General features: G+C 35.1%; 43 protein-coding genes, 1 pseudogene and 3 riboswitches. Of the genes and pseudogenes, 30 read left to right on the forward strand and 14 right to left on the reverse strand.

Features of this window, described 5'->3' with window-relative positions:
- Positions 1-355: 355 nt before the first annotated feature.
- From gabT to COO03_RS02660, 4 genes are all read left to right on the forward strand, one after another.
- Positions 356-1,720, forward strand: coding sequence for a 4-aminobutyrate--2-oxoglutarate transaminase (gene gabT / locus COO03_RS02645; RefSeq protein ID WP_097894924.1), 1,365 nt, complete (start codon positions 356-358; stop codon positions 1,718-1,720).
- Between the two features lie 151 nt (positions 1,721-1,871).
- Positions 1,872-3,239 carry a sigma-54 interaction domain-containing protein gene (locus tag COO03_RS02650; RefSeq protein ID WP_097894925.1) on the forward strand — a complete coding sequence of 456 codons (1,368 nt, stop codon included), beginning with the start codon at positions 1,872-1,874 and terminating at the stop codon, positions 3,237-3,239.
- Entirely contained in the window at positions 3,232-4,683 is a 1,452-nt protein-coding gene (locus COO03_RS02655; protein WP_097894926.1) for an NAD-dependent succinate-semialdehyde dehydrogenase, read from the forward strand. Before COO03_RS02650 ends, COO03_RS02655 begins: the two co-directional genes overlap by 8 nt.
- Positions 4,684-4,934: 251 nt before the next feature.
- A complete protein-coding gene (locus COO03_RS02660; protein WP_097894927.1) occupies positions 4,935-5,258 on the forward strand; it encodes a DMT family transporter in 324 nt (107 codons plus the stop codon).
- Positions 5,259-5,313: 55 nt separating this feature from the next.
- On the opposite strand, the gene COO03_RS02665 is transcribed toward COO03_RS02660, so the two are convergent.
- The 4 genes from COO03_RS02665 to COO03_RS02675 all read right to left on the reverse strand — a co-directional run bounded on the left by COO03_RS02665 (position 5,314) and on the right by COO03_RS02675 (position 9,641).
- Positions 5,314-6,543 carry an aminopeptidase gene (locus COO03_RS02665; RefSeq protein WP_097894928.1) on the reverse strand — a complete coding sequence of 410 codons (1,230 nt, stop codon included), beginning with the start codon at positions 6,541-6,543 and terminating at the stop codon, positions 5,314-5,316.
- A 318-nt stretch (positions 6,544-6,861) separates the two neighbouring features.
- Complete coding sequence (locus COO03_RS02670) at positions 6,862-7,947, reverse strand: polysaccharide deacetylase family protein (protein WP_097894929.1); 1,086 nt, start codon at positions 7,945-7,947, stop codon at positions 6,862-6,864.
- Between the two features lie 174 nt (positions 7,948-8,121).
- On the reverse strand, positions 8,122-8,295 hold the full coding sequence (locus COO03_RS26825) for a hypothetical protein (protein ID WP_170958220.1): 174 nt from the start codon (positions 8,293-8,295) through the stop codon (positions 8,122-8,124).
- A 149-nt stretch (positions 8,296-8,444) separates the two neighbouring features.
- A complete protein-coding gene (locus tag COO03_RS02675; RefSeq protein WP_097894930.1) occupies positions 8,445-9,641 on the reverse strand; it encodes a NupC/NupG family nucleoside CNT transporter in 1,197 nt (398 codons plus the stop codon).
- 387 nt (positions 9,642-10,028) lie between these two features.
- Positions 10,029-10,130: riboswitch (purine riboswitch) on the reverse strand.
- Between the two features lie 120 nt (positions 10,131-10,250).
- Between COO03_RS02675 and rlmD the strand changes: the two genes are divergently transcribed.
- The 6 genes from rlmD to COO03_RS02705 all read left to right on the forward strand — a co-directional run bounded on the left by rlmD (position 10,251) and on the right by COO03_RS02705 (position 17,640).
- A complete protein-coding gene (gene rlmD, locus COO03_RS02680) occupies positions 10,251-11,627 on the forward strand; it encodes a 23S rRNA (uracil(1939)-C(5))-methyltransferase RlmD (RefSeq protein WP_097894931.1) in 1,377 nt (458 codons plus the stop codon).
- A gap of 253 nt (positions 11,628-11,880) precedes the next feature.
- Complete coding sequence (locus COO03_RS02685; RefSeq protein WP_097894932.1) at positions 11,881-12,870, forward strand: tRNA dihydrouridine synthase; 990 nt, start codon at positions 11,881-11,883, stop codon at positions 12,868-12,870.
- A gap of 462 nt (positions 12,871-13,332) precedes the next feature.
- Complete coding sequence (locus COO03_RS02690; RefSeq protein WP_097894933.1) at positions 13,333-13,863, forward strand: DUF1456 family protein; 531 nt, start codon at positions 13,333-13,335, stop codon at positions 13,861-13,863.
- A gap of 121 nt (positions 13,864-13,984) precedes the next feature.
- Positions 13,985-14,692 carry a M48 family metallopeptidase gene (locus COO03_RS02695; protein WP_097894961.1) on the forward strand — a complete coding sequence of 236 codons (708 nt, stop codon included), beginning with the start codon at positions 13,985-13,987 and terminating at the stop codon, positions 14,690-14,692.
- A gap of 402 nt (positions 14,693-15,094) precedes the next feature.
- Positions 15,095-16,639 (forward strand): DHA2 family efflux MFS transporter permease subunit, encoded by a 1,545-nt coding sequence (locus tag COO03_RS02700; RefSeq protein ID WP_097894934.1) that lies wholly within the window; start codon positions 15,095-15,097, stop codon positions 16,637-16,639.
- A gap of 131 nt (positions 16,640-16,770) precedes the next feature.
- The gene (locus COO03_RS02705) at positions 16,771-17,640 is read left to right on the forward strand and encodes an HD domain-containing protein (RefSeq protein ID WP_097894935.1); all 870 of its coding nucleotides are present in this window, start codon (positions 16,771-16,773) and stop codon (positions 17,638-17,640) included.
- A gap of 169 nt (positions 17,641-17,809) precedes the next feature.
- Here COO03_RS02705 and COO03_RS02710 read toward each other — a convergent pair whose 3' ends face one another.
- Both COO03_RS02710 and COO03_RS02715 read right to left on the reverse strand, forming a co-directional pair.
- The gene (locus COO03_RS02710) at positions 17,810-18,505 is read right to left on the reverse strand and encodes an N-acetyltransferase (protein ID WP_097894936.1); all 696 of its coding nucleotides are present in this window, start codon (positions 18,503-18,505) and stop codon (positions 17,810-17,812) included.
- A gap of 13 nt (positions 18,506-18,518) precedes the next feature.
- A complete protein-coding gene (locus tag COO03_RS02715) occupies positions 18,519-19,628 on the reverse strand; it encodes a mandelate racemase/muconate lactonizing enzyme family protein (RefSeq protein ID WP_097894937.1) in 1,110 nt (369 codons plus the stop codon).
- Between the two features lie 256 nt (positions 19,629-19,884).
- Here COO03_RS02715 and COO03_RS02720 point away from each other — a divergent pair, with 256 nt between their 5' ends.
- On the forward strand, positions 19,885-20,991 hold the full coding sequence (locus COO03_RS02720) for a M20 peptidase aminoacylase family protein (protein ID WP_097894938.1): 1,107 nt from the start codon (positions 19,885-19,887) through the stop codon (positions 20,989-20,991).
- An 87-nt stretch (positions 20,992-21,078) separates the two neighbouring features.
- The gene (locus COO03_RS02725) at positions 21,079-21,693 is read left to right on the forward strand and encodes an SAM-dependent methyltransferase (RefSeq protein ID WP_097894939.1); all 615 of its coding nucleotides are present in this window, start codon (positions 21,079-21,081) and stop codon (positions 21,691-21,693) included.
- A gap of 90 nt (positions 21,694-21,783) precedes the next feature.
- Here COO03_RS02725 and ahpF read toward each other — a convergent pair whose 3' ends face one another.
- Entirely contained in the window at positions 21,784-23,310 is a 1,527-nt protein-coding gene (gene ahpF, locus COO03_RS02730; protein WP_097894940.1) for an alkyl hydroperoxide reductase subunit F, read from the reverse strand.
- 14 nt (positions 23,311-23,324) lie between these two features.
- Positions 23,325-23,888 carry an alkyl hydroperoxide reductase subunit C gene (ahpC, locus tag COO03_RS02735; RefSeq protein WP_097894941.1) on the reverse strand — a complete coding sequence of 188 codons (564 nt, stop codon included), beginning with the start codon at positions 23,886-23,888 and terminating at the stop codon, positions 23,325-23,327.
- A gap of 432 nt (positions 23,889-24,320) precedes the next feature.
- Between ahpC and COO03_RS02740 the strand changes: the two genes are divergently transcribed.
- The 3 genes from COO03_RS02740 to COO03_RS02750 all read left to right on the forward strand — a co-directional run bounded on the left by COO03_RS02740 (position 24,321) and on the right by COO03_RS02750 (position 27,422).
- Positions 24,321-25,256, forward strand: coding sequence for a TcaA NTF2-like domain-containing protein (locus tag COO03_RS02740; protein ID WP_097963280.1), 936 nt, complete (start codon positions 24,321-24,323; stop codon positions 25,254-25,256).
- Between the two features lie 190 nt (positions 25,257-25,446).
- Positions 25,447-25,923, forward strand: coding sequence for a hypothetical protein (locus COO03_RS02745; protein WP_097894962.1), 477 nt, complete (start codon positions 25,447-25,449; stop codon positions 25,921-25,923).
- Positions 25,924-26,339: 416 nt separating this feature from the next.
- Positions 26,340-27,422, forward strand: a complete 1,083-nt coding sequence (locus COO03_RS02750) for an S-layer homology domain-containing protein (RefSeq protein ID WP_097894943.1) — start codon at positions 26,340-26,342, stop codon at positions 27,420-27,422.
- A 276-nt stretch (positions 27,423-27,698) separates the two neighbouring features.
- Here the strand turns inward: COO03_RS02750 and COO03_RS02755 are convergent, their stop codons facing one another.
- Positions 27,699-28,067, reverse strand: a complete 369-nt coding sequence (locus COO03_RS02755; RefSeq protein ID WP_097894944.1) for a hypothetical protein — start codon at positions 28,065-28,067, stop codon at positions 27,699-27,701.
- 191 nt (positions 28,068-28,258) lie between these two features.
- Between COO03_RS02755 and COO03_RS02760 the strand changes: the two genes are divergently transcribed.
- The 5 genes from COO03_RS02760 to COO03_RS02780 all read left to right on the forward strand — a co-directional run bounded on the left by COO03_RS02760 (position 28,259) and on the right by COO03_RS02780 (position 33,271).
- Positions 28,259-28,498 (forward strand): helix-turn-helix domain-containing protein, encoded by a 240-nt coding sequence (locus COO03_RS02760; protein WP_097894945.1) that lies wholly within the window; start codon positions 28,259-28,261, stop codon positions 28,496-28,498.
- A 435-nt stretch (positions 28,499-28,933) separates the two neighbouring features.
- Complete coding sequence (locus COO03_RS02765) at positions 28,934-30,160, forward strand: ATP-binding protein (RefSeq protein WP_097894946.1); 1,227 nt, start codon at positions 28,934-28,936, stop codon at positions 30,158-30,160.
- 320 nt (positions 30,161-30,480) lie between these two features.
- Positions 30,481-30,864, forward strand: a complete 384-nt coding sequence (locus COO03_RS02770) for a hypothetical protein (protein ID WP_097894947.1) — start codon at positions 30,481-30,483, stop codon at positions 30,862-30,864.
- Between the two features lie 216 nt (positions 30,865-31,080).
- Positions 31,081-32,199: a PRK06851 family protein gene (locus COO03_RS02775; protein WP_170958165.1), complete on the forward strand. Its 1,119-nt coding sequence runs from the start codon at positions 31,081-31,083 to the stop codon at positions 32,197-32,199.
- 289 nt (positions 32,200-32,488) lie between these two features.
- The gene (locus COO03_RS02780; protein WP_097894949.1) at positions 32,489-33,271 is read left to right on the forward strand and encodes a nucleotidyltransferase domain-containing protein; all 783 of its coding nucleotides are present in this window, start codon (positions 32,489-32,491) and stop codon (positions 33,269-33,271) included.
- 57 nt (positions 33,272-33,328) lie between these two features.
- Here COO03_RS02780 and COO03_RS02785 read toward each other — a convergent pair whose 3' ends face one another.
- Positions 33,329-34,855: an FAD-dependent oxidoreductase gene (locus tag COO03_RS02785; RefSeq protein ID WP_097894950.1), complete on the reverse strand. Its 1,527-nt coding sequence runs from the start codon at positions 34,853-34,855 to the stop codon at positions 33,329-33,331.
- A gap of 579 nt (positions 34,856-35,434) precedes the next feature.
- Here COO03_RS02785 and COO03_RS02790 point away from each other — a divergent pair.
- A complete protein-coding gene (locus tag COO03_RS02790) occupies positions 35,435-36,517 on the forward strand; it encodes a fatty acid desaturase family protein (protein ID WP_097894951.1) in 1,083 nt (360 codons plus the stop codon).
- A gap of 130 nt (positions 36,518-36,647) precedes the next feature.
- Here COO03_RS02790 and COO03_RS02795 read toward each other — a convergent pair whose 3' ends face one another.
- The 3 genes from COO03_RS02795 to COO03_RS02805 all read right to left on the reverse strand — a co-directional run bounded on the left by COO03_RS02795 (position 36,648) and on the right by COO03_RS02805 (position 39,082).
- A complete protein-coding gene (locus COO03_RS02795) occupies positions 36,648-37,340 on the reverse strand; it encodes an amino acid ABC transporter permease (protein WP_097894952.1) in 693 nt (230 codons plus the stop codon).
- A gap of 112 nt (positions 37,341-37,452) precedes the next feature.
- On the reverse strand, positions 37,453-38,247 hold the full coding sequence (locus tag COO03_RS02800) for an ABC transporter substrate-binding protein (RefSeq protein ID WP_097894953.1): 795 nt from the start codon (positions 38,245-38,247) through the stop codon (positions 37,453-37,455).
- A 112-nt stretch (positions 38,248-38,359) separates the two neighbouring features.
- Positions 38,360-39,082: an amino acid ABC transporter ATP-binding protein gene (locus COO03_RS02805; RefSeq protein WP_097894954.1), complete on the reverse strand. Its 723-nt coding sequence runs from the start codon at positions 39,080-39,082 to the stop codon at positions 38,360-38,362.
- Positions 39,083-39,351: 269 nt separating this feature from the next.
- Here COO03_RS02805 and COO03_RS02810 point away from each other — a divergent pair, with 269 nt between their 5' ends.
- On the forward strand, positions 39,352-40,644 hold the full coding sequence (locus COO03_RS02810) for a methyl-accepting chemotaxis protein (RefSeq protein ID WP_097894955.1): 1,293 nt from the start codon (positions 39,352-39,354) through the stop codon (positions 40,642-40,644).
- A 154-nt stretch (positions 40,645-40,798) separates the two neighbouring features.
- Complete coding sequence (locus COO03_RS28090) at positions 40,799-41,137, forward strand: IS3 family transposase (protein WP_170958166.1); 339 nt, start codon at positions 40,799-40,801, stop codon at positions 41,135-41,137.
- Positions 41,138-41,818: 681 nt separating this feature from the next.
- Here COO03_RS28090 and COO03_RS02820 read toward each other — a convergent pair.
- Positions 41,819-44,056, reverse strand: coding sequence for a toxin Cry1Ac domain D-VI-related protein (locus COO03_RS02820; RefSeq protein WP_097894957.1), 2,238 nt, complete (start codon positions 44,054-44,056; stop codon positions 41,819-41,821).
- Between the two features lie 603 nt (positions 44,057-44,659).
- Here COO03_RS02820 and COO03_RS02825 point away from each other — a divergent pair.
- From COO03_RS02825 to COO03_RS02845, 7 genes and pseudogenes are all read left to right on the forward strand, one after another.
- On the forward strand, positions 44,660-45,130 hold the full coding sequence (locus tag COO03_RS02825) for a hypothetical protein (RefSeq protein ID WP_230322562.1): 471 nt from the start codon (positions 44,660-44,662) through the stop codon (positions 45,128-45,130).
- Between the two features lie 175 nt (positions 45,131-45,305).
- Positions 45,306-46,682 (forward strand): glycosyltransferase family 2 protein, encoded by a 1,377-nt coding sequence (locus COO03_RS02830; RefSeq protein ID WP_097894958.1) that lies wholly within the window; start codon positions 45,306-45,308, stop codon positions 46,680-46,682.
- 39 nt (positions 46,683-46,721) lie between these two features.
- Positions 46,722-48,566: an LTA synthase family protein gene (locus COO03_RS02835; protein WP_097894959.1), complete on the forward strand. Its 1,845-nt coding sequence runs from the start codon at positions 46,722-46,724 to the stop codon at positions 48,564-48,566.
- The gene (locus COO03_RS26830; protein WP_154724657.1) at positions 48,563-48,706 is read left to right on the forward strand and encodes a hypothetical protein; all 144 of its coding nucleotides are present in this window, start codon (positions 48,563-48,565) and stop codon (positions 48,704-48,706) included. The genes COO03_RS02835 and COO03_RS26830 overlap by 4 nt, the downstream gene beginning before the upstream one ends.
- A gap of 228 nt (positions 48,707-48,934) precedes the next feature.
- Positions 48,935-49,879, forward strand: coding sequence for a phosphatidylinositol-specific phospholipase C/glycerophosphodiester phosphodiesterase family protein (locus tag COO03_RS02840; RefSeq protein ID WP_097894960.1), 945 nt, complete (start codon positions 48,935-48,937; stop codon positions 49,877-49,879).
- A 403-nt stretch (positions 49,880-50,282) separates the two neighbouring features.
- Positions 50,283-50,519, forward strand: a pseudogene (locus COO03_RS28245) (hypothetical protein); the annotation flags it as partial.
- Between the two features lie 103 nt (positions 50,520-50,622).
- Positions 50,623-50,711: riboswitch (cyclic di-GMP riboswitch) on the forward strand.
- Between the two features lie 389 nt (positions 50,712-51,100).
- A riboswitch (cyclic di-GMP riboswitch) is annotated at positions 51,101-51,189 on the forward strand.
- Positions 51,190-51,244: 55 nt separating this feature from the next.
- Positions 51,245-53,039 (forward strand): isopeptide-forming domain-containing fimbrial protein (locus COO03_RS02845; protein WP_141539378.1); only part of this gene is annotated, 1,795 nt, incomplete at its 3' end.

Consider the following 53,039-nt stretch of genomic DNA (forward strand, 5'->3'; position numbering starts at 1 on the left):
AGGGTTTCCCAACACTCTGTAAAGAGGATGCCCTATAAAGGCATCCTCTTTATGTTTAGTGAAAAATAGTGGAGATTGTTATACAATTGGAGTCATTTCTGAGGCGGATGATTGTCAAACGTTAGCGCCGCTTGCTTACCTTGTGTTAAATCTAGTTCTGGTGAATGAATTTGGAACAGGGGAAGTCTCTAATGTACAAATAAAATAAGTTTATAAGGACTTAAAATAAGTCTTTATAGACTTATTTTATATGTCGAAATACGATGAGAATTAGAAGGACATTGCATTTATAAGTTGGCATACATCTTGCAATAGAAAAAAGAAAACTATTGCATAGAAAAGGATGGGAGAAACAATGAATACAAAAAAATATGCCAAAGTAAATGAACAAATTCCTGGACCGAAAGCATCTTCCTTATTAGAACGTCGTCAAAATATTGTACCAAGAGGTGTGAGTAACGGTATTTCAACATTTGTACAGTCGGCAGATGGTGCGCTTGTAACAGATGTAGATGGAAATCAATTTATCGATTTTGCAGGAGCAATTGGAACGATTAATGTGGGACATTGTCATCCGGCAGTTAAAGAAGCACTGCATAAACAAGTAGATCAATATATCCATACTGGTTTTAATGTAATGATGTATGAACCTTATATTGAGCTAGCAGAGAAGCTTGCTGCGTTAGCTCCTGGAAGTTTTGATAAACAAGTACTATTTTTAAATAGCGGTGCTGAAGCAGTTGAAAATGCGGTGAAAATTGCTCGGAAATATATGAAAAGACCTGGCATCATTGCGTTTTCAAAAGGATTTCACGGTCGTACATTGATGACAATGACGATGACAAGTAAAGTAAAGCCTTATAAATTCGGGTTCGGCCCATTTGCTCCAGAAGTATATAAAGCGCCATTCCCATATGAATACCGTCGCCCAGAAGGGTTAACAGACGAACAATACGATAACTTTATTATTGAAGAATTTAAGAACTTCTTAATATCAGAAGTTGCCCCAGAAAGCATAGCAGCCGTTGTAATGGAGCCTGTTCAAGGCGAAGGTGGTTTTATTGTTCCAAGTAAAAAATTTGTGCAAGAAGTACGTCGTCTTTGCTCTGAACATGGCATTTTATTCGTAGCTGATGAAATTCAGACTGGCTTTAGCCGTACAGGAAAATATTTTGCAATTGACCATTATGATGTAGTCCCAGATTTAATTACTGTTTCCAAATCATTAGGTGCAGGGGTTCCGATTAGCGGTGTTATTGGCCGAAAAGAAGTAATGAACGAAGCGGCACCAGGGGAGTTAGGCGGAACATATGCTGGAAGTCCATTAGGATGCGCTGCGGCACTAGCTGTTCTTGATGTAATAGAAAAAGAAAAACTAAATGATCGAGCTATGCAGGTCGGGAAAGTTGTGATGGATCGATTTGAAGAGATGAAAAACAAATATAATTGTATCGGTAATGTTCGTGGTTTAGGAGCGATGTGTGCATTTGAGCTTGTTAAAGACCGTGCAACAAAAGAGCCGGACAAAGCATTAACAGCAAATTTATGTGCGGAAGCGAATAAGCGTGGATTACTTCTATTATCTGCAGGAACATATGGGAATGTAATTCGTGTATTAATGCCATTGGTTATTACAGATGAACAATTAGAAGAAGGACTTACAATTATTGAAGATTCTTTGCAAGCGTGTTTTGAGCAAGCAGATATAGCTCGTGTATAAATAATAGAATCATCTATAACATATTTGCGACCATTCTAGTTTACTTTATGAAAAGGTACAGAAAATTCCCTTAAATAAAGATTTCACTTTATAATGAAATGTAAGAGGTATTAAGGTGAAGAAATGGACTTGAATTTGAGGAGTGGCTGGAATGGTTGCAGAAAAGGAACGAGCATTTATGGATTTAAAAGATGTATTTGAATATGCTTTTGACGAGATTTTTGTAACAGATGAGGAAGGCACTGTTGTCCGTGTAAATAGTACATGTGAAAGGCACTATCAATTATCTGCTGAGGAGCTAGTAGGTAAGCATGTAAAAGAGTTACAAAAAGAAGGGATTTTTTATCCATCTGCGACATTAGAAGTAATTGAGAAGAAAAAGCCAATTGAACTTGTTCAGACAACGAAATCAGGAGAATATTTACATGTTCGTACAAGGCCTGTATTTGATGAACAAGGGAATTTACGAAGAGTAATTAGTTATTCACGTGATCTTACTGAACTCTACCAATTACGAAGAAAGGTAGAGGAGATGGATAATCAGTTAAAGACATATAAAAAAGAGTTAAGAGAAACGTATGAGTATGAAGGGCTTATTTTTAAAAGTGTAGCTATGCAAAAAATAGTTACAACAATCAAAAAAGTATCCGTAGTAGATAGTACGGTTCTTATTTTAGGTGAGACCGGAGTAGGAAAAAGTAGATTAGTACGTCATTTGCATGAAGTAAGTCATCGGAAAAATGAAATGTTTTATGAAATTAACTGTGCGGCATTACCGACAAATTTAATTGAATCGGAACTATTTGGTTACTCAGGTGGTTCATTTACAGGGGCAAACCGTGAAGGAAAAAAAGGAATTTTAGAGTTAGCTCATAAAGGGACCCTTTTCTTAGATGAAATTGGTGAAATGCCGCTTGAAATTCAAGCGAAGCTGTTACAAGTATTACAGGAAAAAACATTCCGTCCAGTAGGAGGTAGGGAACTGAAAAAGGTAGATGTTCGTATTGTGGCAGCTACGAATAGAGATTTAGCTGAAATGGTAAAACAAGGGACGTTTCGGAAAGACTTATATTACCGTTTAAATGTAATACCTATTCAAATCCCTCCACTTCGCGAGAGAACGGAAGATATTTTGCCGTTAATCTATCACTACTTACAGCACTTTAATGAAAAGTATGGACGCGATGTGAAACTAGCTCCTAGTACTTTACAAATGTTTGTAGGGTACCCTTGGGAAGGAAATAATAGAGAAATAGAAAACGTAATTGAAAGGATTGTCATTACTGCAGATGATGTTGTCACGATAGAAGATTTACCATTATCTATGCAGGAATCAACAGTCGAGCAGTCTGGTCAAAGCCTCTATAAAATGTTAGAAGAAGTAGAACGGAATATCATTCTTAAAGCGTATAAAACACATGGATCAAGTTACAAAGTAGCAGAGTTTTTAAAAATAAGTCAATCTGCAGCTACTAGGAAAATTAATAAATTCATAAAGGAGGAAGAAAACATTGAATAAGAAAGCGACTTATGTAAATTTAGATCAAAAAGCGATGTATATAAATGGGGAATGGATTCAATTACAAGAGCAAATTGAAATTAATAATCCAGCGACGCAAGAAATATTTGCAACTGTGCCAAAGGGCGGAGTTACGGAAGCGAAGCAAGCAGTTGATGCTGCACATGAGGCTTTTAAATCTTGGTCAAAATTAACAGCAGCTGAGCGTGCGGAAAAATTAAAGAAGTGGTTTACGTTAATTGATGAAAACAAAGAAGAAATCGCAGCAATTATGACAAAAGAACAAGGAAAGCCGTTCGCGGAAGCACTCGGAGAAGTAAACTATGCAAATAGTTTTGTAGAGTGGTATGCAGAAGAGGGAAAACGAGTATACGGCGAAATGATTCCAGCTTCTCATCCGAATAAACGCATTTTAGTAACGAAGCAACCAGTTGGCGTTATTGCAGCGATTACACCATGGAATTTTCCAGCGGCGATGATTACGAGAAAGGTAGCACCAGCACTTGCTGCAGGTTGTACAGCCGTTGTGAAACCGGCAAGTCAAACACCATTAACTGCATTGAAGTTAGCTGAATTAGCACATGAAGCGGACATTCCAAAAGGTGTTTTAAACATTGTAACAGGTAGTGCAAAGGCAATCGCAGATACTTGGATGGATGATGGGCGTGTGAGAAAGGTTTCATTCACAGGATCAACTGAAATTGGAAAAGAGTTAATGTCTGGCGCTGCGAAAACGATGAAAAAAGTTTCGCTTGAGTTAGGTGGGCATGCTCCGTTTATTGTAATGAATGATGCGGATTTAGATAAAGCGGTAGAAGCAGTGATTGGTTCGAAATTCCGTAATGCTGGACAAACATGTATATGTACAAACCGTGTATTTGTACAAGAAGCGGTATACGGAGAATTTGCAGAGAAGTTTCAAAAGGCAGTAGGTCAGCTTAAAGTAGGAGATGGATTTGGAGAAGGTACGACTGTAGGGCCGCTTATCGATGCAAATGCTGTAGAAAAAGCACAGGAGCATATTGAAGATGCAATCCAAAAGGGCGGCGAAATCCTCTATGGAGGCAAAGCACTTCCAGAGTTAAATGGTCATTTCATTGAGCCAACTGTAATTGGAGGTGCAAACGATACAATGTTATGCATGAATGAAGAAACGTTCGGCCCAGTTGCACCTGTTGCGAAATTTGAAACGGTAGAAGAAGTCATTGAACGCGCAAATAATACACCGTACGGTTTAGCTGCGTATGTATTTACAAAAGACATTAGCCAAGCATTTCAAATTAGTGAAGCATTAGAATATGGAATTATTGGCTTAAACGATGGACTTCCATCCGTTGCACAAGCTCCGTTTGGTGGATTTAAAGAAAGTGGCATTGGTCGTGAAGGCGGTCATTTTGGAATCGAGGAGTATCTAGAAATTAAATATATTTCATTAGGATTATAATATATATATATTTATTGAAAAATCGACGTAAGATTTAGGTGGGAGAGAGCATCTGGCCATGGTCAGATGCTCTCTCCCACATGCGAAGTAAAAACAGAAGGAGAAAACGAGTGTAGGTTACTTTTTCTCCTGCATAGCAAGGATTTAGATGTCGAAAAATTAAAATGGATTTATATAGGTCCAATCTTGTTTAGAAAGAAATAGAAATAGTATACTAGAATCTCTATAAGTTAACAGATAAGGGGATCTAGATGGTATATTGGTTATTATTACTTGTAACGATTATATTTGAAGTTGCTGGAACTGTCGCAATGAAGTTATCAAATGGTTTAACAAAATTGGTTCCAAGTGTACTAATTTTCGTATTTTACGGAATTTGTTTTAGCGTATTTGCCATAGTTGTTAAAAAGATTCATTTAAGCATTGCGTATGCAATCTGGTCCGGTTTAGGGACACTACTTATTACCATTATTAGCGTCTACTTTTTTAAGGAGCATATTAGCTTATTTCAAGCGTTTTGTATCCTTTTCATTGTTCTAGGCGTGATTGGATTGAAGGTGTCGTCAGCATCGTAAAAAGCTATCTTCTGAGGAAGATAGCTTTTTTGAATGCACGAATTTTTATTGTCTATTAAAACGCCCAGTTCCCTTTACGGAAAATTGGTTCATGTGTACCATCAGCTGTAATACCGTCAATATCTAGTTTGCCGGAGCCAATCATAAAGTCTTCGTGTGTAATACTAGCGTTTGCCCCATTTTCTGCAAGTTCTTCTTTTGTCATTGTTTTACCGCCAACTAAGTTAAATGCATAAGCATTCCCGATTGCTAAATGGCAAGATGCGTTTTCGTCAAATAGCGTATTATAGAACAAAATGTTTGTATTAGAAATCGGTGAATCATGAGGTACTAATGCAACTTCTCCTAAGAAGTGTGAGCCTTCATCTGTTTCTATTAAGTGTTTTAGTGCTTCTTCACCAACATCAGCTTTATAGTCGATAATGCGTCCATTTTCGAATGTCAGTGTAAAGTTATCGATAATGTTACCTGCAAATACCAATGGTTTTGTGCTTGATACTTGTCCATTTACACCCGTTTTTAATGGCATAGTAAAGACTTCTTCTGTCGGAATGTTAGCCATAAATGGTACATTCTTTTCGTTTAAGCTACCAGCGCCCGCCCATATATGTTTTTCTGGAAGTTCAATTGTTAAATCTGTTCCAGGGCCTGTATAGTGAAGGGCTTTATAATGTTTTTCATTTAAATAGTCTACTTTTGTATGTAATGTTTTATCATGTTCTTTCCATGCTTCAACAGGGTTTTCTAGATTTGCACGAGTTGCTTGGAAAATTGCATCCCATAGTTTTTCTTCTTGTTGTTCTGGTGCTACATCAGGGAATACTTTTGCAGCCCATTCTTTTGTAGGAACAGAGATTACACACCAGCTTACTTTATCAGCTTGTACATAATCACGGTATACTTTCATCGCTTCGCCAGCAACTTTATGAGCAGTTGCAATTCGTTTTGCATCTACACCCTTTAATAAATCAGGGTTTTCCGCATAAATAGACATAAAGGCTGCGCCTTCTTTTGCTAATTCTTCACGTGCATGAGCTTTCCATGAAGGGAATTCAGCAAATGCTTCTTCGGGAGCTAAATCAAATTTCAAGCGAGTTAATATTTCATCGTTCCAATCGACATATACATGCTTAGCACCAGATTTATAAGCTTTTTCTGTAACAAGGCGTACAAATGGAGCTGCTTCAAGCGGTGCATTAATTGATAATGTTTGTCCAGGCTGAATATTAACACCGACATTAACTGCAAGAGCAGCATATTTTTCTAACGTTTTTTCAAATGACATATGATAATCTCCTTTATTAAAAAAAGTTCTTATTTCATATAATACAAGAAAATTCAAAAAATATAAATAGAGTCTAGGTTACATTAATCCCTATCCTTTGTTTCTTCGACTATTTGTGACAACAAAGGGTAAAGGGTAATCGATTTAGTAGCATGATTAGGTTGGCGAGACTATAACAATTTAATGGAATAAATAATAAAAAGAATCTCTTTATTTGTATGCTGAAAGCGTTCCATATCTTTGACCTTTATTGTAAAAATGAGTACGATGCTCAAAGTATCGTACTCATTTTTTTATGATATTAAGTTCTATTTTTACTTATTTAATGGAAGATGCAAATTGTTCAACTGTAGTAGTGTTATGTATACGAACGCGTTTCATTTTTAAAAGCTCATCAGGTTCGCCTTTCGTAATGAATTGCCCTGGTTTTGTTGTCGTTGCAAACTGATAATATTTTTTCGTTTCTGCTACGACTTTATCATCGACATGTCCAAATGGATATGCAATAGCAATAACAGGCTTTCCTGTAATCTTTTCTAGTTTTTCTTTGGATCCTTTTAACTCTCCTTCATAGTTTGTGATTTTCGGTAAATCAGCATGTGTTGCAGTATGAGATTGTACAGAGAAGATACCAGAGTCAACCATCTCTTTTATTTCTGCAGAGGATAAAGCACCTTCTACATCAACGTTATCAACAATCATGTACTCGGTTGCGGTTGGTTTAAATGTATCATCTTTTAACTTTTGTAAAACGCGGAATGCATTCATATTATTTTTCATGCCATCATCAAACGTAACAAAAATAGGTTTATTGACTTTATTTATATCATTCCAGCGTTCAAACGTTAGTAATGTATAACCGTTTTCTTTTAAGTACTTCATTTGTGCTTCAAAGTTGGCAGGAGATACAAATAAGTCTTTAATTCCTTGCCCATGATAATCATCAATGGCGTGATACATGAGAATAGGAACATGCTGCTGGAATGTAATAGTAGATTTTGTGAGCGGAATACTCTTCCCATCTTCTTTTACACCAGATGCTTCAATTTGGTATTCACCGCGTTTTCCTTCAAATTCTTTTATATCAAAAGGAATTGTAAACTGCTTGTCCTTTTCTTTAGATGAAAAAGATTTTGCGCTTTCTTTTCCATCTGCAGTACGCCAAATTTTATATTGCACTTCAGTTAAAGAGTCTTTTACATCTGTCATATGAATAGATGTATTTGTAGATTCATGTGTAATGGAATCAAAAGAAATTTTACCTTGTGGTTGCACAGTCTCTTCTTGTTTTTTTTCTTGTTCTTGAACCTTTTTCTCTTTTTTAGGTTCTTGGCTGGCAGTACTCGTAGTACAGCCTGCTAGAATCGCAGATGTACATAAAGCAATTGCTGCGTATTTTCTCATAACGATCACCTTCTATTGTGTATTATGTTGCGCGCTATTACAGTGAAATCCCCACCGCTATAAAGTGATGGGGCGTTTCAAATATATGTAATGATATACCCTTGTTCATCATATCATTTGGAGAAAATGAGGGGAATATGATTTTTGAGGGAACTGTTGATAGTGAAAAATGGATTAGCTGCTTCGAATGGATCTTTTTTTTCGATTCTTATTAGAAGCGATAATAATATAACCTAATACAAAAATAAAAGGAATGATAAATACGTAACTAGGCATTCCCCACACATAATAGCTTTTCATACTTAAAATTAATAAATGTAAAAAATCAGCGAGAGCATGAAATTTCATAAAGTCCTCCGATGTATTTTTTACAAATTATAACACCGAAAATACATATTATGTATATTTAGAAATGCGAATTAAGCTAATTTTAAAGTAAGAGAGGAAAATAAAAAAATCTCCATCATACAAATCGTATGATGGAGATTTTCATGTTATTAAATAAATAATCCAGCAATTGTAGCGGATAAAATAGAAGCAAGTGTTGATGCAAATAGCATTTTCCAACCAAACTTAGATGCGACGCTTCCTTGTTTCTCAGAAAGAGCACGGATTGTACCAACGATTGCACCGATTTGGCTAATACTTGCGAAGCTAATTAAGAATACAGTAACGATTCCAACTGTGCGTGGAGATAATGTTGTTGCAATTTCTTTTAAATCAAGAATTGCCACGAATTCATTTAGAGTAATTTTTGTTCCCATAATTCCACCAGCTTGGATAATATCATGTGCTGGAATACCCATTAGGAATGCAAATGGGGCAAGAATATAACCAAAGATTTGTTGCAATGTCAGAGCGTGTCCCAGTGCACCAGAAGCTGCACTAATTACATAGTTTACAACTTCCATAACCCCGATAAAGGCAATCATTAAAGCGGCAACGATACCAGCTACTTTTAAACCATCTAATGCACCGTTAATCATTGCACCGATGAAGCTATCGCCAAATAGATTTCTATCAAATTTCTGGATTGTTTCATCTTCTTTCACTGTATCAACTGGTGTTAATAGTGAACAAACGATTAAGCTAGAGAATAGGTTCAGAGGCAATGCTGCTAGTACATATTTTGCATCTAACATCATAACGTAAGATGCTGTTACAGAAGCTGAAACGGAGCTCATAGCAGAACAGCAAATAATGAACATACGGTTTTTATTAAAATGCTGTAAGTCGTTTTTAATAACAATTAATGCTTCACTTGAACCAAAGAATACAGAGTTTACCGCATGGAATGATTCAACGCGTGGTAAACCAGTAATTTTAGAGATGATACCGCCGACAACGCGAACGATGAATGGTAAAACACCTAAATAACTAAAAATAGAAAGTAGTGCTGAGAAAAAGACAATAATTAATAATACATTTAAGAAAAAGACAAAGTCTCTGTGGAGTCCATTAAAGAGAAAATCGACACCTGTTGTACCAAGTTTAATGAGTTTGTTGAAAACTTTACTAATGAAAATGATGATCTGCTGACCAATTTTTGTGCTAAACATAAACCAACCAATTAAAATTTGGAAAACAATCATAATAGCAATTGCGCGGAAGTTGATTTTACTTTTATCGTTTGACAAAGCAAAACATAAACCTAAAACGACAAGAATGCCGATTACACTTATTACATATTGCATGTAGTTGCCCCTTTCAGAAGTTCGTATAAAGTTTTTACATAAAACGCTCGTTATATAAATACAAATTGAAAAACCGCTAAACCATTTTTTTTAGGTTGAATAGAGGATCCGCTCAAGCATAGAAGCGGTCAGATCCCTTTTTAGCCCCATGCCAAGTGAAACCAAAGAGAGAAAATGAGAGTGGGTCATCATTTGTTCTGTATAGCCACAAATGATATGCCGGAAAATCAAAAAGGATATATATAATAGATAAAACAGTAGAGGTTTCATGTCATACGTAAGATGTCTGACCTTTTAGAAAAGTGAAAAATAAAAAAGACCCATATGGATTTACTTTCATCTATGAGAGAAAGCTAACCAATATGAGTCTTCGTATACACAAACATAATATTCATTAGTTTTCCCCATAGTCCAGCAATTTTCGGTTGCCGGGTAGAAACTCTCGATCCATATTATCAAGTATATATGAGGTAACATCGTCCGTATTTAATTAGTAGTAGCGTAACATTAATAAAGAATTTTCGTCAATAGATTTTTTCTTCCAATGGCTAAAGAGCGAGGGAGTATGGTAAAATGTAACGCAGTGTTATGAAAAAGAGAGGTCGGAAAATGAGCAATAAAATGACGCCACCAGTTGAAAAAAACGAGTTTATAGATGTAGTATTTGAAGATTTAACACATGACGGTGCCGGTGTTGCGAAAGTAAAAGGATATCCTATTTTCGTGAAAAACGGATTACCAGGTGAAGAAGCACAAATCAAAATTATTAAAGTAAAGAAGAATTTCGCATTTGGCCGTTTAATGAAGCTTCATACAGAAAGCCCATATCGCAAAGATGCAGAATGTCCAGTTTACAACCAATGCGGAGGTTGTCAGCTTCAGCACTTAACATATGAAGGACAGCTAAAAGCGAAGGAAAAACAAGTACGTGACGTTATGCAGCGCATCGGTGGACTTTCTGATGTACCTGTTCACCCTGTTCTTGGCATGAAAAATCCATGGGTATACAGAAACAAAGCACAAGTACCAATTGGAGAACGTGAAGGCGGGCTTGTAGCAGGTTTCTACCGCCAAGGAACGCATGACATCATTAATATGGAGACATGCTTAATTCAAGCTGAAGAAAATGATACATTAATTCAAGAAGTAAAACGTATTTGTGAAAAATACGGCATCACAGCGTACAACGAAGAGCGCCATAAAGGAACGCTTCGTCACGTAATGGCTAGGTACGGACAAGTAACAGGGGAAATTATGCTTGTCTTCATTACACGTACGGCAGAACTTCCAAACAAAGAGGCGATCATCGAAGAAATTACAGCGAAGTTCCCGAATGTAAAATCAATTGTTCAAAACGTAAATACAAAACGTACAAATGTAATCTTTGGAGACAACACAACAGTCCTATACGGATCAGAATATATTTATGACTTTATCGGTGACATTAAATTTGCCATCTCAGCACGTTCTTTCTATCAAGTAAACCCAGAACAAACGAAAGTGCTGTATGACAAAGCATTAGAATACGCAAAACTAAATGGAAATGAAACAGTCATTGATGCATACTGCGGAATCGGATCAATCTCGTTATTCCTAGCGCAAAAGGCAAAGAAAGTATACGGCGTTGAAATCGTTCCAGAAGCAATCGAAGACGCAAACAGAAATGCGGAACTCAACAACATGACAAACGCTGAATTTGCAGTAGGAAAAGCAGAAGTAGTCATTCCAAATTGGTACAAAGAAGGCGTAATCGCCGATACAATCGTCGTCGACCCGCCGCGTAAAGGCTGTGACGAAGCATTACTAAACACGATCATTGATATGAAGCCAAAGCGTGTTGTATATGTATCATGTAATCCTGCGACACTTGCTCGTGATTTGAAAGTATTAGAAGAAGGCGGATATAAAACGCAGGAGGTTCAGCCTGTGGATATGTTCCCGCATACTACGCATTGTGAAGCGGTCGCGTGGCTTACGTTGGTATAATAGAAAAGCAGTTGATATAGAAAAAATCTATACCATCTGCTTTTTGGTTTATAAAAATACCATTTAGGACCGGTTTTAGTTAAAATAAACATTGCCGATTTTCACAATAGTTTTTCACAAATTATAAATGTCCTTGTGTTTGATAATAAATTATTAAGCATGATATAAGTGTAAAAAAAGTGGAACACTTAGCTTTATATTTTTTGACCGAGAGTTTGAAGTTGTATCCATAGTGAGAGGATTTGAGTTTGAAATGATAGATAATTTTTGGCGTGATTTACCACGACCATTTTTTGTACTTGCACCAATGGAAGATGTGACAGATGTTGTTTTTCGTCACGTAGTAAGTGAAGCCGGTCGACCGGATGTATTTTTCACAGAGTTTACAAACTCGGATAGCTATTGTCATCCAGAGGGTATGAAAAGTGTGCGTGGCCGTTTGATTTTTACAGAAGATGAACAGCCAATGGTGGCACATATTTGGGGGGATAATCCTGAATATTTCCGTCAAATGAGTATTGGCATGGCAGAGCTAGGATTTAAAGGCATCGATATTAATATGGGCTGCCCTGTACCGAATGTGGCATCAAGAGGGAAAGGTAGTGGCCTTATTCTGCGTCCAGACGTTGCGGCAGAACTTATTCAAGCAGCAAAAGCGGGTGGACTGCCTGTCAGCGTGAAAACACGACTTGGCTTTAAAGAGTTAAATGAGTGGAAGGAGTGGCTAACGCATATTTTAAAACAGGATATTGCGAACCTTTCTATTCATTTACGTACAAGAGAAGAAATGAGCCAAGTAGATGCGCATTGGGAGCTAATTCCGGAAATCAAAAAATTACGTGACCGTATCGCACCAAATACGCTACTAACAATCAATGGAGACATTCCTGACCGTCAAACGGGGCTGCAGCTTGCTGAACAATATGGTATTGATGGCGTTATGATCGGGCGAGGTATTTTTAAAAATCCTTTTGCTTTTGAAAAAGAGCCAAAAGAGCATAGCAGTAAAGAACACCTTAATCTTTTAAGACTACAGCTTGATCTTCAAGATCAATATGCGGAAGTACTACCACGTTCAATCACAGGGCTTCATCGCTTTTTCAAAATTTATGTAAAAGGATTCCATGGAGCTGCTGAATTAAGAAATCAATTGATGAACACGAAATCAACAGATGAAGTGCGTGCATTGCTTGATAAATTTGAAAAGAGTGTTGATGAGACCGGTGATAGTGAAATGATGTAACTCTCCAAAAGTTAGAGGGAAATGAATTACATCAATTTATGTGTATTTATTTTGTTCAGTTTTGAGTGCCTTTGCAGATGGCAGCTTTTGTTTTGATAAAGTCTGTTTTTTGAAAGAAGAAGGTCTTGAGAATGTAATAAACCAACTAGCATCCTTTTGTTGCGCTATACATTTTGCACATGTGGAGTGTGTGGTTTGGCTGAGTTTAAAATAAGCGTAGATTTGGAAAAGAACAGTGTATTTGAGAAATCAAAGCACTGTTTTTTCTTTTAGTTAATGTTATGAGCGAAATCTTTTTATAGGCATACAACAAATATGTAAGCGATCCATAGATACAATGATGGAGAAAAGGTCGGGTAAGACTACAAAACCTATCTTTAAAATGTTAAAGTATTAATTTAACGACATTAATTTATACATGCTAAAAGCATTACTATATTTAACATTTCAGGAGGAAAAACAATGGCAATGAGCAACAACGATATATTAAAAAGAGTAAGATATGCTATGGATATAAAAGATATAGATATGGTGGAAATCTTTAAACTTGGTGGCATGGAAGTAACGAAAGAAGAAGTAGTCGATATGCTTACAAAAATAAAGAAAAGCCCCCAGCATGAAGCTGAAAATGCTGATGTAATTGAAGATGATTACGTACTAACATGCGATATAATGATGTTAGAGTCATTTTTAAATGGATTTATTATTTTAAAAAGAGGAAAGCAAGATCCGAAACCAGGGCAACCGGCTGGGCAAGCGATGCCTTTACAGGGCAATGAGAGTGCCAATAACCTTCTTCTAAAGAAAATGAAAATAGCACTATCTTTAACGAGTGAGGATGTACTTGATATATTAGACAGTGTAGGAGTTAAGGTGACAAAAGGAGAACTAGGCGCTTTATTAAGAAAGAAAGGCCATAAGAATTACAAAGAGTGCGGGGATAGATACGCAAGGAATTTCGTAAAGGGATTAGCTGTAAAGTATAGAGGATAAGGAATAAGAGTTGTAACATTTATGTTGAAACAGTAAATGATATAATAGGTAGAGTAGGATGTCTGTAGCCTACTCTTTTTTATTTGTAAAAATAACAAGAACAAATACGCTAGGTGATGAAATGATACATACATATTTAGGTGAGACAATTAATTTTCATATAACTTATAAGAAGAAAAAATCAGTACGTCTTTATGTAGATTCTTACGGGAATGTGGAAGTGCAAGCTCCGAAAGGGACGCCTGTTGAATATATAATCCAGTTGTTAGAAGAGAAATGGGATTGGATTCAGAAAACACGTAAGGAAATGCAGGAGAGAATGCGTGGGCCACAGGAAAAGGCTTATGATCAAGGAGAGGGATTTTTGTATTTAGGAAGCACGTATCCGATACAGATTTCTCAAGATACAAGCATTGAGCAAGACAATGCAGTTTTTGAAGGGGATAAGCTACATATTTATGTGAAAGAGCTTAAGGATGAGAAAATACAACAAGCCTTAAAGAGATTTTACTATAAACAGTGTAAGGCGTTAGTGGAGAAGAGTATTAAAGTACATCAAAGCAACTTTAAAACAAAGCCACGTTCCATTCGTATTACAGATAGTAGTCGTACTTGGGGAACTTGTGATTCAAATTTACAGCTAACATTCAATTGGAAGCTGGCAATGGCACCGCCGAGGGTAATCGACTATGTAGTCGTTCATGAAATGTGCCATATGGTCCATTTAAATCATGATCGATCCTTTTGGCGCCTTGTTGGGAAGATAATGCCTGATTATAAGGAAATGGAAGATTGGTTAGCGTTATCGAGTTGGAAAATGACGGTTTAGTAGTGATATCGTTTGAGTCATTACAATTACACTACAGGTTTAGTTTATAATTGCTTCTTCTCTTATAACTGAACTCACAAACATCCTATTGTATTGCTGCATACACTCTGGACATGTGGAATGAGTAGCAATACTAATACTTTAATAAGAAGAAGCCCACTTCCTTCCCGGAAGTAGGCTTCTCTTTATATCTACAGAAATTTAGACTCAATACATTTAAAATAACTTTAGCAATAATTAATCTACATAGTCTAAATTTCAAAGCGTAATTATAGTCAGTAGATGTGTTTACAAACGAAGTAGATTTTTGTCAAAAAATCACTTCTGAATTTTATTGTTATTTAATGGAGAAATGTTATTCTATTTGAGTGGATACGATTGAAAAAACGGGGAGAGAGCGCGATGGAGAAGAACAAAAGAATGCCTTTTGTGATTGTAGCTATGGCATTAGGGCTTTTTATGTCATCTCTGGATAATACCATTGTTTCTGCGAGCATTAGTCAAGTCATTAAGGATATTGGCGGATTCGATAAAATGAGCTGGGTTTTTACGGCTTATATGCTTGCCGCAACAAGTACGATGCTTGTATTTGGGAAAATGAGCGATTTATTTGGAAGGAAATTATTTTATTTAATTGGGATTAGTTTATTTTTAGTGGGATCAGCATTATGCGGAACTGCTCAAAATATAGACCAGTTGATTGCGTATCGTGTTATTCAGGGGATAGGTTCAGGAGCTATTTTTCCGATTTCATTCACAATCATTTATTCAATTTCTACAGATCCTAAGCAAGCTGCGAAAATGTCTGGTGTGTTTGCTGGGATATTTGGTATATCCTCAGTTCTTGGACCGCAAATCGGCACTTGGATTTCTGAAGCCTCTTGGTTAGGGTGGAGATGGTGCTTTTATGTAAATGTACCTTTTGGCATTTTATCGATTATTACTTTATTGTTTTCTTTAAAAGAATCTAAGTCAGAACATAAACCAAAAGTTGATTATCTTGGAACGATTTTATTAATTGCTTCAACTGTTTTACTTCTTCTCGGTTTAGAATGGGGCGGGAAGGATTATGCCTGGGACTCTGTTCAAATCATTGGGATGTTCAGTGCAGCGGTGATATCGATTGTGTTGTTTATATTAGTGGAAAGAAAGGCCAGTGAACCGATTTTACCTCTTTCCATTTTTAAAAATAAAATGGTGCTTGGCACAAGTATTATTGTATTTTGTCAGGGAGCGATTATGTTCTCTGCGATTACGTATCTTCCCATTCTTTCAGTAGCTATTATTGGGAATGAAAATTCAAATAGTGTGTTAACACCAATGATGTTTCCAATTATGATTGGTGCGATTTTAGGTGGTTTCCTTTGTACGAAAGTTCCTTTCCGTACCATTATGGTAATTTCCATGGCGTTTGGAATATTTGAAGCTTATATGCTTAGTACCATCACACATGATACATCAAAATTGACAGTGACACTCGTCATGATCACAATGGGGCTGATTGTTCTTGGTCCACTTATGAGTGTCGCGCAAAATGCCGTCGCTCAATCCGTCGATATGAAATATATGGGGATTGCTTCATCGGTTGTGGGATTTTGGAGAAGTATTGGTGGTGTGATGGGAGCGGCCATTACAGCAACTATTGTAAACAATGATTTAAAAGAAAAGATGGTGGATTTTGCAGCATCCTCTAGAATGCCGGCTGATCAGATTGAAAAATTAGCAAAACCAGAAATCTTGATGCAAAATCATACACAGTTTCCTCCTCAGCTAGTAGAATTTCTGAGAGGGGCATTAGAAACAGCGTTGCACCGGGGCTTTATATTGGCAATAATAGCTGGTATCATTGGGCTTCTTGTTTCCTTATTTGTAGGTGGAGATCGTTATAAGGTTGAGCAAAAGGACAATAAGAAAAAGGCTGGAGCAGGTGGATTTGTTAGAGGTTAATAAATAAATTAAGAGTGCCCCTTTACGAAGGGGCACTTTTGATTTTAGTGATTAGAGAAGTAAACACCGCTCGGAAGATTTTATTCTGAGCGGTGTTTATGTTATGAATATAAATAAAGGAGATGAGGTACATGAGCCGATTAATTGAGAAAGCGATGCAGTTTGCTGCTATTAAGCACGAAGGCCAAATGCGCAAAGGTACTAACATTCCGTACATTATACATCCATTTGGAGTAGCACTTATTTTACAGAAAGCAAAGCAGCGTGATGAAGTGATTGCTGCAGGATTATTGCATGATACTTTAGAAGATACGAGTACAACCGAGGCTGAGTTGTGCGAGCATTTTGGCGAAGAAGTGTTGAAGCTAGTTCAGGCGGCTTCAGAACCAGATAAATCGTTGTCATGGGAAGAACGAAAAAATCATACGATTCTATCTCTTCCGCACCGTTCGAATGAAGAGATTACCTTAATCGTCGCAGATAAATTACATAACTTACGGTCCATTCAAGAGGACGTAGAAAGAGAAGAAGATCAAGTATGGTCGCGTTTTAATCGTGGAAAACGTGACCAATCATGGTATTACATGAGTATTTTACAGGCTTTGAAAGAAAAAAAGCGGGACATTCCAATTATTCGGGTGTTCGAAAAAGAAACACAAAATTTATTTATTGGAAAAGAAACACTTATGCTGAAGGACATCGATGTATTATTCAACTGTACGTATGGTATTTATGAGTCACAAAAAGCGAAATTGCATGAAAGAGGTCTAATAAAATTTGCGAGAGAAGTTTCTACTTGCAGTGAGGCGATTTATCATAGTGGAAATATTGAAATGATCACTCCGTTAGCAAATGATCTTCAAGAAAGAGGAGTTTCTTTTCAGTCCAATTCAGATGGCCCCTTTATTTTATTAGCATATTTAACTGAACTAAAACATCGAATGGGTTGGTCCGATGAATTATTTTATCAGTATTACTTAAGAAACTGTTCGAAGTTATAGAAAGAGCGAGTATACAATTAAAAGTAGAAGGAGAAAATTATCAAGTTCTCTCTATCATTTTCTAAGAAGGATGTTTCATTGAAAAAAGGTGACACACTACAGATAGTAGTATCTCACCTTTTTATTTTTTCGTATAATAAATAATATTAGAAAATGTGCTATTGTTATTTTACTTCCCAAACCAAACCCAATACTCCCCACCACAAAACTCCATCTCATACCCACGATAACCTTCCGCCAGCAACCTTTTCTGCCCGGCGATATCACTCATGAGAAGCTTTTCTACATTCACCCACTCTTGTTGTCTCTCACTCTGTAACTCTTTCACAAACACATACCGCATACTCCCACCATATTTCTCCTTCAGCACAGCAATCTCCATCCCTTGAGCAAACTTATCTTTTAAACTAGGAATATTAAACGGTGCAACGGTGCAGCAAACGTAATCGTATTTGTTATCTAACTGTTTTAATTGCGCCATAATCACTTTCGCTAATATTTTTTGAAGCCCGTTTCTGCGGTAAAGTGGATGAACATTTGAGACTTCTTGATAGATGACCCGTTCTAATTCTTCACCTGTTAAGCCAATATCCAATCCTAAATGCTCTTCATCAATAGGCGGAACTAAGAGCGCACGAAAGGCAATGAGTTGTTCGTCTACGAATGCACCAATCATGAAGCCATTTCCGTTTAATATATTTTGAAATTCTTCTAATGTAAGAGGCTGCAAGTTTTCTTTGTTTTCTAGTGCTTCAATAACATCATCTTGTACGGATAGGATTTGTTTGATGTGCTGCAAAGATAATGGTGCAACTTTGAATGGTTGCTTGTTTTGTTTCAGTGTCCCTTTATAAAGAATGTTCATGTTGTGACCTCCTTTAGCGAACAACATCTTGAAAAACAGTTAATTCATTGAGTACATCTTCATCAACATCAACGCCTAGTCCAGGCTTTTCTGTTAAGCGAATAAAAGGTACATCGTAGGAGAGGTTCCCAATATCTTTTGTGAATTTTAACGGTCCTGTTAGTTCAACGCTTGTAATGATTTTTTTCGAGAAAGCAACATGGAATCCTGCGGAAGAGGCAACAGATGATTCGACCATGGAACCAACTTGGCATTCAATTCCGGCCATTTCAGCTTGATGAGCTAATTTGACAGCTGGGTAGATTCCACCGCATTTCATTAATTTAATGTTTACTTTATCAGCTGCTTGCTTTTGAATAATTTGGCGCATTTCACGTGATCCTTTTAATCCTTCGTCGATCATAAGCGAAAGATCTGTTTTTGATCGAATATAAGCCATCGCATCAATGTCATCGGCGATAACAGGCTGTTCAATCCAATCAATGTTTAAATGCTTCAAAGAACGTAATGCAGTTAATGTCGTAGCACTGTTTTTCCAACCTTGGTTTACATCAACGCGAATTGCGACATCATTTCCTACTCGTTCACGTACAGCTTCAATTCTTTCAACATCTTTTTTGACATCCGTTCCGACTTTCATTTTAAAGGATTGATAACCTTTATTTATCATGGAAGCTGCTTCTTCTGCCATATCTTCTGGAGAAGCGATGCTTAAAACGTGAGTAATTGGAAACTCTTCATGATAAAGGCCACCAATTAATTGATATACGGGTTGATTTAATTTTTTCCCCATTACATCAAAACAAGCAATATCAATCGCAGCTTTTGCGGTAGGAACCCCATATATCGTTTGATTCATGATGTCATGTAATTTCTCGATATTCATTGGATTTACACCCATTAGGGCTGGAGCTAATGTATGTTTTAAAACATGAAAGGTACTTTCCCAAGTTTCACCTGTAACATGCTCGTCGGCTACTCCTTCTCCGTAACCAATAATGCCCTCATCTGTTTCAACTTTTACAATAATAGAAGGCATATCATGATAAGTACCATAGCTGATAATAAATGGATTGAGAAGTGGTAAACGAATTGCGTAAAGGTGAATAGCTGTAATTTTCAATGAAAAGACCCCTTTCTGTTTACAATGCTTTCGTGAATTTGAGATAGCTGATGTGATTTTCTCTTCCGGTGTTTTCTCATATTATATTTCAAAAGGAATATGAGGACAATTATGAATTATCAGTGTTTATTCCTTGACATTTAAACGAATATTCAATATGTTTTTGGGAAACAGGATTGTTATCAATAAAAAGGTTGTTTAGTATCCAATACAGTTTTCAGAGAATGGTTGCGATGTGAGAAGGGAGAGCACAACAGTGAAAAAAGTAGATTTGCAGGATCGGTTAAGCGAAATTTTTCAACATTTACACGAGAATCCTGAAGTGAGCTGGAAAGAATATAATACAACTGCCTATATTACGAAATTTTTAGAGGCAGAAGGCATTTCCTATAAAACATTTGATGATTGTCCTGGAGTAATCGCAGAAATGGGAAGCGGGAAACCAGTTGTCGCGATTCGAGGTGATATGGATGCATTATGGCAAGAAGTAGATGGAGAGTTTAAGGCAAATCATTCATGTGGTCATGATGCGCATATGACGATTGTGATGGGGCTTATTTTACAGTTGAAAAATGCGGATTGGCAAACAGGAACGGTTCGATTTATTTTCCAGCCCGCAGAAGAAAAGGGAAGTGGAGCTCTGAAAATGGTGGAGAAAGGTGTTGTGGATGATGTTGATTTCTTATTCGGTATTCATTTACGACCAATAGAGGAATTACCATTGAAGCAAGCAGCACCATCTATCCGGCACGGAGCGGCTGACTTTTTAGAAGCTCATATAGTTGGAACTGACGCTCACGGTGCCCGGCCACATCAAGGTACGAACGCAATTGATGTCGTTACGATGATTAATATGGGATTAAAAAATATATGGCTTTCACCGCAATATTCTTATTCCGTTAAAATGACGAGATGCCAAGCAGGCGGTGAAAGTTTAAATATCATTCCTGGGAATGCTCATTTTGCTTTAGATGTAAGGGCAGAAAACAATTTATTGTTGGAAGAACTAAAGAAAAAGATAGAACAAGTTATTCAGTCAGCCGAATCAATGGGTGTAAAGATTTCTTATGATTGGGTTGATTATGTACCTGGAGCAGTAGTATCAGAAGAAGCGGAACAGTTCCTTCGTAAGGGGATTCTGCAAACATATGGAGTAGAAGGATGCACTGCACCACTTCGCACAGCGGGAAGTGATGATTTTCATTATTATACGGTCAAAAAGCCGCATTTAAAAGCTGTTATGCTCGGATTAGGTGCGAATTTAAAACCAGGATTACATCATCCTCACATGACGTTTGACCGAGCTTGTATATTAGATGGAGTACAAATCTTGAAGCAAACAGTATTGGAAGTTTTAAAATAATATTAGTTTAAAGTGAAAGCCTGATTTTATCAGGCTTTTTTCTGTGGTGTATAATAAAAAGTATTATTTCTTAATAGGAGAAAATCAATGAACGAACAGTATTATGACGCAGTATTAAATATAAAAACAGTAGGAGAACAAAAAGGATTCAATAAATCTTTACATTATCATCGTTACGAACCAACGCCATATAGCGGGTTAGAAATATTATTGAATCAATATGAAATTAAAAGTAGTGATCGAGTTGTAGACTTTGGATGCGGAAAAGGACGGCTAAATTTTTATATCCATCATACGTGCGGTGCTTCAGCTGTTGGAATCGAAATGAACGAGACATTTTATAAAGAAGCAATGGAAAACCGTGAACGCTATGCGAAGAAGGCAAGAAACAGTAAAGATAAAATTCAATTTCAATGTTGCTTAGCGCAAGAGTATGAGATTGATCTACGTGACAATCGATTTTATTTCTTTAATCCGTTTTCTGTACAGGTATTTATGAATGTGGTAAACAACATATTGCTTTCGGTAGAAGAAGTAGAGAGGGACATTGAAATTATTTTGTATTATCCATCGGAGGATTATATTTTCTTTTTAGAGAATCAGACGGCATTTGAGTTGAAGATGGAAGTTAGATTGCCGGAAGCCTATGAGAAAAATGGGAATGAGCGGTTTTTAGTTTATGGATTGGGATTAACTAACTAAATTGTTATTAGAGGCAGTACTTGTTTATAAAAAAGAAAGAAGCTGCGCTACCTAACCAGTAGTGCAGCTTCTTCGATTGTAAACAGTTCATTAATTTCGGATTAGATAATCAAATGCACCTAAAGCTGCATTAGCACCTGATCCCATAGAAATGATGATTTGTTTGTACGGATTATTTGTACAGTCACCTGCAGCAAACACTCCCGGTACGTTTGTAGCACCGTGCTTGTCTGTTACGATCTCACCACGAACACGTTCAACAGTGTCGCCTAACCAATCTGTGTTTGGCACAAGACCGATTTGAACGAATACACCTTGAAGTTCAATATGATGAACTGCTTCTGTTTCACGGTCAATGTAAGAAATACCGTTTACTGTGTCAGTACCAGTAATTTCTTTCGTTTGAACGTTCTTTAGAACAGTTACGTTAGGAAGACTGTAAAGGCGTTCTTGTAATACAGCATCAGCCTTTAGTTCTGGCATGAACTCAAGAACAGTTACGTGTTTTACGATTCCTGCTAAATCAATTGCTGCTTCAATACCAGAGTTACCGCCGCCGATAACTGCTACGTGTTTTCCTGTAAACAATGGACCGTCACAGTGAGGGCAGTATGCTACACCTTTGTTTTTGAACTCAGCTTCACCTGGTACGCCAACATTGCGCCAACGAGCACCTGTTGAAACGATTACGCTCTTACTTTTTAGAACAGCGCCGTTTTCAAGTTCCACTTCAATAAGTTCTTTCTTTTCTAAACGTTTTGCACGTTGTAAATTCATTACATCAATGTCGTATTCTTTTACGTGTTCTTCAAGGCTTGCTACTAGCTTAGGGCCTTCAGTGCGTTTTACGCTGATGAAGTTCTCAATGCCCATAGTATCCATCACTTGACCACCGAAGCGCTCAGCAACGATACCTGTGCGGATGCCTTTACGTGCTGCATAAATTGCTGCACTTGCACCAGCTGGGCCACCGCCAACAACAAGAACATCGTATGGATCTTTATCAGAGAACTCTGATGCATCAGGACCGTTACCCATTTTAGCTAGAATTTCTTCAAGTGTCATACGACCACTGCCGAAGGATTCGCCGTTTAGGTAAACAGTTGGTACTGCCATGATGTCTTTGTTTTCTACTTCTTCTTTGAATGCAGCACCGTCAATCATAGTATGTGTAATACCAGGATTAAGAACGCTCATTACGTTAAGTGCCTGCACAACATCTGGACAGTTATGACAGCTCAGGCTGATGTAAGATTCAAAATGATATTCACCTTGAATATTTTTTACTTGATCAATTACTTTTTGTTCAACTTTAGGAGCTCTTCCACTAACTTGTAGTAAAGCTAACACTAATGAAGTGAATTCATGTCCTAGAGGGATACCAGCAAAAGTTACTCCAGTGTCTTCGCCAGTGCGATTCACACTAAAGCTTGGCGTTCTCTCTAATTGTGTTTTTTCTACCTTAATTTTGGATGACATTGTAGCTAATTCATCAACTAGAGCTAACATGTCTTTAGATACGTCATCGGATCCTGCGCTAACTTTAAGTAGCACATCGTTCTCCATCAGTTGAAGGTACTGGGCTAATTGTGCTTTTATATCTGCATCTAGTATCATTTTGATCGCACTCCTTAGATTTTACCTACAAGATCAAGGCTTGGTTTAAGTGTTGCAGAACCTTCTTTCCATTTAGCCGGGCAAACTTCGCCTGGATTGTTGCGAACGTATTGTGCCGCTTTAATTTTGTTAACAAGGATGCTTGCATCACGGCCGATACCGTCTGCATTGATTTCCATAGATTGGATAACGCCGTCTGGGTCGATGATGAATGTACCACGAGCAGCAAGACCTTCTGATTCAACTAATACGTTGAAGTTGCTAGTGATTGTGCGAGTAGGGTCACCAATCATAATGTATTCGATTTTACCGATAGTTTCTGAGCTATCATGCCATGCTTTATGTGTGAAGTGAGTGTCTGTAGATACAGAGTATACTTCAACGCCTAGCTCTTTTAAAGCCCCGTATTGGTTTTGTAAATCTTCAAGTTCAGTTGGGCATACGAATGTGAAATCTGCTGGATAGAAGCAAACTACGCTCCATTTTCCTTTGAAACTTTCGTCAGTAACTTGGATAAACTCTCCATTATGATAAGCGTTAGCTGTAAACGGTTTTACTTCTGTGCCGATTAATAACATATTAAAATTCCTCCTAAATGTAAGTTATGAGTAGCAAAAATTATCTTGCTCATAAAGTAAAGTTTCTAATTAACTATAATAATTCTAATTCAATATTTATTATCATATAAAATTGTTTATTTTGTCAAGGGAAATGTACAACTTTATTGAAATTAATTATCAATTGCTTAGAAATGTAAGGTTCTTTACCTTTTAAAGCTTCACTTTATGTAAGAGATAAGCATGGATAAAATATAAAAAGGAGTAATCAACTGAATTTGTTGGATTACTCCTTTTCATAGTATGCAAAATTCTTGTGCGGCATTTAAATATTTAAATTATAAAACTATATAATCTAATATATAATTTATATAGATGATTCGCTATTTTTGTAGTGGCTAGTTCTTTATTAAAGAGAAGAAAAATGGAGTTATAAATAATAAGGAGGAAGTTTTGGTTAAAAAATGTCTATTTATATTGTTGGTTATAGTAATTTCAGTGGGAGGCTATGTCGCGTATAAACACTATTTTTATCAGGAAACTGATTCGAAAATTAATAAGGAGAGCCAAAAGATTATATATATCATTTCTAATGCTACAGATGAAATTGCAAAGGGTGCCCCTGTCCGGAGTGAACGAGGCCCCATTTCTAGAGAAGACTATGAACTCATTTTAAGCTTTTGTCGAAATTATGAGAAATTGCTATCAGATGAGATTGATCCTAATAAACACGGATATACAGAATCTGAACAACAGTTGGTCAAGTATGTAATAAAACTTCTTACAACATATAATATAATGAATCAGCAGTTTATTCGTGGGGACAGACCTTTTGCTCCTACAATTATGAAAGGTTTATATGAGGACTTAGACAAGGCCCCGATGTATTTATATCCTGAGTCCCAAGGAGAGCTAAAAAAGGAGCCAAAGAAACAGGAGGAGCAGATAACACCGGTTGAAAAAGAACAGGAGAAAGAAGATTTCTCAGAAAATAACTCTAAAATAGATGAGTCTGCTAAGGAAGAAGTATCAGAAGATGAAATTCGAGCTTTTATGGAGAAATATGCAGATGCCGGAATGAAAGCAATTAGGAAAAATGATTTTTCATATATAAAAGATTTTTTAGAACCGAAAGGAAAAGCATACCTAGAAAGTAAAAAATATATTAAGTATATAAATGATAAAAATATTTCAGAGACATTATTAACATATCAAGTAGACAGTATTAAGCCGATTAACAAAACAGAATATATAGTAACTGCTTATGAAGAGTATGGAATTACATACGGAGATGGTACTACTAAAATTAAAAGTTTTAACAATCAGTATAAAATTAAGTTATTAGAAAATGGAAAACTGGTGGTAAGTGAGCTTTTGAAGGAGCGTTAATGAAATGGGATATTCCTTCTTTGACTCATAATTTTGCATTAAAATATTATGCTTACTATATAGACACCTATTTCAAATCTAGTGTCGAAACTGAATTAAGTTAAGTTCATAAGAAAATAATGCATTAATTTGAAGTAATGGTGAATAAGAGTATATCGATTCAAATAAGAAATTTAGGGGGAATCATGTGTTGAATAAATATAGTTTGAAAGAATTAAATAAACTACAGGTAGGGCGTTACGGAGAATATCTTACAAAAATGGAGTTTACACTTTATGGATTTGATGTTTATACATCTGAAGTTGATGATAAAGCAATTGATTTTATAATAAGAAAAGATGGGAAATATTACGATATTCAGGTTAAAACTTGTAGAGAATTAGGTTACGTATTTTTACAGAAACATGTTTTTTCACTTAGGGATAATTTATTTGTTGCACTAGTTTTACTGAATGAAGGAAAAGAGGCTGATTTTTATCTTATACCTTCAAAAGTATGGGAGAGCCCGAACGGTACTTTTGTTAGTCGTGACTATGAAAAAGAAGGGCAGAAGAGTAAGCCGGAGTGGGGGATAAATTTATCAAGGAAGAACTTACCAGGGCTAGAGCAGTATCGTTTTGAAAAAAATTTGTCAAAGATATTTTCAAAAGCCATTGAAACAGTATAAAAGTGTAAACAAAATGATTGTAGTTTAATGATTCTGTTACAATAATAAACCCTTTGGAACAAACCTATCAGTATTAGTTAGAAGTATACACTGTTGCATAAATAGCCATCAAAATTGTTTTCTCAATTTTGATGGCTATTTATTAGTAGCTTGAATTTTATTTTTCAGAAAAATATTATGCTTACTATTATAGATGTATCAATGTCTTCTTTTAAATAGAAATGAATATTTGTTATCTAGATATTATGATTAAATTTCACACAGAATACTAAAATTAGAATTTATATACATACTATAAAATTTATGGTAAATAACCATTGTTCACATGTTAGAATTACAATGTAGGAGTTTATTTACATTAGATGTGTAATAAGGTTATTTAATAAATTTAAAATAAACAGGGGAGGTTTTCACAAATGGGGAGCAAAACAAGTAAAGCTAAAAAAATTGTGGGATTAGTAGTAACCGCAGCGCTAGCAACTACAATGATGGTAGGCACAGCAAATGCACAAACAACTACGAAAGCAGATGGCTATAAGGTAGGTGGCAATGAGGACACTGTATTTACAGATGTACCAAAGAACCACTGGTCAAAAGATGCTATTGACTACTTAGCAGCAGCAGGGATTTTTAAGGGGTATGGAAATGGAAAATTTGGTTTTGGGGACAATGTTACTAGAGGACAGGTAGCTTCTTTAGTCAATCGGCATTTAGGTTTAATAGCAGACGATGAACAGGGGAGTATGTTTAGTGATACTACAAATCATATGTTTGAAGAGGATATCCAAGCCATTGCGCAAGCTGGAATTATGACAGGTGATGGAACAGGGACATTTCGTCCAGATGATGTATTAACTCGGTATGAGATGGCAGTAGTATTACAAAGAGCATTTCATTTAGAATCCAAAGGACAAGGGAACTTTAAAGATGTACCACAAGGTCATTGGGCGTATGAATCTGTAAATGCGCTGCGTAGTAACCGTATAGCACAAGGTGACGAGGCTGGTAATTTTAATGGCAACATGCTTGTGAAGCGTGAGCAGTATGCACAATTTTTCTATAATACAATAGCAAAGAACACATCTTATAATTTCAAAATCAACACAAAACAAGAACTGAAACAAGTGCTAGCAACAGCTTTAAAGGATGGGAAGTTTGGCCCCTTTGACTTAGATGTACTGGGAAAAGATATATCTGAGGTGAAAAAAGAATTTGGGGCACCTGATGTGTGGAAGGAAGCAGTATGCACAGAATGTGATGCACCTAATACAGCAGGATATGGAGATTATAATCTTGATATGTATCCTTCGAAAGTTAGATATGTATGGGTAAAAATGGACATTCCTATCGAGGAATTAAAAGAGTGGTTTGGTGAACCCGATGGAATTGAAGAAGGTATGAATAGTGTGGCCTTTGTATATAATCGAGGAAGTTATTCTCTTCATTTCAGCTTTTCTGATGGTTTTATTCAACGCGTTGATATGTTGAAAAATGAATAGTTAATAAGTTACAAGAAATATAAATGATGAAATAAGGAATTTCTCTAGTAATATATTAAACACCCAGTTACCTTTCAGCCTTTATAAAAAAGGGAAGTAAGCTGGGTGTTTTCCTTTTGCTATGTTTTTTATCATTTTTTATAACACCAGTTTCATAAGTTCACGTCTTGTTACTATATTTTTGAAAAAAGAGGATACGAAGACGTGAACATTTTATTTGTGAATCTTTCTAGAGACCAAGTAGTTTGTGTTACGGTTATCCCGGCGTTTGGCAAATTATGCGGTCCCTTTTGCACGCTGATCAGGAAATTGTATATTTTGTATGGAAGCAATATATTGTTTCCCATGCTTTCTAGCCAAAGATTCTAGTATGTGACGCACGCGTTTTGTAAGATGGCCTTGATTTTGTAATGCTATGCAGTATGCATCATAGTAGGCATATTTAGCCCAAAGGAAATCATCTTGTTGGAATAAGAAATGATTTTTATACCATTCTCCAATTGTGTGATAGTTTCCGTCTTCATTGGCAACTTTTGTTTGCTCAAGAATTCTTTCTGGTAAAGCTTTAGTTAGATGAGAAGCTGTTTGTTCTGTTTCAGCTCGTAATGATTTTTCTAGCATTGTAATGATTTGACGAGTCGCCATGTGTTAACTCTCCTTTGTGTAGATGGGGAAATACCATCTGTATTAAAAAAACACTTACTATATTATTATACAATATTTGGAATGCATCCACCTGCTTTTTGATTTGTATTTACAAAATCTTTTTATTTTGTTTACAAAAGTAGCCTATAATAAAGTAAGATGAATGATGTATATGAAAAAATAATAAAGGGATGAAAGCATTGTATATAACGATAGAAGAGGCTGCTGAATATTTAAATCTTCCGAAGTCGTATATTGAAGAATTAGTTCAGCAAAAACGCATCCGTGCTGTGTATGATGGTGAACAATATTTGTTAAATAAAGAACAGTTCAATACACATCTAGAGCAGATGGAAAAATATAAACAATTAGTAGAAGAAATATTAAATGAACCAATTCCAGAAGATATGGATGTTAAGGATGAAGATTAAACTTTATCCCGCATGAACGGGCAGTAATACTCCCACCCAAAAATTGGGAGAAAGCATTGTCCAGCTCTANNTTTTCTAAAGAAGTTAGGTGGGAGATAAACGGCCCGTAAAAGCCTGATTGGTGAAGGCTAATAGTCAGTGGGGATGAAAAAACTTCACTGATTAAAGTTTCATTTTATGAGGAATCATTTTTAAAATCCCGTTTTAAGGTATGTAGAAAAGGTATCTTAAAACGGGATTTTTTATATTAGTATAATAAGAAACTATGAAAAAACCGAACGGGAGGAAAAGGATTTTAGAGAAGAGAAATTCTTCCTTAAAGTAATGGTATAATGTAGAAGAGTGTCATATTGTCCTGAAAGCAATTCCTTAATGATAATTTAAAGAGTTAATAAGCGTAATGTGTTTTTGTATTGATTAAAAGGAGTATGTAATATGAACAAATTTAAAAGCTTGATTCAAGAGGAAAAAGAAGCTTTAAAGGTATTTTTATTATTATTCTATATCATATTCTTTTTATATGACATTATATATTATTTCGTATATCCTGCAATGAATATAAGTGAAGCGAAGATAGGATGGCCAGAAGGTGGATTAGGAATAGGTATATACATATTCCTAATCTTGTTATTCCCTATTTCAATATATTTTCAAAAACGAGGTCACATTTATTTTGTAAAGTATTTATTTTTAATTGGATATATGTTCATTGATCTCATTGATAATTTAATGATCTATTTACAAACAGATCGAGTATTTGAGAATGGAAATATGGTAGAGATATTTTTAATCTTGTTTTCACCGATATTTGTAAATAAAAAGTATTTTTATTTAGTCTCTTTTAGTGTAATTGGAAAGTATGCGTTTTTTTCATTATTACTACAAGATGTAAAAGTTATTATTCCACTCGTTTTGTGCATCTTTTTTTCCATCATTTCACATTCTTTATTAAAAAGATTTCAGTCCTACGTTATGACAGTAATGGAAATGTTGAATAATGTAAAACAAACAGAAAACCTTGCATTAATTGGAACAATGTCCACAACAATTGCTCATGAAATTCGAAATCCATTAACAGCGTTAAAAGGTTTTACTCAAATTCAAAAAGAGCGGAATCCAGATGATGAGATGAGTTATGAGATTATGTTACAAGAAATTGAGAGGATTAATGAGTTTGTTAGTGAATTGATGTTACTAGGAAAGCCAAAACCTCAAAACTATGAATGGTGTAACATGCAAGAGATTTTGTTATATGTTGTTCGATTGATGGAAAATTATGCAATCCAATATAATGTCAAAATTCATGTGCAAACAGATGGAGATTTGCCCACTATAAATGGTGATGAAAAACAATTAAAACAAGTATTATTAAATATTTTAAAAAATGGGATTGAGTCAATGTTAGAAGGTGGGAATCTCAAAATTCATGCATATAAAGCAACGGAAGGAAATCTGTGCATTTGTATTGAGGATCAAGGATGCGGTATGGATAACGAGAAAATAAAGAAGCTTGGCAAAGCGTTTTATACGACAAAGGAAAATGGTACAGGGCTCGGTTTAATGATTACATATAAAATTATTGAGGAACATCAAGGGAATATTAATATTCAAAGTAACATTGGCATAGGTACAAAAGTAGAAATAACTTTGCCAACGATATAGATTTTAGAAACAAGAGCACTTTTCTGAAAAGTGCTCTTGTTGTGTAAATATAAACATTTTATGAAATGTTTTAAGAATGCTTTTTTTTATAAAACACTTAGTTTATAATGGTGGAGGAAAATATCGACATGCAGCTGATTGCTCATGTAACGGTTTGTTGTTTTATGTATACATCAATTAAAAAANNTAGCAGGGATTTAGATGTCGAAAAATTAAAATGGATTTATATAGTTTGTACAAATGTGTAGGTTTACTTGAATTAAAAAAGGGGTGCACACGCATCCTTTTTTCTATGCTGATATTATGAAAGAGGTGGTATGATGGAATTAACATTAAATTCGACTGTATGTTTGCACACGATTCAATTTCGAAAAGATCAACAGAATTATATTGTAAAAGATACAATTACAGGAGAAAAATATGAAATGCCGCCACTTTGTATTGATGCACTTGCAATGATGCGTGACGGTTTTTTATTGGGCGAAATTGAAGAAAAGTTACGAGAAGAATATCCAAAGGAAGAAGTAAACATTCTAGAATTTACGAGGCAATTGTTAGACCTAGAGCTTGTTGGAATGGTGGATGGAGAAGAGATTATTTGTACGAAAAAGAGAGATAAAGATTATTTCGCTTGGATTCGTCCGCGGGTTGAACAGCTTTTTCTTAATTTAAACAGAAAATATCGAAGTAAAGGTCAAAGATGATCTTTGCTTTTTATTTTTGTCTTAAGAGATATGGTAGAGAGCAATTAGAGGTCTCTGTCTCGCTCGATAAGAAATATATTTAGTTTTTAAATTAAGAATTTTTCGTTATTTGAATTGTGATTCATTTCCTTTTTCATTGCAGGGATGAAAATAGGTATTCACCCAATGGAAAATGTTTGCATATTGTAGCTTATGTAAATACTTTGCTGCAAAGGAGTGGGTGCAGTGACAGGAAAAATTCTAAATTACTATGCCGGTGGAAATACAGCTAGGGGTTTTTACAGTTTATATGAAGAATGCTTAAGCGGGCTAGACAGACTGTTTATTTTGAAAGGTGGCCCGGGTACTGGGAAATCATCATTGATGAAAGTCATAGGGCGCGAGTGGACTGAGAAAGGATATGATATTGAATTCTTACATTGCTCTTCTGATAATAAATCGATTGATGGTGTTATTATTCCGAAATTAAAAGTTGGAATTGTAGATGGAACACCGCCGCATGTGATTGAACCAAAGATGCCTGGAGTTGTAGAAGAATACGTAAATTTAGGAACTGCGTGGGATACGGGGAAATTACAGAAACATAAAGATGAGATTGCTCGGTACATCTCAGAAGCGAGCAGGGCATTTCAATCCGCATATGTTTGTTTTAAAGAGGCTTTAGTGATACATGATGAGTGGGAGAAAATTTATATTGATAATATTGATTTTCAAAAGGCAAATGAATTAACGAATCAGCTTATACAAAAGCTATTTGTTGATACTAAGGGGGAAAAAGCAGTTGTAAAGCACCGTTTCTTAGGTGCAGCGACACCAAAAGGTGCGGTGGACTTTGTCCCCAATTTAACAGATGGTATCCCGCATCGCTATTTTATAAAAGGGCGTCCGGGGTCTGGAAAATCAACGATGTTAAAAAAATTGGCGGCGGCAGCAGAAGAAAAAGGTTTCGATGTTGAGGTATATCATTGTGGATTCGATCCGAATAGTCTCGATATGATTATTGTAAGAGAATTAGGGTTTGCAATTTTTGATAGTACCTCGCCACATGAATATTTTCCAAGTAGAGATGGTGATGAGATTATTGATATGTATGATCTCATTGTTACGCCAGGAACAGATAAAAAATATGCTAAGGAGATTCGCGATGTTTCCATTCAATATAAAACAAAAATGAATGAGGCAATGTCCTTCTTAGCAAAAGCAAAAGCAGTGCGAGATAAGTTAGAACGGATTTATGTTGCTGCTATGGATTTTTCGAAGGTAGATGAGTATAAAAAAGAAATACAAAGAGAATTTGAGCGAATTGCACAGGTTGTTGCTCAGAAGCAAAAATAGCGGATTTTTAGGCTGTCAGGAAAATCCTGACAGCTGTTTTGGGATGTATATAAATCGATTTTAATTTTTCGATATCTACATCCCTGTTATGCAGAATGAAAAGTAACCTAGACTCTTTACTTCGCATGTGGCAGAAAAGGGACCTGACCGATTCTATGCATGAATAGATGCTCTCTCCCAACTAAAAAGAGGGGTTTATGTCGTTTTTTTAATTGATGTATATATAGTAGAGTTTTCATTATAGTTGTCGAATTTCCAGGGAAATGATCAGAAAATGAGGGTGATACATATGAGAGACAAAATTCAAGTCGAATTAGAGAGAATTGAGAAAGAGAATGATGTGAAGATTTTATTTGCAGTAGAATCAGGAAGTCGTGCATGGGGGTTTCCATCGAAAGATAGCGATTATGATGTTAGGTTTGTCTATATCCATCAGGTAGAGTGGTATTTATCCATCGATGAGAAGCGGGATGTTATTGAATATCCAATTAGTGATGTGTTAGATATAAGTGGCTGGGATATTAGAAAAGCACTGCAGCTATTTGCAAAGTCGAATCCAGCGTTATTAGAATGGATTCGCTCTCCAATCTTTTATTCTAAAAGCTCAGATTTGCCCGAACGTTTACAGAAAATGAGCGAAAATCATTTTAATCCAAAATCTACAATTTACCACTACTTACATATGGCCTCAAAGAACTATCGTGAATTTCTACAAGACGAGAATGTGAGGCTGAAAAAGTATTTCTATGTGTTGCGCCCTATTTTAGCGTGCAAATGGTTAGAAGAGAGAGGAACACTGCCACCTGTAGAGTTTGAAAGTTTAATTACGGAGTTACCCTTAGAACATAGAATTTTAGATAAAATTAAACATTTACTCAGAAAGAAAAAGGCGGGTGTTGAACTGGATGCTAGTCCGAAAATCGCGGGATTAAATCAATTTTTAGAGGAGCAGATAGCGTACTATCAAGAATACGCGAAGGGAATGGAAAAAGGAATAGGGATAGATGTTGAGAAGCTGAATGTTTTGTTTCGGGACCTGTTATTTGAAATAAGTAGAAAAGAGCACAGATAGATCGGTGCTCTTTTTGTTTAAATTAATTTGTATTCGTCAATTGCAAATTATAGGATACTATTCTCCGTCAACCCGCTTTAACGGCTCATCGGCAGGTCCTTCAATTACATCTCCATCAATTGAAAATCGTGATCCATGACAAGGGCAATCCCATGTACAATCACCGTTATTCCATTCCACTTCACAGCCAAGGTGTGTACAGGTTGTATCGACAATATGTAGTTTACCTTCATCATCTTTATACGCGCCTGCACGTTTACCATGAACGCTTACAACAGCACCTTCACCATTTTCAAGTTCTTCCGGTGTACGAAGAGCAAACTCTAGTTTTCCTTCAATTAAATGCTTCGCTACATCAAGGTTTTGAGAAACAAATGTTTTCACGTCTGGTTCAGCATGGAATCGTGATGGAGCAAATAACTCTTTATAAGGACTATTTATTTTTGTGATAGAAGCAGTTAAGAGCTGTGCTGCAGCGGTTCCGGTTGTCATTCCCCATTTACGATATCCAGTTGCAACGAATATGTTTGGATTGCTTTCATTGATGTGTCCGATGTAAGGAAGTTTGTCTAAAGTGATTAAATCCTGTGCTGACCATCTATAAGGAATTTCATCTATTCCAAATGTTTCTTCGGCAAAGGAATGTAGTGCCTCATAATGAAGCATCGTGTTGATTCCCTGTCCCGTTTTATGACTTTCTCCACCAACAAGAATGAGTTTTTCTCCATTTACTGTTGTATATCGTAAGGAACGTTTAGGATCATCGATACTTATATACATGCCTCCGGGATAATCTTTTTTTGCTTTTATTGCAAGTACGTAAGAGCGATCTGCATACATTCTTGCAAAGAAAAAGCTATTTGCATCATAGAACGGGAAATGAGAACAAGAGACAATATACTCACATGTGATGCGATGGCCATCTTTTGTAATCACTTGTGGATATGATCCCTTTTCAACATCGATTGCAGTTGTATGCTCATAAATTGTGCCGCCCATTTCAATAAATTGCTCAACAAGCTTTTGTAAATAACGAAGAGGATGGAACTGGGCTTGTTTTTTCATAACGAGTGCAGCTTGGATTGAAATAGGAAGCGGAATGGATTCGACGTAGTCACAAGGAATATTTAGTTTTTTATAGGCTTCGTATTCGTTTGTTAACTTCTGCAATCCCTCGGTACACGTTGTATACAAATAGGCATCTTCTTCCGTAAAATCACATTCAATATTATGTGCTTGCACTGTTTCTTTTATAAATTGTAGGGCCTTGTCGTTTGCTTCATAGTATAGACGGGCATTTTCTGTTCCGAAATGATTCATTAATTCATCGTAGATGAGGTCGTGTTGTGCAGTGATTTTTGCAGTCGTATGTCCAGTTGTTCCATTTAAAATATTTCCAGAATCGATTAAAACAACTTTTTTTCCCTCTTTAGCAAGTAAATAAGCGGTTGTAATACCTGTAATGCCAGCGCCAATAATGACGACTTCTGTTTTTATATTTTCAGATAGATTGGGAAAAGTAGGTAATGAAGTGGACTCGATCCAGTAGGGGTTTGGAAGTTTAGGAAACGAATTATTTGTCATCATGTAGCCCTCCTAATTTAGAACAATTTTCCTCTTAACTTTCCCTATTTATGTAAAATTTATGTAGATTATTTTTAATGCAAGGGAGTGGAACGATATAAAATAAAATATTATTTTAATATAATTTTATCTCCTGTTTTATTAAGAAGGAATTTTTGTGTGAAGGAATATTAAGAAGAATTAATTTGCCTCATATAGACGCTATCTCTTGATAAAAGAAGGGCTTGAGTTATGTGAAAGTATTTATATATATAATGGATAAAACCTTGTGAAATCTATGTTTTTTCTTTAGTGAAATAAGATATCATTATGAAAATACAACCACATTTTATTACTAGGTCATAAAAGTTATTGACAATGTGGAAAGTCTATTGATATGATTCAACATGTGGAAAGGTTGATAAAGAGTAAAAAGAGAAATGTTTTTCATTGATAATAAAAGCGGAAATAAGTGACGATAGAGTGAGTATGTTTTACTTATGATAAATGCTTTTTTGGGATTACCTAGTAGTATCAATCTGGAAACAAGAATTGATGTATGCAATTTGCGTAAACGCGGCATAAGAAGGGGGCAAAAAGATGAAGGAGCTTCATACGTTTGGGTGGTATGCAGCACGTGTATCACCGCACTTGCCAAAAAAAGCACTTAAACCAGTTCCAACTCGTTTATTTGGTGGACTGGCTTATTTACTTGTGGCAGTAGCTGGATTAGTAACGATCGGTGTATTCGAATTAAATGTGTGGGCAAATCTAGGGATTGCGATTGTTCTCGGTTTATGTTTTGCCTCACTTGGATTTTTAGGGCATGAAATTTTACACGGAACGGTTGTAAGAAAAGCCTGGCTTCGTGATGTGTTAGGGGCGATTGCATTTCTGCCATTGTCTACAGGACCGAAGCTTTGGAGAAAGTGGCATAATGCGACACACCATGTTCATACGCAACATGAAGAACACGATCCAGATGCATGGCCAACTTTTGAAAAACTCAAAAAGAGTAAATTTTTAAGATGGGTGTATCGTCTGCCGCTTCATGTACGTTCTTTCTTTAGTTTTCTGTCACTAACAATTCAATTTACATTACATTCAACTCGAATGTTCTTTCATTTTATAAAAGAATTTAAGTCATCGAATCAAAAATCTGTATGGCTTCAGCTTCTTTTGCCATGGACAGTGTGGATTAGTCTATTGTTTATTATGGGACCTGCAAAGTGGTTGTTTGCGTATGTGATTCCATTATTAATTGCTAACTTTATTGTAATGGCATATATTGCAACGAACCATCGTTTAAATCCAATTGTTCCTGTGAATGATCCGTTAGCAAACTGTTTATCTGTAACAGTGCCGCGCTGGGTAGATGTGTTGCATTTCAATTTCTCATATCATACAGAACATCATTTGTTCCCTGCTATGAGTTCGAAGTACTATCCATTAGTAAAAGAAAAGATTAAAGAAATGTGGCCGGAACGTTATCATGAGATGCCGATGACGAAAGCATTGGCAACGCTTTGGAAAACACCTCGTGTGTACTATCAAGGTAGTGAATTAATTGATCCGCATAAAGAGCATTTCTACGGTTCTTTAGGAAATGGATTAGACCCTGAGAATATCTCATATCGTGAGGAACATATAGAAGAAGAGCCTATTAAAAAAGTAAATCCATGATTGTGGATAGATTAATTAGAAACATTCAAAAAAGCAAGCTACTTTGTTGGTAGCTTGCTTTTTTTTATCCCGCTATTTATGGATAGTAATCAGTGGGGATGAAGAAAACCCCGCTGATTAAAGCTTCACTTTATAATGAGACTGCCTTTTCTTTCTTGTTATGAACTTGCACAGAGTTACTTTGTTTACGTCCAAGTCTTTTTTCTAAGAGATTAACAAAATAAGTAAATAATAGAACAAGCGCAAGATAGTAGATACCTACGACAATGTATGTTTCTAATTGCTGGAAATTACCCGCAGCTATTGATAAACCTGATCCCCACAATTCTGACATACCGACATAGGCAACAAGTGAAGAATCTTTCAATCCAATAATAAATTGATTTCCTAGGGGAGGTATAGAAAGACGGAATGCTTGTGGTAAAATAATACGACGCATAGCCAGTGGATACGACATTCCTAAGGAACGAGCAGCCTCTAATTGTCCGCGATCGACGGACTGAATAGAACCGCGGAAAATTTCTGTAATATATGCACCGTTATGAATAGCTAAAGCAATTGCTCCCGCCCAAAAAGGTGTAAAGACAACGACAGAAGTAATGCCAAAGTAGAGAATGGCGATTTGTACAATTAAAGGTGTGCCGCGGATCACAGCAATATAAACGTGGGCAATGCTATTTAAGACTTTATTGTTCGAAATACGAAAAAAAGCAAATAATAGACCAATTAATGAACCGAGTAGCAAAGAAGTTAGGGTTAATTGTAATGTTATGACAACAGCTTTTAGAAGTGTAGGATAGGTAGAGATAAAAATTTCAATCATTCGTTTCACCTCATATTAGTTGAGTTTTAGGATGGATGCAAATGCCCCACAGCTTATGTGGGGCATCGCTTACTTATTAAACATGTTTTTGACTGCCTTAGGAGAGAATATTTTATTTTGTTTTCACTTCTTCTCCAAGAATATTACGACCAAACCATTTCTTACTAATCTTTTCATAAGTACCATCTTTAATAATTTCATCTAATGCTTTATTAACCTTTTTCACCATGTCTTTATCATCTTTACGAATAGCGATTCCCATCTCATCAAGATTTAACGGCTTTCCAGCTTCTTTTATATTTGATTTTCCTTCTTTTATCATACGAAGACCAACCATTTGATCAGTAATTACTGCATCTACCCGGCCAGGCTCTAAATCCATAAGTGCAGTAATATCACTATCATATTCTGTAATCTGATCCGTATATTTTGTAACAAGTTCCTTAAATGTACTTGCTTTTACAACACCTATTTTTTTCCCTTTTAAGTCCTCTGGTGAAGAGATAGAATTGTTCTTTTTCGAAACAAAGATTTGTGCGCCAGAGCGATAGTATGGATTTGTAAAGTTAACAGCTTTTAATCGTTCTTCTGTAATCGCCATACTTCCTAATATCACATCATACTTTTTTGCTTTAAGACCTTGAATTAATGTTTCCCAAGGATTTGTAACTGGGACGGGTTTCATCCCCATTTTTTTTGCAAGAGCCTCGCCAATCTCAACATCAAAACCTACAAGTTTTCCATCATTCTCTTTATAGTTAAATGGTTTATATAATCCACTCATTGCATAGCGGAATTCTTTCTCACCATTTGTCGAAGTTGTACTACTTTCTTTACTACAGGCTCCAAGTATGAAAGACATGCATAGTGTAATTGCTGCAACAACAGTTAATAATTTCTTTCTCATAAAACCCCTCCTATATATTTATCCTGTACATACGGGCAGCTTCAAATATGATATGGGAATTTTCTATAGATAGGGTGCTTAACTGACCCGCATGAGTTGACATAAGGTCGTATTATAAAACGTTTCGTAAAAATTGTTTTGCTCTTTCGTTTGATGGGGCAGAAAAAAATTGTTCTGGTGGAGCATTTTCTACAATCTGCCCATTGTCCATAAAGATGACTCGGTCTGCTACATCTCGTGCAAAGCTCATTTCATGGGTAACGATTACCATTGTCATGCCTTCACCAGCGAGTTCTTTCATAACTTGTAATACTTCCCCAACAAGTTCAGGATCAAGCGCTGAAGTAGGCTCGTCAAATAGCATAATTTTCGGATTCATTGCAAGCGCACGTGCAATTGCAACGCGTTGCTTTTGGCCACCAGATAAGAGGTGTGGCGTGACGTTTGCTTTGTCTTGTAATCCAACTTTTTGTAGTAGGTTGTTTCCAGTTTCTTTGGCTTTTGCTTTGTCCATTTTTTTTACATGAATAGGTGCTTCTATGATGTTTTCTAATGAGGTCATATGAGGAAAGAGGTTGAAATGTTGAAATACCATTCCAACGTTTTCGCGGACTTTGTTTAAATCTGTACTTTTTGGATTAATCCGTTCCCCTTGTAATCGAATTTCACCTTCATCGTACATTTCTAAAAAGTTAAGACAGCGGAGTAAAGTGCTTTTACCAGAACCGCTGGCACCAATTAAAACAACAACTTCTTTTTCTTTTACTTCTAAATTAATACCTTTTAAAACGTCTAATGAACCAAATGATTTTACTAGATTTTGGACTTGAATCATACAAAACCCCCAGTCGAAAATAGATTTTACAAATGTTGCCCCTTATTTCTGTTATTAGTCATAAATTGTCAGAATCCTCTATTTTTTTATGAGTTTAGATATTGTGTAGTGAATTTTGTCTTGTAAGTTCGTTATATTTCTTTTGTTTTTAATTGTGAGGATACTGATTTGTAAAATATTTTAGAAATCTTTATATCTTTCTATAGTGAAAATATGGATAATAATATATAGGTAGTATTTATAGGGTTTAAAGGGGGAGGAATGAGAACATGGAAAAAGAAAAGAAAACATTTTCCTTTGGTTTACGTATGCAGCTTATGCTATTTACGACAATCTTAGCTTTAATTACTTATTCGACAAGTTTATTTTTTATTTATGTGATGTATGATTATTTTCAAGGTTATGTAAGCCAAACCGTTTATAATATCGTTGTTATGCTGTTAGGAGTAATATGGTCAGGAATCTTAGCGTATTTTGCAGCAATTTTTTTAATCAAGCCTCTTCATAGACTTGAGGAAGCGGCACATAAGGCTGCTGAGGGTGACATTCGCGAAAATGTGCCATTACGGAAAACAGACGATGAAATCAGGTCGTTGAGTGTTGCATTTAATATGATGTTAGGAAATTTACGAGCAATGGTAAAAAATATCGATACCACGTTCTCACATACAAATACGCAAGTGCAACAAATTAGAAAACAAACAAGTGAAGCAACGAAGCAGGCACAAGTTGTATCTGAGACACTAACTGAAATTTCTTCAGGTGCAGAGCAATCAGCAGCATCCATTCAAACGATTGTTTCTACTGTTGATACAACAACTTCTATTGCTAGTGAAGTGGAAGAAAAAGCGAAACAATCTGATCAATTGTCTTCAGAAATGGTACAAGCGTTGGGGGAGAGTACTCGTGTATTTGTTTCGCTTATTCAAGGTATCCAAACGTTAGCAAAAGAAAATGAACAATCTATGCAAAATGTACAGAAACTAGAAGAGCGGATGAAACAAGTAGAACATATTGTTTCTGTAGTAAGCGAAATTGCAAGCCAAACCAATTTACTAGCACTAAATGCATCAATTGAAGCGGCTCGTGCCGGAGAACATGGCAGAGGCTTTGCAGTTGTGGCAGAAGAGGTTCGAAAACTTGCTGATGAGAGTGATAGCTCAGCACGAAATATATCACAATTACTTTGTGATATGCAAAATGAAGTACAACAAGTGGCGTTACAAATGACAGAACAAGTGAACACTGCAAAAGAGGAAGCCAAGCGTGGTGAAGCAACAGAGTTAATTTTAAAAGAAATGTCATCAAGCATTATGGAAGTAGCAGATGCGACTCAAAAGATTAGTAGTTATATGAACGAACAAGTGAATCATATTCATCAAACTGGTGCACAAACAAAAGAAGTGGCAGCAATTGCTGAGGAGACATCAGCGGGTTCGCAGGAAGTAGCTCGTGTAACGATGCAGCAATCTGAGAATATGGTAGCAATTGATCAACTATTAAAAGAATTAGAGAATCAAGCAACAGAGTTAAAACAAACAATTGAACGGTTTATGGTATAAAGAGAAGGAAGAACAGTTTGAAATGTACCCTTTGTAAAGGACATTAGAAAAAGACTATGCTACATCAAGAAGATGATTTCTGTATTGTGGTATTAGCCCCTCATAGTAGACAGTTGAAAGAAAGTTACTGTTTATCTATAGAGGGAATTTTTTTGTGGAGAAAAATGGTAGTTTTAGTTATCCAAGAGTGTGTACATGGCTCAAAAAGTATTGTGGTTTACAGATAAATCATAAAAGAGTGTACCGATTAATGAAGAAGATGGGGATACAAGCTAAGATTCGAAAGAAAAAGTGGAGACATTTTGGCTTAAAAGAACAATGCGTCGTATCGGAAAATCTTTTAAACAGAGAGTTTTCAGCCACCAAACCAAATGAAAAATGGGTTATAGATATAACCTACCTTACTTTTAACAATACATGTATGTATCTTTTCATTAATTTAAAAAATAGTTATTGCTTTTGGGAATCAATTTCGATTAAGCTAAGTGTATAAGGGAAATGTTAGATAAATCCATTTTATCTTTTCTACATATTAGTCGCTGCTATGTGGCATACAACATGATCTGCACTTACTTGCTCCTTTTGTTTAAAACTCGACATGTGGCAGGAAAAGGTCTTGACTGCTTCTATGCATGGCCAGATGCTCTTGTCCTCCCCTAAAAAAATCCTGCACTCACATCCCTTACATGAAAATGGGTTTATCACACCTAAAACCTTTCTATACTGAATAGTAATGATGGATAGCCGAGTACGTACTTCTTTATGGTGGGTAAAACCCTGACCTAAAAACTGTAAGAGAGAGATTGGTGCACATTCCTTTGTTTGACAGAAGATTCTTTTTCTGATTACGTACAGAAAAATGTTGATTTTCCGTGTCTCTCTACTATCCATGAACGGCATTTATTGAATACTCAAAATTACTAGCATAGACCAGTTTCCAATTTCATATACACAAACTACTGAAAAAATACCTAAAGAACAGTAGTCTTCTTTCTTATTGTCTTTTTGCGTGTTTCACACGTAAAAAGAAGATCTAGATTTATTGTTAAAAACTTAAAATGTACCCTGAATCAAATTATTTTCACAGAAAGAAAGGGGTTTTTCTGTCGTTTTTTTTAACTTATATATGAATGAAAGAAAAGGATAGTTAGCTTAACTAACTACCCTTTCAAATTTATATAACCTTTATTGTAATCTCTTTAAAATATAACCCATCAGCAGAACTAATTGTTACTTTTGTAGTACCTCTGCCTTTAATTTTCATATTTAAAATACCTGCTTCTGCCTGTTCTGGGACAATTGTTGTTTCAAGAACGTCGCGATTTGAAACGGTAACTTGTGCATCTTTTAAAGTATAGTCAAAGTCAAAATCAATAGATGGTTGACGATTATTATTTCTATATAATGTGGAAACGGTTATATTTTCTGTATCCGTTACATCTTTACTTGAGAATGGTTTTGTATACCAAATAATATTAGAGAAATTGACTGGAATTCTGCTTAATAATTTTGTACGACCAGGGCTATCAGGTAGCTTTGTGAGTTCTATTTTTACTTTTTCAATATCAGAGTGCGTGATACCTGGTTTAACAGGAGATCCGATTCCATTTGTAAATAAAGTTTCTAACAACTTTTGAGCAGTTTGTAGTTCTGAGAAAAGTTGTTGCGCTTTTTCAATTTCTTTTAATAGAGTTGTTTTGTCACTAGAATTAATAAGTTGATCAACTTTCGCTTTGGCGGCATCAATGTTAGCTTGTTTAATATCAGCTTTTAACGTTTTATGATCATTGGCGGTGAATAAATCGTTAACAGCTTTTTGAGCATCTTGTAGTTTAAAAGCCTGCGCAGCTTTAAATAGATTTTGAGCTTTTTCAATCTCTTTTACTAAAGATGTTTTGTCATTGTTGCTAGGAAGTTGGTCAACTTTTTCTTTTGCAGAATCGATATTAGCTTGTGTAATATTGTCGTTTAATGCCGTATGATAGTCGTCTTTAAAGAGTTTATTTACAACATTACGAGCTTCATTTAATGAGTTTAATAGATTTTGAGCTTTTTCAATTTCTTTTCCTAAAGCATCTTTATCTTTTTGATCTGATACAAGTTGTACTTTTTGCTTAGCTTCTTCAATATTTTTTTCAGTAATTCCATTGTTTAATGCGATATGATTTTTATCTAAGAAAAGATTATCAACTGCTTTTTGCGCATTGCTTAATGTTGTTGCTTCACGTTCTTTCAGAAGGCGCTCAGCATTTTGGATATGATTTAATAAATCTGTTTTGTTTTGATTGTTAGGAAGTTTCATTACTTTTTCTTTAGCAGCAGTAATGCTTTGTTGTGTAGTTTCTTCCCCTAATTTAGAGTAACTATCGTCTGCAAAAAGCCCACTTACAGTGCTGCGTGCATCATTTAGTGAGTTTAATAGACTTTGAGCTTGCTCGAGTTCTTTGTCTAATTGATGTTTATGCTTGGCGTCAGGAAGTTGCATGACTTTCTCTTTTGCAGAATCGATTTCTTTTTGAGAAATATGTGCCTGTAATGTAGTGTGCTTTTTATCTGCAAATAGGCTGTCCACAGCTTTTTGCGCTTTTGTGATAAGATCATGACTTACTGTAATACCAACCCGTGCATCTTGTTTCACTTGTGTATCTCCATAGTTACCAAAGTAAGATGCTACGCTATAAATAAGTTTCCTATCTTCAGCATCTTCTGGAACGACGAATTCCTTCTGAACAGTTGCTTCTTCTCCAGGTGATAAAATCTTGTCAGGACCAAGATCAGCATATTCTTGGTACATACCAAGGTGCCAATCAGAACCCCAAACGTTCGTTAAATCACGATTACCAGTATTTTTAATTTTATAAGTATAAGTTATTTTTTCTCCAGGTGTGACAACCTCTTTATTCGTTGACACGTGTAATGAAATTTCAGGTTTTACCGCATCTACAGTAATAGATGTTTTTGCTGTTGTTTTGATTTGTTTTCCATCAGCAGTACCATATACATTAGCTATACTTCGAAATGTTTTCCCTTCAGGTACATCCTTCGGAATGGTGTATTTTCTAGTAAGTATGACTGTTTCTCCTGGTCCAAAAGCGTTATCATCACCTAAATCAAAATATCCTTGCAGCATATTCACATGCCAATCTGCAATCCACACATCTGTAATTACTTTATTTGTTGCATTTGTAAGTTTGTACTGATACGTAATCGTTTCACCTGGCATAGGAGTAGGATTACTTGGAGTGACTTGTAAGATCATCTGACCAATTTGTTCTTCACTGCTCATCGTAGTTTTAGCGTTTGTGTTTTCTGCTGCGGAAGCTTCGGGTACAATTGGAGCTGCTAATACAGATAAACATAATAGCGATGTAGCTACCTTTCGCCCTCTTTTTTTCTTATGCGGTTCCTGCATGGAAAACCCTCCTTAAAAATGTTATTTTTTACAAAAATTAACTCGAAAACAACTGTATAACATTTCAATATAAAAATCAAACAAGCATTTTTTGAAAAATAAGTGAATTTATAAAATTTTAATTATTCGTATCTTATGCGAGTAAGTGCATAGATAGAGATGGAAGAAATTTATAAAAAATGTATTTAACAATGAAAAAGGTATGAAAAATTATCTCGTATTCATAGATGGTAGTAAGATATTCGCTAATGTAAATTCATTGTATAAAATTTTTAACAAAAAAAATTTATCAACCCTTATATTTACATTTTTGTAAAAACAAGGGTTGAAGTTTTGAAGTAAACAAGATAACCTAGTGGATGTGTATAAAGATATTTAATTATATTGAAAAATTATACATTTATAAGTTTACAGAATTTCCCTGTTCATCTCAAGCTATTTATATATTTAACACTATCTCGATAGTGTTAAATATATAAACGATAGTTATAAAAAGGAGGAAGCTTTATAAGAGTTCGTTTGTTATGTGTTTTGAGAAAAAGAATAGCATGTTCATTACAATATTTGTTCATTGTAATTCAAAATGGTGAAAGGAGAGGAAATATGCTGAATAAATTTTTTGTTGGAATCGGGATCGGTTGTTTATTGTTAAGTACAGTAGCGGGATGTTCAAATAAACAAGATGTAAATAAACAAGAGCAAAGTAAAGAGGAGACAAAGGTAGTTTTTCCAAAAGGAGCTAAGGAAACAGGGAAAATTAATATGAAACTGATTACAAATAATGAACAGCAGAATGAAGAAGCAGTTCCAGTTTTAAAGGTGGATCCTAAATTAGAATTAGCGCAAGTTCAAGTAGAATTAGAAGGTTTAAGTGAAAAAGAAAGTGCTTATATATTTGTGGATAAAAAATATATTACAAAAGAAGAGGCAGCAAAAGTATTTTCAACGTTTATTAATTTAGAAGGTGATTTATTGAAAAAAGGAGAGCATACAGTTTCTATTGCCCAGTTTAAAGATAATGATCTGAAAAAAGCAGTAACAAGTTATAAAGAAGTGAAGTTTAAAATCGAATAATTTAATTATAACAATATAAAAAGGGGTTAGCAAGTATATAAATCTTTTTAGGTAAACGAGAGATTTGGTTATGTATAGAAGCGTTTAGATCCCTTTTTTACTATATGTAACGATTGAAATAATTGTCTTTTGTAAGTGATATAAACATGTTTCAGACAGAGGAGGGGTTAAAAACATGCATACCAATAAAAATAGAATGCTGATTGGTTTATGCGTATTATTGGCAGCGGTTACAGTTATTTATTTTACGGGTATGAATAATCTATCATATGCCGCAAAGGTAATTTTGTCTATTTTAGTAGCAGCGTTAATATTTTTTACACAATTTCAAGGAATTCTTTCGTTATATCAGGTGACGATCAGTTTGTTAGGTTTATTTAAGAATAAAAAGACCTATCAAGTAGAAAATAATTCGGCTTCTACTCGTTTTGCAGTACTCGTTTGTGCACATAACGAAGAGAAAGTAATTGAACAAATTGTTCAAAACTTAAAAAATGTTGATTACCCAAAAGAACAATATGATATTCATGTCATTTGTGACAATTGTACAGATGAGACAGCTCAAATCGTTCGTGAAAATGGAGTGAATGCTTGGGAAAGGCAGGATTCTCAAAAACGAGGAAAGGGTTACGGCCTAGAGTGGATGTTTCAAAATTTGTTCCGTTTAGAAAAAGAAAATAAGCAAGTATATGATGCGGTTGTCATTTTGGACGCGGATAATATTGTGTCACGAAATTTTTTACAAGTATTAAATCATAAGTTAGTAGAAGAAAAATACGAAGCGGTTCAAGCTTATTTAGATTCAAAAAATCCAAAGGATAATTGGATATCCAAGTCTTATGCGCTTTCCTATTGGTCTACAAATCGATTGTATCAATTAAGTAGAGGGAAGCTAGGGTTATCAGCTCAGCTAGGAGGAACTGGTATGTGCTTTTCTATGCACATCTTAAAGGAGATGGGCTGGGGGACACAAAGTTTAACGGAAGATTTAGAGTTTACAGCTAAATATATATTAGCAACAGGAAAATCTGTTGGTTGGGCGCATGATGCGAAAATATTTGATGAAAAACCGACTGATTTTAAAGTATCCTTCCGGCAACGCGTCCGCTGGATGCAAGGACATATGGATTGTATGGTTCGCTACTCTGTGCCACTTCTTAAAAAATTTATGCAAACGTTTAATATGAATGCGCTTGATATGTTCATTTACCTAATTCAACCAACGAGAACAATGTTATCGGTAAACTCCATTATTTTATTTTTTGTAACATATTATGAATTACTTCCAACTTCGATTATGCCATACGTATTAAGTCCATGGATTTGGCTCATGATAGCATTATCGTTTTATATGTTACCAGTTATTGCGCTATTCCAAGAGAAAAAGGTTAAAAGTGTAATCTGGACGCCTATTGTTTATATATTTGGTTTTTCATGGGTTCCAATCATTTTTTTAGGGTTTATAAAAAGAAAACAAAAGGTATGGGTTCATACCCCGCATAGTCGAGTAATGGACAAAGACAATATGGTAAAGATGGAGGAGTTAACGTAAAGCCTAAAATGACGAACTTAAAAAGCGGAGGAGTAAAAGGTGAGTTTCTTACTTTTTTTTATAATATTATGTAAGCTGTTTATTGGATATACGGAGTTATATGAACAATTTAATATAAATAGTTTTATTGTAGATTCTTTATACATTTTGTTTGTATTTTTTCTAGTGAGATGTTTTGCATCGAAAAAAATACGCCCAACTTTATATGCTGGGATCAGTATATTAGTAGGAATGATATTGATTGCTTGTGTCGTATATAAAAGATTTTATGGAGTAATACCGACTTACCATACTTTATTGTTAGTGAATCAGACGACTGAAATAACAGCCAGTATATCTTCTCTATTAAATTGGAAAGATTTTTACTACATAGCAGATATGATCATCCTACCTTTTATCATATTTAGCGAATTGAAACTTAGTAAGAAACGCAAAGATATAAGGTTTTCAAAGAAGACGATAGGAATTACTTCCCTTTGTTTTATGTTAGCGATTTCCACATTTGTATATACGATGAACAAAAAAGATATTTTAAATGATAAAAAGAAATCTGAAAAAATGGGTGTTTTCTCATACAACTTATCTTTTCCCTTTAGCAAAGTATTCCCTGTGAATAAAGCTTATTCTATGGAAAATAAGAAAATAACAAATGAAATGATTAGAGAAATAAAGAAAGAAAAACCAGTAGAGAATCCTGAGTATAAAGGAGTCGCAAAGGATAAAAATGTAATTATTCTTCAGCTTGAATCACTACAGGAAAATGTAGTCGGATTAAAAGTGAATGGAAAATCCATTACTCCGAATTTAGATCGTCTACGTGAACAGTCGCTTTCGTTTTCTACCTTTTTTCAACAAACAGGGAAAGGGAATACAGTTGATGCAGAATGGAGTGTAAATACATCGACTTATCCAGGAACATATGAATTAAATTCAAATCGTTTTGCTGATCGAGAAGTGCCAAGTTTACCTAGGGTATTAAAGGAACATGGTTATGTAACGAATACATTCCATACGAATGATGCAAAATTTTATAACCGAAAACAACTATATCAAGCGTTAGGATTTGATAAATTTTATGACCAAAAATATTTTGGTAATAAAGATGTGATAGATATAGCTGCGAGTGATCATGTGCTTTATGAAAAAACACTTCCGGTTTTAAAAAAATTAGATGAAAAAGATAAGAAGTTTTATGCACATATTATCGCATTAAGCAGTCATCACCCTTTTAAAATACCGAAAGATAAACAACCTTTACCGTTGCCAAAAGAGTTAGAAGGAACGCAATTTGGAGATTATATTCAAGCGGTGAACTACGTGGATAGAGAATTAGGATTTCTCATAGAGGGATTAAAGCGTGAAGGATTATGGGAGAAGTCATTATTTGTTGTATACGGGGATCATCATATTATTGATACAAATTCTTTACCCGATAATTTAAAACAATACTTACCTGCATCACATGTAAAAAATGGGCAATTTGATCCATATCGCATTCCGTTTATGATTTATTATCCAGAATTAAAAGAAGGAAAAGATTTCAAAAATATAGGTAGTGAGATTGATATCATGCCAACGGTTATGAATTTATTAGGAATTCAGCCGAAAGACCAGGTTATGTTCGGACAAGACTTGTTAAATCAAAAGGATAACATTATTCCACAAAGATTCTATTTTCCAGATGGGACATTCATACATGAGAAGTATTGTTATATTCCAGGAGAATCATTTGAGGGTGGACAGGCTATCAATTTAGAAGGAATGCTGGTTCCATTGGAAGCAAACGTAAAAGACGATTTTGAAAAGACAAGGAAATTATTGAATTTGTCAGATCAATATCTTGAAAACCTTCCGATTAGAAAAGGGAAAGCGAGGGATTCATGATGAGAAAAATGATATTTGTTATGTTATGTAGTATTTTTTTTCTCTTTACGATTTATCGCATGATAGATACGCCGCAGTTAGTAAATTTCTTATTTCCTGGACTTGAAGAGGAGATGCAAGAAAGAGCGGATCATTCTTAAAAAAAAATAAAATGAATAACATGTTAAATTTTATTATATGTAAGGGTGTGTGTTTGGGGTTTCCTGGTTAAAGAAACGTTATTTAGCTAGGAAGTTCTTTTTTCTTTGTCGATGGTTTTTCACTTATTCTTCCCTGCTGGCAAATCGTAGCTTATGTAATGAAAGTGCTTCAAAAGGGAGGAATCTTAACATGAACAAGCCTAATATAAAGAATGCAAGGAGAATTTTATGCGGAAATTGTGGGGAAAAATTTTAAGCTTGTTAACTATTGTTTCTTTATGTGCATGTTCGGCTCAAGAAACAGAGGGAAAACAAGAGGAAGTAAAGGGGAAACAAAACATTAAACAAAAGCAAGAATACACTATAAATACTTTAGATAGCGAGGAGTTATTAATTGCTCACGCAATGGGAAGTGTAAAAGCAAAAGGAATTAATCAACGTTTTACCAACTCTAAAGAGGCCCTTCTAGATAATTATAATGAAGGTATTCGAGCGTTTGAAACTGATTTAAACTTGACAAGTGATGATCGATTAGTTGCTAGACATGATTGGAAAGATTATTTGTATCAAACATTGGGACAAAAGAAACCAGAAGGTGTCGGAACAAACAAACCGTTATCTTATAAATCATTTAAATCCTTGATGATACATGATACGATACATCCATTAGATTTTGAGGAAATTATACAAATTATGAAAGAAAAGAAAGATATTTATCTTGTCACTGATACAAAAGACAACAATCTGGATATTATAAAAAAACAATTCAAATATATTGTAAATAAAACTAAGGAAGTTGATGAGTCCATATTAAACCGTATCATTGTTCAAGTGTATACGAGAGATATGTACGACATGGTGGAGCAAATTCATCATTTTGACAAAGTAATCTATACGTTGTATCAAAGTGCAGATACAAATGAACAAATTCGTGATTTTGTAAAAGATCATGATAATGTGTTTGCGATTACATTTTCACCTGATTTGTGGGAGAAACGGAAAAATGCAATTCCAATGATAAAGGATATGGGAAAAAAAGTGTATATGAATACTTTTAACACAGAAGAGGAATTAGCGTCATATCGAAGTATTGGTGTCGATGGATTTTACACAGATGAATTGAGACAAAAACAAAATGGCTTAGTGATTACAACCGGGAATATAAATAGATAAGGTTAGATACCATTTTATGTCCAAGGGGCTGTCTAAAAAGCCAGTTACCTTGACTTTTTGGACAGCCCCTTTTTGTACATAAATTAGTTGGGTAATAGTACTAGTATTACTTAGATTAGAGTACCTAAAAGGCCGCCTAATAAGTTTGTTACTAAATCTACTACAGGAGTTAAAAGTTTTGTAAGCATAATTTTTTCCCCTCGCTTTCATTATTTTTCCTTGCAATACAATTATATAAAATTTTTCCATATATGGAAGTTTATATGTAAAGTTGCATAAAAATAGTTTTCGGCTGTAATAATAGGAAATTATATGTTAAAGAATACTAAATTCGATCATTATTACATTAATCAACGTATTTATGTATACCGAAAATGAGAGTATAAAATATTTTGTGTAAGTGAATAAAGACGTAAAAAAGGAAGACCTTTTCTTGATAGAATTGAGTTACCACACAAAAGTCACAGAAAAGAGACCTTCCTATGAATCTTCACAATTTGAAGACTATAATCAACGCTTCGCCACATGTTGCCACATCGGTTTTAATAAGACACGTGCAGCATTAGTAACATTCTATCTGAAAAGTCATTTACACAAAAATATTGACGCTTCCATAGGAATTCACTGTTTTTATTCCTAATAATCAGAAAAGATAAACAATAGTTCTAGATATTGCATTATACTCGCCTGAATGTTATGGTAATATTCATCTAAAGAGGAAAATGTGACAAATAAATAAGAAATGTATTTTTTAGCACACTATTTGAAAGAATAGGCCGCAAAGCTTAGAGTCTAAGGTAATAATAATTACTACGATCGTCTGGTTGCACTTTTTACTGCAACCAGACGATCTTTTTTTATTTTTGGAAGGATTATGCAGGACAAGAGTGCTAAAAGGTATGTTTTGATATATTTATTATTTTTATTTTCCATAATTAATATATGAGCTATATAAATTCATTTTAATTTTTCGACATCTAAATCCCTGCGATGCAGAATAAAAAGTAACCTACACTTGTATGCTCTTTCTATTTTTACTTCGCATGTGGCAGAAAAAAGCCCTGACTGCTTCTATGCATGGCCAGATGTTCTCTTCCACCTAAAAAAAGGGGTTTTATGTCGGTTTGTATATAATGTTATTCAAGTTGTTTGGGTAAAAAACTATAGTAGATGAGTTTAAGATTTGATTAAAGAGAGAAATGAAACAAATTAATAGGAAAATGTATTTTTTAGCACACTATCTGAAAGGGTAGGCCGCAAAGCTTAGAGTCTAAGGTAATGATAATTACTAAGATCGTCTGGTTGCACTTTTTACTGCAACCAGACGATTTTTTTATACGAAAATTCATATATAAGGGGATAATTATGAGGAGAAAGAGTATCAGAAGGTATGTTTCAATAATTTCATTAATATTTTTAGTATCATTTTCTATGATGAATATAGGGGTTTCAGTTGTTCGAGCGGCTATGATAGATGTTGTGGATGCAATTAACATTTCTCGCGCAGATGGAACAACCGGTGAACCATATAATGCCACAGATCGTATGAGAGTAGATGTGGAATGGTCAGCGAAGGGAAAAATAAGCGCTGGTGATCAATTCATAATTGATATGCCAAAAGAATTTAATATGTATAATACAAAATTTGATTTAAAAGCTGCAGGAAACCAAACAGCTGGAACATGTGAACTGAGAAATGGATCACTTACATGTACAATGAGCGATTATGTAAATGGGAAGAACAATATAAAAGGTTCTTTATTCTTAGAATATTATTTTGCACTTGAAAGTTACGATGGTGTAAAAGAGATTCCATTAGAATTTAAAGTGAATGGGGAAGTTGTAAATAAGCATGTTAGTGTGAGCAATACAACAGAAAGACCTCCCGTAAGCCCCAATACAGATAACTTAATAAAGTGGGGTTACTATAATGAAGATGGAACGGTTGCAGACTGGAATGTATATGTGAATGCAACTGGTACAGAAATGAAAGAACCTAAGATAAGTGATGAATTAGGGCCTGGTCATGAATTGATTCCAGAAAGTATTGTATTACAAGAAGCAGTGTTTGAGGATGGATATGCACCAAAAGATATAAAGCTCGCTGATTTATCAAAAATTAACATTCTAGCAACAAAATCTGGATTTACAATTGAGCTTCCAGATACATCAAAAGGTTATATTTTGAGCTATAAAACGAAAGTAACGAATCCAGCTTTAAAACCTCATAAAAATACAATTAAACTAGAAGGAAAAAATATAGAGACTGAAGAAAAGACGGAAAAAGTTATTGTAAATAATGGTGGGGGAACTGGTTCGGGTGAGAATGAATCACCGTCTATTGAAAAAAGTATTGTTGATGAGAATGGTAATCTTGTAAATACTCAGCAATTATCACAAATGAATCAATCTATTCATTATCAGATTCGTACACATATACCAACAGACGCACCTAATTATGAGTCAATGGAGATAAGTGATAATTTAGAAGATGTCTTAGAAATTATCGATGCAAAAGTAAATGATCAAAATGGCCAAGATATTACTTCTAAAGGAAAGCTAACAATAGATAAGCAAAATAGTGAAGTAACGTTTATATTAAACAAGGATTTTGATTTTAAAGCGTATCAAGATCAAACAATTTCTTTAGATATAACTGCAAAGATTAAAACAGAAGCGGATTTAACAGCTTATGTTGACCAAAAAATCCCTAATAAGGCAGTATTATTTTTTGATAGTGAAGCATTGATTTCCAATAAAGTAACTGTTAAACCACCAGAATCCCCTCAGGATGGAGTAATAAAGATTCACAAAGTAGATGCTGATGATACAAACAAGGGATTAGAAGGTGCGGAGTTTGAAATTCGAAATGAGAGGGATGAGGTTGTAGCGATACTTAAAACAGACAAGAATGGCTTCTCATCTGACCAAGCCTTAGCGCCTGGATCATATAAAATTTATGAAAAGCTAGCACCTGAAGGATATGAAAAATTAGCAGAGCCAATTTTATTTAAAATTGAAAAAGGTATGATAAACCCAATTCAGCTAGAAATTTCTAATAAACGACTTCCAAAGGAACCGGAGAAACCAGAAACGACGGAACCGGAGAAACCAGAAACGACGGAACCGGAGAAACCAGAAACGACGGAACCAGAGAAAC

This window comes from Bacillus sp. AFS098217, assembly GCF_002551815.1.
In the GTDB taxonomy this organism is placed as follows: Bacteria; Bacillota; Bacilli; order Bacillales; family Bacillaceae_G; genus Bacillus_A.

Coding starts and splice junctions, on each gene's coding strand:
- gabT (WP_097894924.1), top strand. CDS start 356: ATGAATACAAAAAAATATGCCAAAGTAAATGAACAAATTCCTGGACCG.
- COO03_RS02650 (WP_097894925.1), top strand. CDS start 1,872: ATGGTTGCAGAAAAGGAACGAGCATTTATGGATTTAAAAGATGTATTT.
- COO03_RS02660 (WP_097894927.1), top strand. CDS start 4,935: ATGGTATATTGGTTATTATTACTTGTAACGATTATATTTGAAGTTGCT.
- COO03_RS02665 (WP_097894928.1), bottom strand. CDS start 6,543: ATGTCATTTGAAAAAACGTTAGAAAAATATGCTGCTCTTGCAGTTAAT.
- COO03_RS02670 (WP_097894929.1), bottom strand. CDS start 7,947: ATGAGAAAATACGCAGCAATTGCTTTATGTACATCTGCGATTCTAGCA.
- COO03_RS26825 (WP_170958220.1), bottom strand. CDS start 8,295: ATGAAATTTCATGCTCTCGCTGATTTTTTACATTTATTAATTTTAAGT.
- COO03_RS02675 (WP_097894930.1), bottom strand. CDS start 9,641: ATGCAATATGTAATAAGTGTAATCGGCATTCTTGTCGTTTTAGGTTTA.
- rlmD (WP_097894931.1), top strand. CDS start 10,251: ATGAGCAATAAAATGACGCCACCAGTTGAAAAAAACGAGTTTATAGAT.
- COO03_RS02685 (WP_097894932.1), top strand. CDS start 11,881: ATGATAGATAATTTTTGGCGTGATTTACCACGACCATTTTTTGTACTT.
- COO03_RS02690 (WP_097894933.1), top strand. CDS start 13,333: ATGGCAATGAGCAACAACGATATATTAAAAAGAGTAAGATATGCTATG.
- COO03_RS02695 (WP_097894961.1), top strand. CDS start 13,985: ATGATACATACATATTTAGGTGAGACAATTAATTTTCATATAACTTAT.
- COO03_RS02700 (WP_097894934.1), top strand. CDS start 15,095: ATGGAGAAGAACAAAAGAATGCCTTTTGTGATTGTAGCTATGGCATTA.
- COO03_RS02705 (WP_097894935.1), top strand. CDS start 16,771: ATGAGCCGATTAATTGAGAAAGCGATGCAGTTTGCTGCTATTAAGCAC.
- COO03_RS02710 (WP_097894936.1), bottom strand. CDS start 18,505: ATGAACATTCTTTATAAAGGGACACTGAAACAAAACAAGCAACCATTC.
- COO03_RS02725 (WP_097894939.1), top strand. CDS start 21,079: ATGAACGAACAGTATTATGACGCAGTATTAAATATAAAAACAGTAGGA.
- ahpF (WP_097894940.1), bottom strand. CDS start 23,310: ATGATACTAGATGCAGATATAAAAGCACAATTAGCCCAGTACCTTCAA.
- ahpC (WP_097894941.1), bottom strand. CDS start 23,888: ATGTTATTAATCGGCACAGAAGTAAAACCGTTTACAGCTAACGCTTAT.
- COO03_RS02750 (WP_097894943.1), top strand. CDS start 26,340: ATGGGGAGCAAAACAAGTAAAGCTAAAAAAATTGTGGGATTAGTAGTA.
- COO03_RS02755 (WP_097894944.1), bottom strand. CDS start 28,067: ATGGCGACTCGTCAAATCATTACAATGCTAGAAAAATCATTACGAGCT.
- COO03_RS02760 (WP_097894945.1), top strand. CDS start 28,259: ATGAAAGCATTGTATATAACGATAGAAGAGGCTGCTGAATATTTAAAT.
- COO03_RS02765 (WP_097894946.1), top strand. CDS start 28,934: ATGAACAAATTTAAAAGCTTGATTCAAGAGGAAAAAGAAGCTTTAAAG.
- COO03_RS02770 (WP_097894947.1), top strand. CDS start 30,481: ATGGAATTAACATTAAATTCGACTGTATGTTTGCACACGATTCAATTT.
- COO03_RS02780 (WP_097894949.1), top strand. CDS start 32,489: ATGAGAGACAAAATTCAAGTCGAATTAGAGAGAATTGAGAAAGAGAAT.
- COO03_RS02785 (WP_097894950.1), bottom strand. CDS start 34,855: ATGACAAATAATTCGTTTCCTAAACTTCCAAACCCCTACTGGATCGAG.
- COO03_RS02790 (WP_097894951.1), top strand. CDS start 35,435: ATGAAGGAGCTTCATACGTTTGGGTGGTATGCAGCACGTGTATCACCG.
- COO03_RS02795 (WP_097894952.1), bottom strand. CDS start 37,340: ATGATTGAAATTTTTATCTCTACCTATCCTACACTTCTAAAAGCTGTT.
- COO03_RS02800 (WP_097894953.1), bottom strand. CDS start 38,247: ATGAGAAAGAAATTATTAACTGTTGTTGCAGCAATTACACTATGCATG.
- COO03_RS02805 (WP_097894954.1), bottom strand. CDS start 39,082: ATGATTCAAGTCCAAAATCTAGTAAAATCATTTGGTTCATTAGACGTT.
- COO03_RS02810 (WP_097894955.1), top strand. CDS start 39,352: ATGGAAAAAGAAAAGAAAACATTTTCCTTTGGTTTACGTATGCAGCTT.
- COO03_RS02820 (WP_097894957.1), bottom strand. CDS start 44,056: ATGCAGGAACCGCATAAGAAAAAAAGAGGGCGAAAGGTAGCTACATCG.
- COO03_RS02825 (WP_230322562.1), top strand. CDS start 44,660: ATGCTGAATAAATTTTTTGTTGGAATCGGGATCGGTTGTTTATTGTTA.
- COO03_RS02830 (WP_097894958.1), top strand. CDS start 45,306: ATGCATACCAATAAAAATAGAATGCTGATTGGTTTATGCGTATTATTG.
- COO03_RS26830 (WP_154724657.1), top strand. CDS start 48,563: ATGATGAGAAAAATGATATTTGTTATGTTATGTAGTATTTTTTTTCTC.
- COO03_RS02840 (WP_097894960.1), top strand. CDS start 48,935: ATGCGGAAATTGTGGGGAAAAATTTTAAGCTTGTTAACTATTGTTTCT.